The organism is Metabacillus sp. RB-C-LZQ-3-1 (assembly GCF_058315175.1).
Genome location: NZ_JBZFLI010000022.1, coordinates 1 through 57671 on the forward strand (window position 1 = coordinate 1; position 57671 = coordinate 57671).

51 protein-coding genes, 10 tRNA genes and 2 pseudogenes (1 of these 63 running past the window's edge) are annotated in these 57671 nt (G+C 36.6%); 56 read left to right on the forward strand and 7 right to left on the reverse strand.

The genetic code is table 11. From position 1 onward, the window contains the following. The first annotated feature begins 2 nt into the window (after positions 1 to 2). The 16 genes from AC4GZ8_RS22770 (at position 3) to glmS (ending at position 8448) form a co-directional block, all read left to right on the forward strand. Positions 3 to 77: transfer RNA gene (locus tag AC4GZ8_RS22770), tRNA-Asn, on the forward strand. 2 nt (positions 78 to 79) lie between these two features. Next, positions 80 to 152 (forward strand) — tRNA-Thr (locus AC4GZ8_RS22775). Between the two features lie 19 nt (positions 153 to 171). Further along, positions 172 to 246: transfer RNA gene (locus AC4GZ8_RS22780), tRNA-Glu, on the forward strand. A gap of 69 nt (positions 247 to 315) precedes the next feature. Continuing rightward, positions 316 to 391, forward strand: a tRNA-Val gene (locus tag AC4GZ8_RS22785). Between the two features lie 160 nt (positions 392 to 551). After that, a tRNA-Thr gene (locus tag AC4GZ8_RS22790) sits at positions 552 to 624 on the forward strand. A gap of 10 nt (positions 625 to 634) precedes the next feature. Further along, positions 635 to 718, forward strand: a tRNA-Tyr gene (locus AC4GZ8_RS22795). Between the two features lie 95 nt (positions 719 to 813). Beyond that, positions 814 to 888 (forward strand) — tRNA-Gln (locus AC4GZ8_RS22800). A gap of 3 nt (positions 889 to 891) precedes the next feature. After that, a tRNA-Lys gene (locus AC4GZ8_RS22805) sits at positions 892 to 964 on the forward strand. 4 nt (positions 965 to 968) lie between these two features. Then, a tRNA-Gly gene (locus tag AC4GZ8_RS22810) sits at positions 969 to 1043 on the forward strand. Positions 1044 to 1053: 10 nt separating this feature from the next. Next, positions 1054 to 1129, forward strand: a tRNA-Ala gene (locus tag AC4GZ8_RS22815). A 274-nt stretch (positions 1130 to 1403) separates the two neighbouring features. Continuing rightward, on the forward strand, positions 1404 to 1967 hold the full coding sequence (gene sigW, locus AC4GZ8_RS22820; protein ID WP_491084183.1) for an RNA polymerase sigma factor SigW: 564 nt from the start codon (positions 1404 to 1406) through the stop codon (positions 1965 to 1967). Between the two features lie 15 nt (positions 1968 to 1982). Further along, on the forward strand, positions 1983 to 2594 hold the full coding sequence (locus AC4GZ8_RS22825) for a zf-HC2 domain-containing protein (RefSeq protein ID WP_491084184.1): 612 nt from the start codon (positions 1983 to 1985) through the stop codon (positions 2592 to 2594). Positions 2595 to 2706: 112 nt separating this feature from the next. After that, positions 2707 to 3546, forward strand: coding sequence for a diadenylate cyclase CdaA (gene cdaA / locus AC4GZ8_RS22830; protein ID WP_491084185.1), 840 nt, complete (start codon positions 2707 to 2709; stop codon positions 3544 to 3546). Further along, a complete protein-coding gene (locus AC4GZ8_RS22835) occupies positions 3539 to 4780 on the forward strand; it encodes a CdaR family protein (RefSeq protein ID WP_491084186.1) in 1242 nt (413 codons plus the stop codon). Before cdaA ends, AC4GZ8_RS22835 begins: the two co-directional genes overlap by 8 nt. 27 nt (positions 4781 to 4807) lie before the next feature. Next, positions 4808 to 6154, forward strand: a complete 1347-nt coding sequence (glmM, locus tag AC4GZ8_RS22840; RefSeq protein ID WP_491084187.1) for a phosphoglucosamine mutase — start codon at positions 4808 to 4810, stop codon at positions 6152 to 6154. 488 nt (positions 6155 to 6642) lie between these two features. Beyond that, on the forward strand, positions 6643 to 8448 hold the full coding sequence (glmS, locus tag AC4GZ8_RS22845) for a glutamine--fructose-6-phosphate transaminase (isomerizing) (RefSeq protein WP_491084188.1): 1806 nt from the start codon (positions 6643 to 6645) through the stop codon (positions 8446 to 8448). Between the two features lie 386 nt (positions 8449 to 8834). Here the strand turns inward: glmS and AC4GZ8_RS22850 are convergent, their stop codons facing one another. After that, the gene (locus tag AC4GZ8_RS22850) at positions 8835 to 9779 is read right to left on the reverse strand and encodes a helix-turn-helix transcriptional regulator (protein WP_491084189.1); all 945 of its coding nucleotides are present in this window, start codon (positions 9777 to 9779) and stop codon (positions 8835 to 8837) included. Between the two features lie 164 nt (positions 9780 to 9943). Here AC4GZ8_RS22850 and AC4GZ8_RS22855 point away from each other — a divergent pair, with 164 nt between their 5' ends. Continuing rightward, a complete protein-coding gene (locus AC4GZ8_RS22855; protein WP_491084190.1) occupies positions 9944 to 10447 on the forward strand; it encodes a DinB family protein in 504 nt (167 codons plus the stop codon). 202 nt (positions 10448 to 10649) lie between these two features. Here the strand turns inward: AC4GZ8_RS22855 and AC4GZ8_RS22860 are convergent. Beyond that, positions 10650 to 12056 (reverse strand): annotated as a pseudogene (locus AC4GZ8_RS22860) (sugar porter family MFS transporter). Between the two features lie 762 nt (positions 12057 to 12818). Here AC4GZ8_RS22860 and iolB point away from each other — a divergent pair. From iolB to glpK, 12 genes and pseudogenes are all read left to right on the forward strand, one after another. After that, complete coding sequence (iolB, locus tag AC4GZ8_RS22865; RefSeq protein ID WP_491084191.1) at positions 12819 to 13634, forward strand: 5-deoxy-glucuronate isomerase; 816 nt, start codon at positions 12819 to 12821, stop codon at positions 13632 to 13634. A gap of 18 nt (positions 13635 to 13652) precedes the next feature. Then, on the forward strand, positions 13653 to 14654 hold the full coding sequence (gene iolC, locus AC4GZ8_RS22870; RefSeq protein ID WP_491084192.1) for a 5-dehydro-2-deoxygluconokinase: 1002 nt from the start codon (positions 13653 to 13655) through the stop codon (positions 14652 to 14654). Positions 14655 to 14661: 7 nt separating this feature from the next. Further along, positions 14662 to 16575 (forward strand): 3D-(3,5/4)-trihydroxycyclohexane-1,2-dione acylhydrolase (decyclizing), encoded by a 1914-nt coding sequence (gene iolD / locus AC4GZ8_RS22875; RefSeq protein ID WP_491084193.1) that lies wholly within the window; start codon positions 14662 to 14664, stop codon positions 16573 to 16575. Positions 16576 to 16590: 15 nt separating this feature from the next. Then, positions 16591 to 17502 carry a myo-inosose-2 dehydratase gene (gene iolE, locus AC4GZ8_RS22880; RefSeq protein WP_491084194.1) on the forward strand — a complete coding sequence of 304 codons (912 nt, stop codon included), beginning with the start codon at positions 16591 to 16593 and terminating at the stop codon, positions 17500 to 17502. Positions 17503 to 17609: 107 nt separating this feature from the next. Then, a complete protein-coding gene (gene iolG, locus AC4GZ8_RS22885) occupies positions 17610 to 18647 on the forward strand; it encodes a bifunctional inositol 2-dehydrogenase/D-chiro-inositol 1-dehydrogenase (protein ID WP_491084195.1) in 1038 nt (345 codons plus the stop codon). Positions 18648 to 18665: 18 nt separating this feature from the next. Further along, complete coding sequence (iolI, locus tag AC4GZ8_RS22890; RefSeq protein WP_491084196.1) at positions 18666 to 19517, forward strand: 2-keto-myo-inositol isomerase; 852 nt, start codon at positions 18666 to 18668, stop codon at positions 19515 to 19517. Between the two features lie 337 nt (positions 19518 to 19854). Next, a complete protein-coding gene (locus AC4GZ8_RS22895) occupies positions 19855 to 20847 on the forward strand; it encodes a LacI family DNA-binding transcriptional regulator (protein WP_491084234.1) in 993 nt (330 codons plus the stop codon). A 276-nt stretch (positions 20848 to 21123) separates the two neighbouring features. Further along, a pseudogene (locus AC4GZ8_RS22900) lies at positions 21124 to 22139 on the forward strand (LacI family DNA-binding transcriptional regulator). Positions 22140 to 22509: 370 nt separating this feature from the next. After that, entirely contained in the window at positions 22510 to 23970 is a 1461-nt protein-coding gene (locus tag AC4GZ8_RS22905) for a CoA-acylating methylmalonate-semialdehyde dehydrogenase (RefSeq protein ID WP_491084197.1), read from the forward strand. A gap of 108 nt (positions 23971 to 24078) precedes the next feature. Next, on the forward strand, positions 24079 to 25275 hold the full coding sequence (locus tag AC4GZ8_RS22910) for an MFS transporter (protein ID WP_491084198.1): 1197 nt from the start codon (positions 24079 to 24081) through the stop codon (positions 25273 to 25275). Between the two features lie 66 nt (positions 25276 to 25341). Then, positions 25342 to 26223 carry a sugar phosphate isomerase/epimerase family protein gene (locus AC4GZ8_RS22915; protein WP_491084199.1) on the forward strand — a complete coding sequence of 294 codons (882 nt, stop codon included), beginning with the start codon at positions 25342 to 25344 and terminating at the stop codon, positions 26221 to 26223. A gap of 169 nt (positions 26224 to 26392) precedes the next feature. Further along, positions 26393 to 27901: a glycerol kinase GlpK gene (glpK, locus tag AC4GZ8_RS22920; RefSeq protein ID WP_491084200.1), complete on the forward strand. Its 1509-nt coding sequence runs from the start codon at positions 26393 to 26395 to the stop codon at positions 27899 to 27901. A gap of 221 nt (positions 27902 to 28122) precedes the next feature. On the opposite strand, the gene AC4GZ8_RS22925 is transcribed toward glpK, so the two are convergent. Further along, positions 28123 to 28443: a thioredoxin family protein gene (locus AC4GZ8_RS22925; RefSeq protein WP_491084201.1), complete on the reverse strand. Its 321-nt coding sequence runs from the start codon at positions 28441 to 28443 to the stop codon at positions 28123 to 28125. A 188-nt stretch (positions 28444 to 28631) separates the two neighbouring features. Between AC4GZ8_RS22925 and AC4GZ8_RS22930 the strand changes: the two genes are divergently transcribed. From AC4GZ8_RS22930 to AC4GZ8_RS22945, 4 genes are all read left to right on the forward strand, one after another. Then, on the forward strand, positions 28632 to 29381 hold the full coding sequence (locus tag AC4GZ8_RS22930) for a GTP cyclohydrolase II (RefSeq protein ID WP_491084202.1): 750 nt from the start codon (positions 28632 to 28634) through the stop codon (positions 29379 to 29381). Then, entirely contained in the window at positions 29374 to 30480 is a 1107-nt protein-coding gene (gene ribD / locus AC4GZ8_RS22935; protein WP_491084203.1) for a bifunctional diaminohydroxyphosphoribosylaminopyrimidine deaminase/5-amino-6-(5-phosphoribosylamino)uracil reductase RibD, read from the forward strand. Before AC4GZ8_RS22930 ends, ribD begins: the two co-directional genes overlap by 8 nt. Positions 30481 to 31265: 785 nt before the next feature. Beyond that, positions 31266 to 32048, forward strand: coding sequence for an alpha/beta hydrolase (locus AC4GZ8_RS22940; RefSeq protein WP_491084204.1), 783 nt, complete (start codon positions 31266 to 31268; stop codon positions 32046 to 32048). Between the two features lie 210 nt (positions 32049 to 32258). Next, the gene (locus tag AC4GZ8_RS22945; RefSeq protein ID WP_491084205.1) at positions 32259 to 32744 is read left to right on the forward strand and encodes a GNAT family N-acetyltransferase; all 486 of its coding nucleotides are present in this window, start codon (positions 32259 to 32261) and stop codon (positions 32742 to 32744) included. Between the two features lie 107 nt (positions 32745 to 32851). On the opposite strand, the gene AC4GZ8_RS22950 is transcribed toward AC4GZ8_RS22945, so the two are convergent. Further along, on the reverse strand, positions 32852 to 33835 hold the full coding sequence (locus AC4GZ8_RS22950; protein ID WP_491084206.1) for a DMT family transporter: 984 nt from the start codon (positions 33833 to 33835) through the stop codon (positions 32852 to 32854). A gap of 163 nt (positions 33836 to 33998) precedes the next feature. On the opposite strand from AC4GZ8_RS22950, the gene AC4GZ8_RS22955 reads away from it, so the two are divergent. Next, positions 33999 to 34517, forward strand: coding sequence for a YfiT family bacillithiol transferase (locus AC4GZ8_RS22955; RefSeq protein ID WP_491084207.1), 519 nt, complete (start codon positions 33999 to 34001; stop codon positions 34515 to 34517). A gap of 187 nt (positions 34518 to 34704) precedes the next feature. Continuing rightward, positions 34705 to 35331: a LysE family transporter gene (locus AC4GZ8_RS22960; RefSeq protein WP_491084208.1), complete on the forward strand. Its 627-nt coding sequence runs from the start codon at positions 34705 to 34707 to the stop codon at positions 35329 to 35331. 80 nt (positions 35332 to 35411) lie between these two features. On the opposite strand, the gene AC4GZ8_RS22965 is transcribed toward AC4GZ8_RS22960, so the two are convergent. Further along, positions 35412 to 35885, reverse strand: a complete 474-nt coding sequence (locus AC4GZ8_RS22965) for a divergent PAP2 family protein (protein ID WP_491084209.1) — start codon at positions 35883 to 35885, stop codon at positions 35412 to 35414. A 145-nt stretch (positions 35886 to 36030) separates the two neighbouring features. Further along, on the reverse strand, positions 36031 to 36612 hold the full coding sequence (locus AC4GZ8_RS22970) for an LOG family protein (RefSeq protein WP_491084210.1): 582 nt from the start codon (positions 36610 to 36612) through the stop codon (positions 36031 to 36033). Positions 36613 to 36980: 368 nt separating this feature from the next. Here AC4GZ8_RS22970 and AC4GZ8_RS22975 point away from each other — a divergent pair, with 368 nt between their 5' ends. From AC4GZ8_RS22975 to AC4GZ8_RS23010, 8 genes are all read left to right on the forward strand, one after another. Continuing rightward, a complete protein-coding gene (locus AC4GZ8_RS22975; protein WP_491084211.1) occupies positions 36981 to 37730 on the forward strand; it encodes a hypothetical protein in 750 nt (249 codons plus the stop codon). Positions 37731 to 38071: 341 nt separating this feature from the next. Next, positions 38072 to 39154, forward strand: coding sequence for a D-alanine--D-alanine ligase (locus AC4GZ8_RS22980; protein ID WP_491084212.1), 1083 nt, complete (start codon positions 38072 to 38074; stop codon positions 39152 to 39154). A gap of 250 nt (positions 39155 to 39404) precedes the next feature. Continuing rightward, positions 39405 to 40766 (forward strand): UDP-N-acetylmuramoyl-tripeptide--D-alanyl-D-alanine ligase, encoded by a 1362-nt coding sequence (locus tag AC4GZ8_RS22985; RefSeq protein WP_491084213.1) that lies wholly within the window; start codon positions 39405 to 39407, stop codon positions 40764 to 40766. A gap of 244 nt (positions 40767 to 41010) precedes the next feature. Next, positions 41011 to 41715: an alpha/beta hydrolase gene (locus tag AC4GZ8_RS22990; protein ID WP_491084214.1), complete on the forward strand. Its 705-nt coding sequence runs from the start codon at positions 41011 to 41013 to the stop codon at positions 41713 to 41715. A 420-nt stretch (positions 41716 to 42135) separates the two neighbouring features. Next, complete coding sequence (cshA, locus tag AC4GZ8_RS22995) at positions 42136 to 43614, forward strand: degradosome RNA helicase CshA (RefSeq protein ID WP_491084215.1); 1479 nt, start codon at positions 42136 to 42138, stop codon at positions 43612 to 43614. Between the two features lie 155 nt (positions 43615 to 43769). After that, positions 43770 to 44735, forward strand: a complete 966-nt coding sequence (gene uvsE / locus AC4GZ8_RS23000; protein ID WP_491084216.1) for a UV DNA damage repair endonuclease UvsE — start codon at positions 43770 to 43772, stop codon at positions 44733 to 44735. A 283-nt stretch (positions 44736 to 45018) separates the two neighbouring features. Then, a complete protein-coding gene (locus AC4GZ8_RS23005; RefSeq protein WP_491084217.1) occupies positions 45019 to 45498 on the forward strand; it encodes a PH domain-containing protein in 480 nt (159 codons plus the stop codon). Continuing rightward, entirely contained in the window at positions 45488 to 46936 is a 1449-nt protein-coding gene (locus AC4GZ8_RS23010) for a PH domain-containing protein (RefSeq protein WP_491084218.1), read from the forward strand. The genes AC4GZ8_RS23005 and AC4GZ8_RS23010 overlap by 11 nt, the downstream gene beginning before the upstream one ends. Positions 46937 to 46952: 16 nt before the next feature. Here the strand turns inward: AC4GZ8_RS23010 and AC4GZ8_RS23015 are convergent, their stop codons facing one another. Beyond that, a complete protein-coding gene (locus tag AC4GZ8_RS23015) occupies positions 46953 to 47675 on the reverse strand; it encodes a rhomboid family intramembrane serine protease (RefSeq protein ID WP_491084219.1) in 723 nt (240 codons plus the stop codon). 409 nt (positions 47676 to 48084) lie between these two features. Between AC4GZ8_RS23015 and acpS the strand changes: the two genes are divergently transcribed. The 13 genes from acpS to AC4GZ8_RS23080 all read left to right on the forward strand — a co-directional run. Next, positions 48085 to 48450, forward strand: a complete 366-nt coding sequence (acpS, locus tag AC4GZ8_RS23020) for a holo-ACP synthase (protein WP_491084220.1) — start codon at positions 48085 to 48087, stop codon at positions 48448 to 48450. A gap of 289 nt (positions 48451 to 48739) precedes the next feature. Next, positions 48740 to 49759 (forward strand): LolA family protein, encoded by a 1020-nt coding sequence (locus AC4GZ8_RS23025; RefSeq protein WP_491084221.1) that lies wholly within the window; start codon positions 48740 to 48742, stop codon positions 49757 to 49759. Between the two features lie 322 nt (positions 49760 to 50081). Beyond that, the gene (gene alr, locus AC4GZ8_RS23030) at positions 50082 to 51281 is read left to right on the forward strand and encodes an alanine racemase (protein WP_491084222.1); all 1200 of its coding nucleotides are present in this window, start codon (positions 50082 to 50084) and stop codon (positions 51279 to 51281) included. 656 nt (positions 51282 to 51937) lie between these two features. Continuing rightward, on the forward strand, positions 51938 to 52219 hold the full coding sequence (locus AC4GZ8_RS23035; protein ID WP_026562079.1) for a CopG family ribbon-helix-helix protein: 282 nt from the start codon (positions 51938 to 51940) through the stop codon (positions 52217 to 52219). 4 nt (positions 52220 to 52223) lie between these two features. Next, positions 52224 to 52574, forward strand: a complete 351-nt coding sequence (gene ndoA / locus AC4GZ8_RS23040; RefSeq protein ID WP_026562078.1) for a type II toxin-antitoxin system endoribonuclease NdoA — start codon at positions 52224 to 52226, stop codon at positions 52572 to 52574. 409 nt (positions 52575 to 52983) lie between these two features. Continuing rightward, positions 52984 to 53817: an STAS domain-containing protein gene (locus AC4GZ8_RS23045; protein ID WP_491084223.1), complete on the forward strand. Its 834-nt coding sequence runs from the start codon at positions 52984 to 52986 to the stop codon at positions 53815 to 53817. A gap of 4 nt (positions 53818 to 53821) precedes the next feature. Beyond that, positions 53822 to 54184 (forward strand): STAS domain-containing protein, encoded by a 363-nt coding sequence (locus tag AC4GZ8_RS23050; protein ID WP_491084224.1) that lies wholly within the window; start codon positions 53822 to 53824, stop codon positions 54182 to 54184. Positions 54185 to 54187: 3 nt separating this feature from the next. Beyond that, positions 54188 to 54589 carry an anti-sigma regulatory factor gene (locus AC4GZ8_RS23055; protein WP_491084225.1) on the forward strand — a complete coding sequence of 134 codons (402 nt, stop codon included), beginning with the start codon at positions 54188 to 54190 and terminating at the stop codon, positions 54587 to 54589. 10 nt (positions 54590 to 54599) lie between these two features. After that, positions 54600 to 55607: a PP2C family protein-serine/threonine phosphatase gene (locus AC4GZ8_RS23060; RefSeq protein WP_491084226.1), complete on the forward strand. Its 1008-nt coding sequence runs from the start codon at positions 54600 to 54602 to the stop codon at positions 55605 to 55607. Positions 55608 to 55663: 56 nt separating this feature from the next. After that, entirely contained in the window at positions 55664 to 55996 is a 333-nt protein-coding gene (locus AC4GZ8_RS23065) for an anti-sigma factor antagonist (RefSeq protein ID WP_491084227.1), read from the forward strand. Then, complete coding sequence (gene rsbW, locus AC4GZ8_RS23070; protein ID WP_491084228.1) at positions 55993 to 56475, forward strand: anti-sigma B factor RsbW; 483 nt, start codon at positions 55993 to 55995, stop codon at positions 56473 to 56475. The genes AC4GZ8_RS23065 and rsbW overlap by 4 nt, the downstream gene beginning before the upstream one ends. Then, the gene (gene sigB, locus AC4GZ8_RS23075) at positions 56441 to 57232 is read left to right on the forward strand and encodes an RNA polymerase sigma factor SigB (protein ID WP_491084229.1); all 792 of its coding nucleotides are present in this window, start codon (positions 56441 to 56443) and stop codon (positions 57230 to 57232) included. The genes rsbW and sigB overlap by 35 nt, the downstream gene beginning before the upstream one ends. After that, positions 57229 to 57671, forward strand: the 5' portion of a protein-coding gene (locus tag AC4GZ8_RS23080) for a PP2C family serine/threonine-protein phosphatase (protein WP_491084230.1). 157 nt of this gene lie beyond the right edge of the window; only the first 443 of its 600 coding nucleotides appear in the window; the start codon lies at positions 57229 to 57231; its stop codon lies off the right edge, out of view. The genes sigB and AC4GZ8_RS23080 overlap by 4 nt, the downstream gene beginning before the upstream one ends.

Consider the following 57671-nt stretch of genomic DNA (forward strand, 5'->3'; position numbering starts at 1 on the left):
GTTCCGCAGTAGCTCAGTGGTAGAGCTATCGGCTGTTAACCGATCGGTCGCAGGTTCGAATCCTGCCTGCGGAGCCATTGCTTCCATAGCTCAGTTGGTAGAGCACTTCCATGGTAAGGAAGAGGTCACCGGTTCGAGCCCGGTTGGAAGCTTAAAGAGGACATTGTATATGGCCCATTGGTCAAGCGGTTAAGACACCGCCCTTTCACGGCGGTAACACGGGTTCGAATCCCGTATGGGTCACCATTTTTCTGGAAGGCATGTTAAATGCGCGACTTCCTGTCGCAACACATGCACTTGCACATCCTGTGCTTCGGAGGATTAGCTCAGCTGGGAGAGCACCTGCCTTACAAGCAGGGGGTCGGCGGTTCGATCCCGTCATCCTCCACCATATATTCAATATACCGGTGTAGCTCAATTGGTAGAGCACAACCGAATATGCTTTGAAGGTTAGCTTCAGCACACAAATCGAGCTGCTACTTGAATAATCTCTCTGAGATTTGGGTGACTGGTAAGTACGATAAATTTAATATTTACTTTATATTTTTTACGCCGGTGTAGCTCAATTGGTAGAGCAACTGACTTGTAATCAGTAGGTTGGGGGTTCAAGTCCTCTCGCCGGCACTCTCTTACTGGAGGGGTAGCGAAGTGGCTAAACGCGGCGGACTGTAAATCCGCTCCTTAGGGTTCGGCAGTTCGAATCTGCCCCCCTCCACCATTTTAAAAATAGATTTAAATTCTTCTAATAAATTGTGAATAGTCTCAATATTTCAAGGTGATACTATTAACACATTTCTTCATATGAATAATCAATGGGCTATAGCCAAGCGGTAAGGCAACGGACTTTGACTCCGTCATGCGTTGGTTCGAATCCAGCTAGCCCAGCCATTAGAGCCATTAGCTCAGTTGGTAGAGCATCTGACTTTTAATCAGAGGGTCGAAGGTTCGAGTCCTTCATGGCTCATTTTGCGGAAGTAGTTCAGTGGTAGAACACCACCTTGCCAAGGTGGGGGTCGCGGGTTCGAATCCCGTCTTCCGCTCCAACGGCACCCTGGGGCCTTAGCTCAGCTGGGAGAGCGCCTGCTTTGCACGCAGGAGGTCAGCGGTTCGATCCCGCTAGGCTCCACCAAAATTTAATATAATGTATATTACATATAAGCGATAAACAATGTTTATCGCTTTTTTAATGCAATAATAATTTCTATAAACCTAACAGCTCTAAATTGATAAGAAGTTAAAAAAATGATGATTCTTCACAAACAGTTGAAGCACTTCTAAATAAATAAAAGTTTTCTCCATACATCCACCAAAATTTGTTAAAATAATTTATGTGAAAAAAATGAAACTTAGCAGCATTCTAATACGTATAAAAGATAGCCGCAGAGTGCGGGGGTATGATAAATATGGAGACACTGATAAAAAAAAGAATTAAACAGGTTAAAAAGGGCGATCAAAATGCATTTGCTGAAATAGTTGATATTTATAAAGATAAAATTTATCAACTATGTTATCGGATGCTAGGTAATGCACATGAAGCAGAGGATATAGCTCAAGAAGCTTTCATTAGAGCATATGTTAATATTCATACGTATGATATGAATAAAAAGTTCTCAACTTGGCTATACCGTATCGCAACGAATCTTTCGATTGATAGAATTAGGAAAAAGAAACCGGATTTCTATTTAGATGCAGAGGTTTCTGGTACGGATGGTTTAAATATGTATTCTCAAGTAGCAGCAGATGTATCGTTACCTGAGGATGAGCTTGAGACTTTAGAATTACAGCAAACCATTCAAAATGAAATATTAAAATTACCTGATAAATATCGATCTGTCATTGTTTTGAAGTATATTGATGAGTTGTCACTAAATGAAATTAGTGAAATTTTAACGATACCTGTAGGTACTGTTAAAACTCGTATACATCGGGGTAGAGAAGCATTAAGAAAGCAATTAAGGCATTTATAAAAGAGGTGAAAAACAATGAGCTGTTCTTCAGAATATGTACAACTTTTGCATAAGTATTTAGATCAGGAACTAACTTCTGCTGAAGAAAAAGTTGTAAAAGAACATCTTCATAGTTGTGAAGCTTGTTATCAGCATTTTCATGAACTTGAGAAAGCAGTCGCATTTGTTCAGAGTACATCACATATAGAAGCTCCACATAATTTTACTGAAGGAGTTATGAACAGCCTTCCGAAAGAAAAAAGAACTGTTTCATGGAATAGATGGTTAAAAGGACACCCGCTTTTAACAGCTGCATCCCTTTTTCTTCTTTTAATGGCGGGAAGCTTATTTTCTGCATGGAATGAGGACCAGCACTTCAGCGTATCAAAACAAGAAAATCTTGTTGTTGAAAATAATAAAGTCATTGTTCCTAAAGATGAAGTAGTAAAGGGCGATGTTGTTGTCAAAAACGGAACTCTGGAAATAGAAGGTACAATTGATGGCGATGTAACAGTTATTAATGGAGAACGATATATGGCATCTGCAGGGCATGTAACAGGTAAAATAGAAGAGGTAGATGAAATGTTTGAATGGCTATGGTATCACATTAAAACGATATCTGAGGACGTAGTAGATGTAGTTAAGTAAGGAAAAGGGTCATCAATATGGTGACCTTTTTACATAGGTCTATATAAAATGATATAATAGGATAGTTATCAAAGAAAAATGAAAATAGAGTTTACTCATGGAGGACAAGTGAATGGGGTATGAGGTTACATCAATATTGAATGACATACCAATATTGCATTACCTCGGTATAGCTATTGATATTCTCCTTGTATGGTACGTTATATATAAATTAATTATGGTTGTAAGGGGAACAAAAGCTGTTCAGTTGTTAAAAGGGATAACGGTTATTATTGTTGTCCGTATGTTAAGTCAATATCTTGGTTTAAGTACATTGCAATGGTTAATGGATCAAGCCTTAACATGGGGATTCTTAGCAATTATTATCATATTCCAACCAGAGCTTCGCAGGGCTTTGGAGCAGCTGGGAAGAGGTCGGCTGTTTTCTAGAAGTGGTTTGCCAGGAGAAGAAGATCCTGAAATCACTGTAGAAGCGATTGTAAAAGCTACAGATTACATGGCCAAACGCCGTATTGGTGCACTTATGTCAATTGAAAAAGAAACAGGTATGAGCGATTATATTGAAACAGGCATTTCATTAAATTCAAGAATTTCTTCTGAACTTTTGATTAACTTGTTTATTCCTAATACACCACTACACGATGGTGCAGTTATCATACAGAAAAATCAGGTAGCAGCAGCTGCTTGTTATCTTCCTTTATCAGAGAGCCCTTTTATTTCTAAGGAACTAGGGACGAGACACAGAGCAGCATTAGGTATTAGTGAAGTAACAGATAGTTTAACAATTATTGTGTCTGAAGAAACAGGTAATGTTTCTGTTGCAAGAAATAGTGAACTACATAGAGATTTAACTCAAGATGAACTGAGAGAAATTCTCCAAAGTGAACTAAATACCCAACCAAAAGCTGTTTCCTCAAACCGCTGGCACTGGAGGGGGAAAAAAGATGGATAAGTTGATGAATAATCACTGGGTAATGAGAGTCATTGCTCTGTTTTTAGCTTTAATGCTTTACGCATCTGTAAATATTGAAACAGGTACTCAGGCAAATAAACCATCAACACCATTAAGCTCTTCTTCATTAGATACAGCGGTTGTTACAGATATACCAGTTGTGACGTATTTTGATGAAGAAGATTTGGTGGTAACAGGGGTTCCGGAAACGGTGAATGTAACCTTAGAGGGCCCTACAGGCTCGTTAATAAAGGCTAGACAGCAAAAGGATTTTGAAGTCTATGCAGAGTTAACTAGTCTATCAATCGGATCACATCGCGTGAATCTAAAAATCAAAAATTTATCAAGTGATTTAAAAGCAAGCATAAGTCCGTCTGTCATTACCGTTTCAATTGAAGAAAAGATATCAAAGGATTTTCCGGTTGAAGTGGAATATATCAATGAAGATAAGTTAGAAAAAGGCTATACACCTGATCAACCAATTGTAAGTCCAAATAGCGTTCGTGTTACTGCATCAAAAGAAATTATTGATCGCATTTCAAAGGTACAAGCAACCATTAACTTGGAAGCGGCAAAGGAAACCATAAATAAAGAGTCTAGAATTACAATTTATGATAGTGATGGAAATATATTGCCGGTTGAGGTGGAGCCATCTGTAGTGGATGTCACGGTTCCTATTAAAAGTCCAAGTAAAACCCTGCCTTTTAAAGTGGTACGGGAAGGAGAGCTTAAAAAAGGACTCAGCATTTTAAGTATGGAAACTGAACCTAAGGAAATTACGGTTTATGGACCATTGGATGTGCTAGATAGTTATGAATTTATAGATGGAGTAACGGTGGATTTATCTGAAATTGAAAAAGACACTGTACTAGAAGTAGATGTTCCTATACCTGAAGGAATTGAAAAGGTAAGTCCGGAAACGATAAAAATTGACGTAGATGTTGACGAGCAAGAGGAAAAATCATTTTCTAATAAGAAAATTGAAGAAGTTGGTATGGCAGAAGGAAAGGTATTTGATTTTCTAGATCCTGATATCGGAGAAATAGATGTGAAAATCTATGGTGCCCCAAGTGTAATAAATGAGATTACTTCTGATGATATTGAGCTTTATATAAACCTTTCAAACTTAAGTGATGGTGAACATGAGGTACAAGTTCAAGTTAATAGTCCACAAAATATTACTTGGTCACTAGAACAAGAAAAAATAAAAGTGAGAATTTCTTCTGCCTCTTAAGGCGGATTAAATAAAGGAGCGAAACCTATGGGAAAGTATTTTGGTACAGATGGAGTACGAGGAGTTGCGAATAGCGAATTAACACCTGAGTTGGCTTTTAAAATTGGCCGATTTGGAGGATATGTATTAACGAAAGATAAGGAAAGGCCAAAAGTCCTTATTGGTCGTGACACTCGTATTTCTGGTCATATGCTTGAAGGAGCTTTAGTTGCAGGCTTATTGTCAATTGGAGCTGAGGTAATGCGACTAGGTGTGATTTCAACACCAGGTGTTGCTTTCCTAACGAAAGCACTTGGAGCAGAGGCTGGGGTAATGATCTCAGCATCTCATAATCCAGTTGAAGACAATGGTATTAAATACTTCGGTCCAGATGGATTCAAATTATCAGATGAGCAAGAGCTTGAGATCGAGAGATTAATGGATGAAGAAGAGGATACATTACCAAGGCCAGTAGGGAAAAATTTAGGACAAGTAAATGACTACTTTGAAGGTGGTCAAAAGTACCTGCAATTTTTAAAACAAACAGTGGATGAAGACTTTACTGGTATACATGTGGCATTAGACTGTGCCCATGGTGCAACATCATCCCTTGCTACACATCTTTTTGCTGATCTAGATGCAGATGTTTCAACAATGGGAACTTCTCCAAATGGTTTAAACATTAATGATGGAGTAGGATCTACACACCCCGAAGCATTAGCTGCCTTCTTAAAGGAGAAAAATGCTGATATCGGTTTAGCATTTGATGGAGATGGTGACCGTTTGATAGCAGTAGACGAAAACGGGGAAATTGTTGATGGCGACCAAATTATGTACATATGTGCAAAACATTTAGAGGGTGAAGGACGATTAAAGAAAAACACAGTTGTCTCAACCGTAATGAGTAATTTAGGCTTCTATAAAGCTCTTGAAGAGCACAACATTAAAAGTATCCCAACTGCTGTCGGTGACCGCTATGTTGTAGAAGAGATGAAGAGAAATGACTATAATCTAGGTGGAGAGCAATCAGGTCATATCATCTTTTTAGATTATAATACGACTGGTGATGGCTTATTAACTGGCTTGCAGCTGGTAAATATTATGAAACTCACAGGCAAAAAATTGTCTGAGCTTGCAAACGAAATGAAAAAGTACCCACAACTGCTTATTAATGTAAAGGTAACAGATAAACACAAAGTAACAGAAAATGAAAAAGTAAGTGAAGTAATCGCAGCGGTTGAACAAGAGATGGGTGGAAACGGACGTATTTTAGTTCGTCCTTCAGGAACAGAGCCACTTGTCCGTGTAATGGCAGAAGCACCAACGGAAGAGCAATGCCGTGAATATGTAGAACGAATTGTTGCAGTTGTTAAGGAAGAAATGGGTATGGAATAAGAGGCGGGATAACTCCCGTCTTTTTTACTATTAAGATACTCTAAATAGGGTAACTGTTGTTAACATGTAGAGCTTAAGCTTCATATACATAACGTATACCATTCATTTTGAAAGGTAGGATGGTAAAAAAATTGATTGACGATTTATTTTCATCTGTTGTATCATTAATTTTGTTGTTTTACCTATACTAAAAGGAAGGAGTAATAGGAGATTATTTTTTTGTATTCACCTAAAGCGCCTGAACTAAGCTTGGACGTCTAACAGCTTAGTTGACGAGGATGGAGGTTATCGAAATTTCGGCGGATGCCTCCCGGCTGGTATGGTTACAGCCGTAAGCTTTTCCTTAAACCAAAGAGGTAACTTTTTGAACAAAGGGAAAAGTATAGCCTTCCAAAAAAATAAAAACATGTGTGAGGGGACAGTGATGTCTCCATAAAGTATTATTATTGGCTCCTGTCCCTAGTTTCACACTATGGGAGGAAAAAAGTATGTGCGGAATTGTAGGTTATATTGGTCAACAGGACTCGAAGGAAATTTTATTAAAGGGTCTTGAAAAATTAGAGTATCGTGGATATGACTCTGCAGGAATTGCTGCAATGAATCAAGATGGGGTTCATATTTTTAAAGAAAAAGGACGTATTGCAAAATTACGTGAAATCGTAGATGAAAAAGTTGAAGCTTCAACAGGGATTGGGCATACAAGATGGGCAACACACGGTGTTCCAAGCCAAGTGAATGCACACCCGCATCAAAGTACATCATCAAGATTTACACTTGTTCACAATGGTGTAATTGAAAACTACTCCATTTTAAAACGTGAGCATTTGCAAGGTGTTAACTTAAAGAGTGATACAGATACTGAAGTCATCGTTCAAGTAATAGAGAAATTTGTAAGAGAAGGATTAGAGGTTGAGGAAGCGTTCCGTCAAACGTTATCAATCTTAAAAGGCTCTTATGCGATTGCATTATTAGATGAGCAAAATCCTGATATGATTTATGTTGCGAAAAATAAAAGTCCACTACTAGTTGGTTTAGGTGATGGAAGCTTCAATGTTATTGCATCAGATGCGATGGCAATGCTTCAAGTAACAGACCAATACGTGGAAATTATGGATAAAGAAATGGTTTTCGTTGAACGCGAAACTGTGACAATTAAAGATTTAGAAGGAAATGTAATTGAACGTGCTCCTTACAAAGCAGAGCTTGATGCAAGTGATATTGAAAAGGGCACATATCCTCACTACATGTTAAAAGAAATCGATGAACAACCATTAGTTACTAGAAAAATTATTGCAAAATACCGCAATGAGGATGGAGGCATTACAGTTGATACTGATATCGTCGAGGCAGTAAATAGTGCTGACCGTATTTATATCATTGCAGCGGGTACTAGCTACCATGCAGGATTAATTGGAAAACAGTTCATTGAAAACTGGGCGAAGATTCCTGTAGAAGTCCATATTGCAAGTGAGTTCTCATATAATATGCCATTGCTATCGCCAAATCCACTCTTTATTTTCATCTCGCAAAGTGGAGAAACAGCGGATAGCCGTTCAGTATTAGTTCAAATTAAAGAACTAGGTCATAAAGCATTAACGATTACAAATGTACCAGGGTCAACGCTATCTCGTGAAGCAGACTACACACTTCTTTTACATGCAGGTCCTGAAATTGCTGTAGCTTCTACTAAAGCTTATACTGCACAGTTAGCTGTACTATCTATCCTTGCAGCTGTTGCAGCAGAAGCAAAAGGCCGTTCTTTAGAATTTGATTTAACAAAAGAACTAGGTATTGTAGCTAATGCAATGGAAGTTCTTTGTGATCAAAAAGAGGAAATGGAAGCAATCGCAAAAGAATTTTTTGCAACAACACGTAATGCATTCTTTATCGGCCGCTCTGTAGACTACTATGTAGGCTTAGAAGGTGCATTAAAGCTTAAAGAAATCTCTTACATCCAAGCGGAAGGATTTGCAGGTGGAGAGTTAAAGCACGGTACAATCGCTCTTATCGAGAACGGTACACCAATCATCGCTTTAGCAACACAAGAACATGTAAACCTAAGCATTCGCGGTAATGTAAAAGAGGTTGTTGCTCGTGGAGCTAACCCATGTATCATCTCAATGAAAGGTCTTGAAGAAGAAGACGATCGTTTTGTTCTTCCAAGCATTCATGAAGAGCTAGCACCATTAGTTGCGGTAGTGCCATTACAGTTGATCTCTTACTATGCAGCATTACATCGTGGTTGTGATGTTGATAAGCCACGTAACCTGGCAAAGAGTGTGACAGTTGAATAATTAGGAACATATTTTGGGAAAATTGTGAACCAGTATTAACAACCCCTTGTTAATACTGGTTTTTTTATACTATCAGCATAAAATAAGTGATGCTGAATTAAATTAGAAGGAAGGTATTGTCTCCAAAAAAGGATCCCGGTCTTAGATAAAATTAAGGGTTCTTAAACAAAAATTACGTTCCAAATCCGAAGGTTTTCCCGGTTCTATTCCTTTTTTATGGAAAAAAGGAGTAGGGTATTGATAAAATGAAGAAATGAAAATAGTAGAGACTTGTTCTGTCTGATAAAGTGGATTCTGATTACAAATTTTTGTGAATAGAGGAATAGGAAAAATCCTGATTTGATTTGGAAGATATATGTGTTTTATAGTAGGAGTAATTTAAGAATTTAGTTATATTGATTTAAGACTTTGTATAATATTTCTTTTGTACTATTAATTAATTCAAAAGGCTCCTTAATAATTGCATTTTCTCCATATCCGATAAAGAAATTCGATAAAAAATTAATATCATGTCTTGCAATGACCCCTTTTATAAAACCTGATCCATCTTCCCTTTTTCCCAAATAAATATTTGGCCAATTAACAGATTGAAACTTTTCTACTCCTGTTTTAGTTAACTCTACATATATTTCCATGGTATCCTTATTCTGATTAAGAATTGAAAAACGATTCTTTAAATTAATATTCGATAAATCAATAGGGTCATTTCTTTCATCACGTTTTACAGATTTTATACGATCACATCTGAAAACTCGATAATCTTTTCTAAAAAAACAGTAAGATGGACAATACCACTTTCCTTCATTTGCATAAATACCAATCGGTTGAATACTTCTAGTGGTGGTTTTGCCGTTTGTTTCATAATCTATTAGGATAACATCCTGTTCGATTGATGTCTCTAATAATTGTTTTAAAAAAGGGATTTCTTCCTGTTGGTAAACTGAGACAAAATCAACCCGATCCTTCATTTTGTCTATCGCATCTCTTATATCTCCAGAAAGATTAAAATAAAATTTCCTTTTTATAGATTCATACTCTGTATCAAAAGGAAGTGAAATATAATGTCTTAATGTATGAATGGCAAAAAAAATAGAAATAGCTTCATCTTCGCTAAAAGCAATTGGAGGGAGAACTCTTTCATTTATGACTTGATAACCACAATGAGGACCTGCCTCAGAATATAATGGTACACCCATCTCGCTTAATTCTTGCAAATCTCTCAAAATGGTTCTTTTTGAGACTCCGAATTCTTGTGCCAATTCCCTAACAGTGAATCTTTTTTTTCGATTAACCATCATAATCATTTCATTTAATCTTTTTGCTTTAGACATGTAAACCTCCAATAAATAACAGTGACATAAATTGTCACCATTATAATATATAATCACAATTAGATAAAGAGTAAGGGGGGAGTCCTAAAAGGGTAAAATGTTAATAATGTATAATTATAATTTGAAAAAATTAACAATTAAATTACTTTTTGGAGGAATTAAATATGTATACAACAGTTTTAGACTTTATTAAAGAATGGAACAAGGAAGCCACATTAACTCAAAAAGTATTAGAGGGTTTGACTGATGAATCATTAAAACAACAAGTTTATCCAGAAGGCCGTACTTTGGGTAGGATTGCGTGGCATTTAACGACTACTATTCCAGAGTATTTAGCAGATTTTGGGTTGGAAATAGATGGAGTAGAAAATGCAGAAAATGTTCCAACCTCAGCTAAAGAAATAGCTGAGACTTTTAAAATGATAAGTTCCCTCGCAACCGAAGTTATTGAGGGGCAATGGACAGACGAATCTTTGAAACAAATACAAGTTGCGTTTGGAAGAAAAGAATCAAATGCTTCAATCTTAATGGGATTAATCAAGCACATTGTTCATCATCGTGGACAAATTACTGTTCTTTTGCGTCAAGCAGGTATAAAACCTTTCGGAGTTTACGGACCACCGAAAGAAGATTGGATTCATTTTGGCGTGGAAAATCCACCGCTTTAATAGATATTTTTCTAAATAAGTCTTATTTGCCTTAGGCTTTTCAAGGCGCTTGCGCTTTTGTTCTGATTCGGAGTGAAAGGGTGAATAGGACGTGAGCCCTTGTGGGATAAGGGATTGTGTGGGATGGGCAGTGGAACGCTAATTTTGTATATTGGAGCTGCAATAAAAAAGCGCTTTATTTAAAGCGCTTAAAATTCCAGATCTATTTAGCTATTTTAGTTAATGGTTCACTTTCATCTTTCTTGTCATGATTACGGAAATATTGTTCTATTTGCTCAAGAGACAGCCCTTTTGTTTCAGGTAGGAATTTTTGAACAAATGCTATAGCGAAGATTCCAAGAACAACGAAAACAAAGAATGTCGTAGATAGACCGATTGATGCTAGTAATACTGGAAACGTTAGTCCAACTAAGAAGTTTACCAACCATAAGCATAAAACTGTAACACCCATTCCAAGACCTCTTAGGCGAGTAGGGAATATTTCAGATAGCATTAACCATGTTACAGGTGAGATAGCACCTTGTTGGAAAGCAAGAAATGTAACAGTAAGTGATAGGACTACATAAGGTAAAGCAGCGGAGCCTTCAAGTGTTAATGAAAAAATACCGATAAGAAGAAGTGCCGTTGTCGTACCTAATAACCCTGTTAAGAGCATTGGACGACGTCCAACTTTACCAAGCAGCCATATACCAACGAAAGTCGCCAGAACGGATATAACACCATTTGCAATATTACCAATAAGAGCTGCACCAGTTTCAAAACCGGCATTTTTAAGAATTTCAGTACCGTAGTACATAATAGAGTTTACACCTGTAATTTGCTGTACAACTGCAATTCCAATTCCTATAAATACAATACGTCGTACCCAAGGAACTGTCATATCCTTTAAGGTTGCTTTGTTACTATTATTCTCTCTTTCATGTAGTGACTTGATTTCATTTAGCTCATTTTTCGCTTGTTTTTCTTCTCTAATCTTATTTAATACTAAAAGTGCCTCATTATTCTTTTGTTTTGATACAAGCCAACGAGGACTTTCAGGTAACTTAAGCATTCCAAAGAATAAGAAGATGGCAGGGAGTGCGGCAATAATTAACATATAACGCCATACGTGATCATGATGACCCATTGTATTCCCGAGAATTGCATTGATTACAAATGCCAACAATTGTCCAGATACGATCATAAGTTCATTTTGTGTTACCATTCGGCCTCTGCTATTAGCCGGAGACATTTCTGCCAGGTAACTAGGTACTGTAACTGAAGCTCCTCCAACAGCTAATCCGAGTAGAAAGCGGAAAATAACCATTGCAGTTACATTTGGAGCTAGTGTACATCCAAGAGTGGCAAAGAAAAAGATTACTGCAAGTAATAGAATATTGTTGCGACGTCCATTGTAATCTGACAATCTACCACCAAATAGAGCACCAATAGCAGCTCCCAAAAGTAGTGAACTTGTTACAAGACCCTCAGTAAATGAGGTAAGGCCAAGTGCCTATGACATAAATGGTAAAGCGCCGTTGATCACACCAGTATCGTAACCAAACAATAGCCCGCCAAATGTTGAGACAAAGATGATTTTAAAAAGAAATGATTTTTGGGATTGATCCATCTGATTATCTCCTTTACAACATATTTGATTATATTATGAGTATTTCTTAGTTAAGTTCTTGTAATGATCATAATATTAAAAGCGCTTTCAGTCAATGCGTTTTTAAAAACTTTTTCCTATACTGCTAGGTCGATTTTATAAATATCCTTATAATTTAAGGGATTATAATGAGTAAATAAAATTAAAATTATATAGTGGTATTTCTGTATTTAACAGGTTAATATAAAATTCAACTACATATAATGATCAACTTTTGGTTAACTTTTATGTCATCCATTACAAAACCATTAGGTTCTTAAATTAGGATAGCGCCAGGGATCAACCTGAAATTTAAAATTAAAGATCTTGCATGATGCAAAATTGATTGGAACCAAATAAAAAAGATTTTCGCACTATGATTTAAGGGGGAATTATAGAAAAAATAAAACTTAACTTGAAAGCGTTTTATAATAATGCTAATATAAAAATATCAATTTAACATTTTCTATTTGAAGTGTTATGAAGTAAGATATTATGCATATAAATGAAATCGATTGCAGTGCAAAGTATAACTGTTTCTAAATTATAAGCTGCCACTCAAACAAAAAAGTAAAAAGTATTGACTGAAAACGCTTATAATATTATTCTTTAGGAAGAATCAGTAAAAAAAGTGAATGTTGTAAAAGATTTATCTTTCATAATTTAACGAGAAATGAAATCGATTTCAATAAAAATGAAAGATAATGAAAAATACTAATACATCTGTAAATAAGGAGGATAAGTATGAGTAACTTACTACGTAAACCAAATCAGAATGAATTGGAAAAGGGTGTTACGCTTGTACATAATGTTACATCCGATAACTCAGCATTAGAATATGTTGGTTTTAAGATGATTGATTTAGTTCCAGGTGCAAGATATACAGAAACATTAGGGAAACAAGAATGCTGTATCGTAGCTGTTACGGGACAAATTAACGTTTCTGATCAAGATGAGACATTTGAGGAAATTGGTACACGCGAGTCTGTATTCGAAAAGAAGCCAACGGATAGCGTATATATCTCAAATGACAAATCCTTCGAAATTGAAGCTGTAAGTAATGCCCGAGTTGCTTTATGTTATTCACCTTCAAATAAACAATTACCAACTAGGCTTATATGTGCTACCGAAAATGGTGTGGAGCATAGGGGAAAAGGTAACAATAAACGAATGGTGCATAATATTCTTCCTGATTCTGATCCGTCAGCTAATAGTTTACTAGTTGTGGAGGTTTTCACAGAAAGCGGAAACTGGTCAAGTTATCCTCCACATAAGCATGATCAGGACAATTTGCCGGAGGAATCTTTTTTAGAAGAAACGTATTATCATGAAATGAATCCTCCTCAAGGCTTTGTGTTCCAACGTGTTTATACAGATGATCGCTCGTTAGATGAAACAATGACTGTTGAAAACGGAGACATGGTGATAGTACCAGTTGGCTATCATCCAGTTGGAGTACCTGAAGGCTATACTTCTTACTATTTAAACGTTATGGCAGGACCAACTCGAATATGGAAATTTCATAACGATCCTGACCATGAATGGATTATTAATCGATAAAAAGGAGATGGGATGAACATGAAATTAAATTTCAATACTGATAGAAAGTTTGATATTATCGCGATTGGCCGAGCGTGTATCGATTTAAATGCGGTGGAATATAATCGCCCAATGGAAGAGACGATGACATTTTCAAAATATGTAGGAGGATCTCCAGCAAACATTGCAATTGGAAGTTCTAAACTAGGCCTGAAAGCAGGTTTCATTGGAAAGCTTGCCGATGACCAGCATGGGCGTTTTATCGAAAAATATATGAGAGAAGTTGGAATTGATACGTCTAACTTTGTTGTAGATCAAGAAGGTCACAAAACAGGGTTAGCCTTTACAGAGATTAAAAGTCCTGAGGAATGCAGTATTCTCATGTATCGTCAAGATGTGGCAGATCTTTATTTAGCTCCATCTGAAGTAAATGAAGACTATATTAAGAGATCAAAGATTCTGCTTGTATCGGGAACAGCACTTTCGAAGAGCCCATCACGTGAAGCAATTCTAAAAGCAGTCAGTCTAGCTAAAAAGTATGATGTCAAAGTAGTTTTTGAGTTAGACTATCGTCCATACTCATGGGAAAACTTAGAGGAGACAGCTGTTTACTATTCATTAGTTGCAGAGCAATCAGATGTTGTGATTGGAACTCGTGACGAATATGATGCTCTTGAAAACAGGACATCGGAAGGTAAAAATGAAGATACTGTTAACTATTTATTTAAGCACTCTCCTGAATTAATTGTCATCAAGCATGGTGTAGAAGGGTCTTATGCTTATGCAAAAACAGGTGATATATATAGAGGAAAAGCATACAAAACAAAAGTTCTGAAAACATTTGGTGCAGGGGATTCTTATGCTTCAGCTTTCTTATACGCATTAATTACAGGGAAGGATATTGAAACAGCATTAAAATATGGAAGCGCATCTGCTTCGATTGTCGTAAGTAAGCATAGCTCATCAGAAGCAATGCCTACAGTAGAAGAAATTGAAGCTTTGATTGAAAAAAATGAAACAATTTCAGTAGGGCAGGGGTGAAATAAAGGTGGAAACAATTCGCTTAACAACAGCACAGGCGTTAATTAAATTTATACAACAACAATATGTTTCAATTGATGGTGAGGAACATCCTTTTGTGGAAGGAATTTTTAATATCTTTGGTCATGGAAACGTTTTAGGATTTGGTGAAGCACTTGAACAGAATCCGGGAAATTTAAACATTATCCAAGGTAAAAATGAGCAAGGTATGGCTCATGCAGCTATTGCTTATAGTAAACAAATGTTACGAAAGAAGATTTACGCAGTTACCACTTCAAGTGGTCCTGGTTCAGCAAACTTAGTTACTGCTGCAGGTACGGCGCTTGCTAATAATATACCAATCTTATTGCTTCCGGCAGACACATATGCAACACGCCAGCCGGATCCGGTTTTACAACAAGTAGAGCAAGAACACAGCATCGCCATCACAACTAATGATGCCCTTCAACCTTTATCCAGGTATTGGGACCGTATCACCCGTCCAGAACAGTTAATGTCCAGTTTAATTCGTGCTTTTGAAGTATTGACAGATCCAGCAAAGGCTGGCCCAGCTACAATCTGTATTTCGCAGGACATTGAAGGGGAAGCATTTGATTATGATGTGAAGTTCTTTGAAAAGAGAGTTCATTATATTGACCGTCGACTTCCTAATCAACGTGAATTAGATGGTGCTGTAAAGCTAATAAAGGAAAGTAAAAAACCAGTCATTGTTGTTGGCGGTGGAGCGAAGTATTCAGAAGCAAGAGAAGCACTAATTGAAATTTCTGAAAGATATGATATTCCATTAGTAGAAACTCAAGCTGGTAAATCAACTGTTGAATCATCATTTAAAAACAACCTAGGCGGACTGGGGATTACTGGAACCTTAGCAGCAAATAAAGCAGCACAACAAGCGGATCTAATTATTGGTGTAGGGACAAGATTTACAGATTTTGCTACATCTTCTAAAACAATCTTTAATTTTGAAACAACGAAATTTTTAAATATAAATGTTAGTAGAATGCAAGCGTATAAGTTAGATGCCTTCCCGGTTGTAGCAGATGCTAAATCAACGATCGAAGCACTAATCCCGATGTTAGAAGGATATAAGAGTGATTTTGGCAATAGTATTGCAGAGTTACAAGAAGAGTGGATGGCTGAGCGTGATCGATTAAGTAAAGTAACATTTAATCGAGAGAATTTTGATCCGGAAATAAAAAATCACTTCTCTCAAGAAGTATTAAATGAATATGCGGATGCGTTAAATACAGAATTACCACAAACAACTGCATTACTGACTATTAATGAAACAATTAACCCAGACAGCATTATCATATGTGCCGCTGGTTCACTGCCGGGAGACCTTCAACGTCTATGGCACTCAGAAGTACCGAACACCTATCATTTAGAGTATGGTTATTCTTGCATGGGGTATGAAGTGTCAGGAACACTAGGGTTAAAACTAGCTGAACCAAACAAGGAAGTATATACAATTGTCGGTGACGGAAGCTTCCTTATGTTACACTCAGAGTTTATTACAGCCATTCAATACAATAAAAAGATTAATGTTCTTCTATTTGATAATTCAGGTTATGGTTGTATTAACAACCTGCAAATGGATTTTGGTAACGGCAGTTATTTCTGTGAATTCAGAACAGAGGACAATCGAATTTTAAACATAGATTATGCTAAAGTAGCTGAAGGTTATGGAGCAAAAGCATATCGTGCCAATACAGTTGAAGAATTAAAAGCAGCTCTTGAGGATGCTAAGAAACAAGACCGGTCAACTTTAATTGAAATGAAGGTCTTACCAAAAACAATGACAGATGGCTATGATGGCAGCTGGTGGAATTTGGGTGTACCAGAGATATCAAATCAAGAGGGTGTCCAAAATTCCTATGAGTTTAAACAACAAAAACTTCAAAATGCGAAGCAATATTAATAGAGGGTGAAAAAGATGAGTGATCAGCATATTCTGTGGGGAATTGCTCCTATCGGATGGCGTAATGATGATATACCAGAGATCGGGAAGGACAATACATTATCACATCTTTTAAGTGATATTGTTGTTGCTGGATTTCAAGGAACGGAAGTAGGGGGCTTTTTCCCGGAGCCGAAGATATTAAATAAAGAACTGAAACTACGAAACTTAAAAATTGCTGGGAAGTGGTTTAGTAGCTTTATTATCCGAGATGGTCTAGAAGCTGCCTCCAAGGAATTTCATCAGCATTGTGCTTACCTTCAAGAGGTAAATGCAAGTGTGGCTGTTGTTTCTGAGCAAACATACAGCATTCAAGGAACAGGAAAAAATGTTTTTGCAGAAAAACCATATTTCACTGATCAAGAATGGAATCTTTTATGCGAGGGACTAAATGAGCTTGGAAAGATTGCAGAACAATATCATTTAAAATTAGTCTTCCATCATCATATGGGGACAGGGGTTCAAACATTAGAAGAAATTGATCGACTTATGGATAATACAAACCCTAACCATGTTCATTTACTTTATGATACTGGTCATATCTTTGTATCAGATGGAGATTATATGGGGCTTCTAAAAAAGCACATTGGTCGTATAAAACATGTACACTTTAAAGATTCACGCCCAGATGTATTGAACCAATGCAGAGACAAAGGAGAATCATTTTTACAATCATTCTTAAATGGGATGTTTACAGTTCCGGGTGACGGTTGTATTGATTTCACAGAGGTTTATCAATTTCTGCTTGACCACAATTATAAAGGGTGGATTGTTATTGAAGCAGAACAAGACCCCGCAATTGCCCATCCGTTAGAATATGCTTTGCTTACTAGAAAATATATTGATGAAAAGCTTCTAAAAATAAAGACAGAAACAAAAGTATTTTAACTCAGGCATAGAGGTTTAGGCCTCTATTGCCTTGTGATGTAAAGGTGAATGAAAGCGTTGACTTAATAGCATGATGTACAAAATGAAAACCAATGGAGGGAAAAGTCATGACAATTAGATTCGGAGTTATAGGAACGGGTGCAATAGGCAGAGAGCATATTAAACGTATTAGCAATAAGCTAGCAGGTGGAGAAATCGTTGCAGTAACAGATGTTAATCAAGCATCTGCAGAGGATGCTGTAATAAGTTTTGGACTTAACGCAATTGTATATCAAGATGATAAAGCACTTCTTGCTGCTGATAATGTTGATGCTGTTCTTGTAACAAGCTGGGGACCAGCCCACGAAGCTAGTGTACTGGCAGCTATCGAAGCGGAGAAATATGTATTTGTTGAAAAGCCTCTAGCAACTACTGCGGAAGGTTGTATGAGAATTGTTGAAGCGGAAATGAAACATGGAAAGCGCCTTGTACAGGTAGGATTTATGCGTCGTTATGACAGTGGATATGTGCAATTAAAAGAGGCAATTGAGAACAATTTTATTGGAGAACCTTTAATGATTCGTGCAGCACATAGAAATCCAGAAGTTGGAGAGAACTACACAACAGATATGGCTATTCATGATACATTAATTCACGAAATCGATGTATTACATTGGTTAGTTAATGATGATTATAAATCAGTTCAGGTTACTTACCCTAAGAAATCTGTCCATGCACATGAAAATCTTAAAGATCCGCAAATTGTTACGCTCGAAACAAAGGGTGGAATTGTTATTACTGCAGAAATTAATGTTAACTGTAAATACGGATATGATATCCAATGTGAAGTCATAGGAGAAGAAGGAATTGTCAGTTTACCTGAATTCCAAAGTATCTCATTCCGTAAGAATGCCACTTTTGGCACGAATATCCTAATGGATTGGAAGGATCGTTTTATTGATGCTTACGATAAAGAGCTTCAAGATTTCATGGATTCAATCAAGAAAACTGGGGAGCCAAATGGTCCAACTTCTTGGGATGGGTATATTGCAGCTGTAACTGCGGATGCTGCCATTAAAGCGCAAAATTCAGGTGAAAAAGAGGACGTTGTTTTAAAAGAAAAACCTGCTTTTTATAGTAAACAATCAGAAGCAATTAATGCTTAATTAAGGGAGAGATAAACTATGAAACTGTGTTTCAATCAAGCTACAACATTAGAAAATTCGAATCTTGTAAAGGATTTAGAGTATTGTGAAAAGCATGGTTATGATTTTATCGAGATCCGCACGATGGATAAGTTGCCAGAATACCTGCAAAATCACTCTATTGAAGATTTAGCTAACTTTTTTAAATCAAATCATATTAAGCCTCTGGCGTTAAATGCACTTGTTTTCTTTAATAACCGCGATGAAGCTGGATATAACGAAATCATTACTGAATTTAAAAATATGCTTGAGGTAGCAGGAAAAATTGGTGCTCAATACGTCGTAGCCGTTCCTCTTGTAACGGAAAAGAAAATCTTAAAAACAGAAATTAAAGATAGCTGTATAGAAGTATTGAAAGAACTTTCCGATCTTGCAGAACCTTATGGAGTGAAGATCGCCTTAGAATTTGTTGGTCACCCTCAATGTACGGTTAATACATTTGATCAAGCTTATGATATTGTTGAAGCGGTTGATCGTGAAAATGTGGGGTTAGTATTAGATGCTTTCCATTTCCATGCTATGGGGTCTGATTTAGAGGACCTTAAAAAGGCTGATGGCTCTAAGATTTTTATCTTCCATATTGATGATACAGAGGATTTTCCAATAGGGTTCTTAACTGATGAAGATCGTGTATGGCCAGGTTTAGGTGCAATTGATTTGGAGAGTATTCTCACAATTTTAAATGAAAAAGGATATTCAGGTCCAGCATCAGTAGAGATTTTCAGACCTGAGTATTATCAATTAGATCCGGAAGAAGCGATAAAAATAGCAAAAGAAACAACGCTAGAGGTTTTTTCAAGATATCTTAATTTAGAACTTTCTTCAAAATAAAAAGGTTTTGGAACGTTCTCTGATCTTTCCAAAAATCAACAGTTTTTAATAGACAAGCTGATTCTTAGATGAGTCAGCTTCTTTTTTATACTGTGAGAATCATTCATTTGTAGCTTAATTGTAAGAGCTGATCAAGGCGCTTGCGCTTTTGTTACAAACTCAATGATAAAAAGTGCTCTTGAAATTATTTACATGGTAAAATAGTAGATGGTGGGCAAAATTTGCAATTGGATTTTGTAAGTGAGTAGTATAATAAATGAAGGAAGTATAAGGGATATTTATTCCCGACAGTTTGTTTGTGCTACATTGTGTAGAGTGAAGGTGAGTGAGTAATTTTATGAAAATGAGTGATGTTGCAAAACTAGCGAACGTTTCACCTGCAACAGTATCAAGAGTATTAAGTAATCCAGACTTAGTTAGTAAAGAAACTAGGGAAAAAGTGCTGGATGTTATTAATAAAGTCAATTATAAGCCCCATATTGTTGCAAGACAATTCAGAACAAAGGAAACGAAAATTATTCTTGTCGTCGTGCCTGACATTACAAGCGCTTTCTTTTCCAGGGTTTTGCGCGGGATTGAGCATGTAGCTGTTCAACATGGCTATCAAGTAATATTAGGTGATACTGAAAATGAGATTAAGCGGGAGCAAGAATATATAAATTTATTACTTCAAAAGCAAGCTGATGGTATGGTGCTATTAACGGCAAGACAAGATAAGTCAAAATTGGAGGAAATATCAGAGCATTTTCCAATGGTTTTGGCATGTGAGTATGTAGACGGGTTAAATGTCCCTACAGTCTCAATCGATAATATTAGTAGTGCTAGAAAGGCGACTGAACATTTAATTAAGCTGGGCCATACAAAAATTGCACATATCACAGGGTCCATGAATGTCATATTAAGTCGAGACAGGTTAAGAGGGTTTCAACAAGCTATGATGAGTTATGATTTAGAAATAGATTCTTCCTTTATCCAGGAGAGCGATGCTAGCTATGAGTCAGGATATGATCAAATGATGAAGCTATTGGCACTGGAAACTCCTCCTACAGCTGTCTTTGCCTTTAATGATGAAGTAGCGATAGGGGCTATGAAAGCAGCAAAAGATAGCCAACTTTCAATTCCTGATGATATAGCTATAGTTGGATTTGATAATATTAATATGGCTTCTATTATTGAACCGAACTTAACGACAATTAATCAACCTAAATATGAAATAGGGAAGAAGGCAATGGAGCTTTTATTGAAAATAATTAATGGGGAACCTCTTCAGAAGAAAAAGTTTGTCATGAGGGATGAATTAATTATTAGGGAATCTTCTAAGAGAAGGTAAAGAGCGAAATAACCTTGGTTGGAAGACATGGATTGTTTTCCGACCAGGGCAATCTTAACAAATAAGAAAATGAAGTTTACAAAAAATAGATCTTCATTTACTATAGAATATAATAGAATGTAATCGATTTCTAAAATAGATCATTTTCTGAAATGGGGGATATTTACGTGCGCACCAAAATGAAATCGTTTTCAGCATCATCTTTGTTTTTCATTTTGGTATTAAGAACATTATACTTTTAAAATTGAATTTATAAGTTGAAGGTGAGAGATCAAGATGAAAATGAGTGATGTTGCAAAGTTAGCAAATGTATCCCCTGCAACTGTATCTAGAGTTCTTAGTCATCCAGAATTGGTTAGTGTTAAGACGAGAAAAAAAGTAATGGAGGTAATTAAACAAGTTAATTATAAGCCTCACCTTGTGGCTAGGCAGTTTAGAACTCAGGAAACAAAGATCATTCTAGTCGTTGTCCCTGATATAACAAGTGCATTTTTTTCGAAAGTATTAAGGGGAATCGAGCATGTAGCTATAGAGCATGGTTACCAGGTGATATTAGGTGATACTGAGGATACTGTGGAACGTGAGAAGGAGTATGTAAACTTACTGCTTCAAAAACAAGCAGATGGTATGGTGCTTTTAACAGCTAGATTAAATAAGAAAAGTCTAGAAGAAATCTCTAAGAATTATCCGATCGTTTTAGCGTGTGAATATATTGATGGATTGAATATACCGACTGTTTCAATTGACAATATTAGCAGCGCGATAAAAGCAACCGAACACTTAATTAACTTAGGGCACACTAAAATCGCCCATATAACAGGCAGTATAAATGTTGTTTTAAGTCGGGACCGTTTACGAGGCTTTCAACAGGCTATGTTAAGCCATAATTTAGAGGTAGAATCTGTTTATATACAAGAGGGTGATTCTAGCTTCGAATCCGGTTATCAACAAATGCTGAAGTTGTTAGCACTAGAAGAGCCGCCAACAGCTGTTTTTGCTTTTAATGATGATATGGCAATGGGAGCAATAAAAGCTGCAAAGGAAAGAGGACTGATGATTTAGCAATTGTTGGATTTGATAACATTAAAATGTCCTCGATCATTGAGCCGAATTTGACAACAGTAGATCAACCTAAGTATGAAATTGGAAAAAAAGCGATGGAATTATTAATAAGGTTAATTAATGGTGAATTGCCTAAGAAACAAATTGTTTTGAAAGATAAGTTAATGATTAGGGAATCGACTTGTTCAGAGTGGAAGTCTCAGGTGGAAGCAGAAGCAGAGTTGGTTTGATCTATATATTTATAAAACCCTGCTGAAATCGATTTCTAACACCGATCTCTGTTAAAACCATATTCCTAAAAAGAAAATCAATAATGAAAAGATAGGTGTTATTTTATATGATATATGAAAAATCATTGAATTTATTGAGTTTGTAGATGGAATATTAATTTATAAAAATGAGGGAAAAGCGTTTACAAATCAACTTTCATCATTTAAAATGGGTCTTGTAGGGAATGATTTTTATAAAGATAATTGAAATCGATTTCAGTATTGTTATCTTTACTAGTGAATAAGCTTTTTGGCCTTTAAGAGAGTAATAGGTAATAAGAAAGGTTAAATTGCATAATAATAGGATGTATTTAAGGGAGGAGAATGGATTATGTCAAACACAGTAACAGTGGAAAATTTGAAAAACTACATCGGTGGTAAATGGGTTGAATCTAGTTCTGGTAAGACAGAGGTTGTTCCAAATCCGGCAACTGGTGAAACACTTGCTCATGTACCTATTTCTAGCCGTGAAGATGTTGACCATGCAGTAGAGGTAGCAGCAGAAGCTTTCAAAACATGGAGCACGACAGCTGTTCCGCGTAGAGCAAGAATTCTATTTAAGTATCAACAGTTGCTTGTAGAGAATTGGGATGAACTAGCTCGCCTAGTAACGTTGGAAAACGGTAAAAGCTACAACGAAGCATACGGTGAAGTCCAACGTGGTATTGAATGTGTTGAGTTTGCGGCAGGTGCTCCTACTTTAATGATGGGTAAACAGCTTCCAGATATCGCGACAAATGTTGAATCAGGTATGTATCGATACCCAATTGGTGTAGTTGGCGGAATTACACCATTTAACTTCCCGATGATGGTGCCTTGCTGGATGTTCCCATTAGCAATCGCTTGTGGTAACACATTCGTATTAAAGCCATCTGAGCGTACTCCATTGCTTGCGAATCGCCTTGCAGAGTTATTTACAGAAGCTGGTTTACCAGAAGGTGTTTTAAACATTGTTCATGGTGCACATGACGTTGTAAATGGTTTACTTGAGCATCCTCAGGTAAAAGGAATTTCATTTGTAGGATCTCAACCAGTTGCCGAATATGTTTATAAAACAGCTTCAAATCACGGGAAACGTGTTCAGGCACTTGCTGGTGCAAAAAACCACTCAATTGTAATGCCTGATGCCGACCTGGACCTTGCTGTTAACCAAATTATGAATGCAGCTTACGGTTCAGCTGGTGAAAGATGTATGGCAGCTGCAGTTGTTGTTGCTGTTGGAGAGGTTGCAGAGCCATTTATGGAAAAACTAGTGGGTGCTGTCAACAATATCACAATTGGAAATGGCCTAGATGAAGGGGTATTCCTAGGACCTGTTATTCGTGACACACATAAAGAAAGAACAGAAAAATACATTGAACTTGGAGAAAAAGAAGGAGCTACATTAGTACGCGATGGTCGTAAAGATGCTGAGGCATCAGGCAATGGCTATTTTGTAGGACCTACAATTTTTGATCATGTAAATACAGAAATGACAATCTGGAAAGAAGAGATCTTTGCTCCAGTGTTATCGGTTGTTCGTGTGAACACATTAGAAGAAGCTATTGCTCTAACTAATGAATCAGATTTTGCAAACGGAGCGTGTATTTATACAACAAATGGAAGCAATGTACGTCAATTCCGTGAAACAATTGATGCGGGTATGTTAGGGGTTAACTTAGGTGTCCCTGCACCGATGGCGTTCTTCCCATTCTCTGGCTGGAAGAAATCATTTTATGGTGACCTTCATGCAAATGGAACAGATGGTGTTGAATTCTATACACGTAAAAAGATGGTAACCGCACGCTGGTAATAGAGTAAACGGTTGTAAGGAGCAGTGGCTAAAATGAAGTAATTGATTTCATATAATAAGAGGGCTGCTCCTTTTAAAAACCCTTCTATTAAAAGACGGAGTGAACCTTTGAATAATTTAAATTCCGTTCATCATAACTGTATCTTTCTATTTGCTTCGTTTACCCTTTGGTTTCCGCATTTTATCTACCTTCCTGTTTTAACTCCCTATATGGAGTTAATGGGGAGTGAATATATTTTCATAGGAGTTGTTCTTGGAAGCTATGGATTTATGCAATTTGTATGCAGGTTGCCAATAGGTATCTATTCAGATCTTATTAAGCTTAGAAAACCTTTTATAGTCTTTGGTTTAGTAATAGGAGCAGTAAGTTGCTTTGTTTTTGCAGTAACAGACAGTTTGGGATGGGTTCTTTTAAGCCGTTCTCTTGCCGGGATTGCAGCAGCAACCTGGGTTGTGTTTACAGTGTTATACTCAAGCTACTTTACTGATAGAGAAGTTCATCGAGCAATGAGTAGTATATCCTTTGTTGTCGTATTAGCACAGCTTTTAGGAATGACTGTAAGCGGTTTTATTGTGGGTGAATGGGGATGGAAAGCACCCTTCTGGATCGGTGCGGGTATAAGCTTTCTAGGAGCAATTCTTTCACTTTTTATTCCTGAATCAAAAGAAGTTGCTAAAACAGAACCTATTCGCTTCAGAGATCTAATCGCGGTTATGAATGAGCCTATGATTTTAAAAGTCTCTTTCCTATCGATTCTAGCTCATAGCATTATCTTTACAACCATGTTTGGATTTATCCCGGCATATGTAGTGGATATTGGCTATGTTACAGGTGATATAAGCTATATTGTCTTTTCTTTTATGATTCCTCATGCTATTGCTACATTATTTATGGGAAAATTGATCATACCTTTTCTAGGAAAATGGAATTCCTTAAAGATTGCGTTTTTAGGAACAGCCTTTTTTACATTTCTAACACCATTTATAGAATCAAAGGTGTTGTTGATGGTGATCCAAAGTTTTAACGGGTTTGCACTTGGTTTAATCTTTCCTTTGTTATTAAGTATGGCAATTGAAACAATCGATCCTAATAAACGAGCCACAGCAATGGGAGTCTACCAGGCTTTATATGCGATTGGTATGTTTGCCGGTCCGCTTCTGGCAGGAGTTCTTAATTCGGAGTTTGGGATTTCAGCAGGTTTCTATTTTACAGGTATTTTAGGCTTTGCAGCTAGTTTCTTCACTTTATTATGGACTGAAAAAAGGGATGTTGGGCCAAATAAGGGGCTTAAAATTAGTAGTTAGATTGTGCAAATTAAGATGATATCCAAAACAGTTTAATTTAAATAGCCGAAAAAGGAGATGTTTACATTGCGTTTAGCATATGATCCGTCACATTATCGTGATAATACAAATTTAAAAGATACGATCGATGCAGTTGCTAGATTAGGGTATGAATATGTAGAGCTATCACCGCGTAAAGACTTTATTTGGTTTTATGAATACCCAAAGGTTGATAAGCAGCTTATTAGAGATTTAAAAAGATATTGTTTAGATGCAGGCGTGAAAATCTCTTCAGTCCTTCCTGTTCAACAATGGTCTTCACCTATTGAAGAAGAACGTCAGGCAGCAGTGAGAAACTGGAAGCGCTGTATTGAAATCACTTCTGAATTAGGTGTTGATTTAATGAACAGTGAATTTGCCGGTGATAAAAGCCGTCCGGTCGAAAGTGAAGCAGCTTTTGTTAAATCAATGGAAGAGTTAATGCCGCTATTTGAAAAAGAGGGTATTAATCTTAATTTACAATCTCATCCTAACGATTTTATTGAGTTGAATACAGAAGCTATTCGGATGATTCGTGCACTAGATAAAGATTGGATTAAGCTAGTTTATTCTGTTGCACATGCTTTCTTTTATGATGATGGTATTGGCGATGTTGAAAAGCATTTAGAAGAAGCAGGAGATTTACTCGCACATGTTCTAATTGCAGATACTCTGAACCATAAAGCTGCATTTGGCTTACGATATATTGTAAATCCTCCTAATGCAAACGTAACGATTCATCAGCATTTGAACCCTGGTGAAGGGGAAGTAAACTTTAAAGCACTCTATCGGAAATTAAGAGAAATGAAATTTGATGGAATTGTAACAAATTCAGTTTTCGCTTATCCTGATAAACCAGAATGGTCAAATGAAGTAACGCTAAAATCCATAAAAGAGGGATTAAATATTACTACAGGATTAAACGTTTAATATATGTACAGAGTGTAAATGAAAAATTGATAAGTTTTTAAGAGACAGCTTATGTTTCATAGGTATAAACCTACCGACATAAGAACTGTCTCTTTTTTAATTAAAGGATTTGATAAAAAAATCAAGAAGTAATGTAAGGGATAAATCATAGGGATGAGGAGGATTAAGTATGGAAAAGAAATATATTCTATCTTTAGATCAGGGGACAACAAGCTCAAGGGCTATATTATTTAATAAAAATGGAGATATCGTCGAAGTCGCTCAAAGAGAATTTCCGCAATATTTCCCTCAGCCAGGTTGGGTAGAGCATAATGCCTTAGAAATATGGAGTTCAGTATTAGCGGTGATTGCTGAAGTATTAGCAAAAATAAATATATCTCCTAAGGAAATAGCAGGCATTGGAATTACAAACCAACGTGAGACAACGGTTGTTTGGGATAGAGAAACAGGAATGCCTGTTTACAATGCCATTGTGTGGCAATCAAGGCAAACATCTGATATTTGTGAAAAATTAAAAGAAAGCGGGTATAATGATGTATTTAGGAAAAAAACGGGCTTATTAATTGACCCTTATTTTTCAGGAACAAAAGTAAAATGGATTCTAGATCATGTTGAAGGAGCAAGACAAAAAGCAAATGAAGGCCGATTGCTTTTTGGCACAATTGATTCGTGGTTAATCTGGAAGCTTTCCGGTGGTGCAAGGCATGTGACCGATTATACAAATGCATCGAGAACACTGATGTATAATATTTATGATTTACAATGGGATGATGAGTTATTGGAAATATTAGATGTACCTAAATCAATGTTACCTGAAGTTTGTTCTTCTTCAGAAGTGTATACGGAAACAGTTGATTATCATTTCTTTGGAGAAAGAGTCCAAATTGCAGGAGTTGCAGGGGATCAGCATGCGGCATTGTTTGGGCAGGCTTGCTATGAGAAGGGAATGGCAAAAAATACTTACGGTACAGGCTGCTTTATGCTAATGAATACAGGAGAAAAGGCAGTACCATCGGAAAATGGATTATTAACAACAATTGCTTGGGGAATTGATGGGAAAGTAGAATATGCACTAGAGGGTAGTATTTTTGTAGCAGGCTCAGCTATCCAATGGCTGCGTGATGGCTTGAGAATGATTGACAATGCATCTGCTTCTGAAAAGTATGCAGAAAAAGTTGATTCAACCGATGGGGTATATGTTGTACCTGCATTTGTAGGATTAGGTACCCCATATTGGGATAGTGAGGCAAGAGGAGCCATTTTGGGTTTGACACGTGGAACGACAAAAGAGCATTTTATCCGTGCGACACTTGAATCTCTTGCTTATCAAACGAAAGATGTTCTAAAGGCGATGGAAGCAGACTCTGGCATTCAGCTTAAGAAACTTCGTGTAGATGGTGGGGCTGTAAAAAATAATATGCTCATGCATTTTCAAAGTGATATCTTAAACGTCCCCGTTGAGCGTCCTGTTATCAATGAAACGACTGCATTAGGTGCCGCTTATCTAGCAGGACTAGCCGTTGGTTTTTGGCAGAACCGTGAGGAAATTGCGATGCAGTGGAAGGTAGATCAATCGTATAAGCCTGTTATGAAAGATGATCAAAGAAATGAGCTTTATAAAGGCTGGCGGGAAGCAGTTAAAGCAACAATGGGGTATAAACCAAATAAAAAACAATAGAAATGAATAACTCCCTTTTAAAGTGCAAAAAATCAAAAGCAGAGTAGCGGAAAAATGAAGTTAAACCTTTAAGTATATGTATGTTTTTAATTGATAAAGAGAAGTTAAAATGGTTGGATGAAGAACGGAACAAAATGATTAAATCGTGTTATGGTATAAATAAGGGTAGGCTCTTTGCACTTAATCATTGTGTTTAGGAGTCTACCCTTATTAGTCAGTCCTTATTTTAGAGATTCTGATAAAAACTCAATTACTTGATCCGGAGTTTTCGCGTTAGCACTATGAAGGTGTGCAAGCTTTTCGCCTTTTTTAAAGACTAATAAACTAGGAATCCCCATCACATCATATTTTTCAGCAATTTCCGGAAGTTCGTCTTTGTTAATCTCATACATAGATACATCTCCAACCTCTTCGAAAACAGTTGGTAAAAACATATCCATACGTTTGCAATCAGGACACCAGTCTGTGAAAAATTTTAGGACAACAGGTTTATCACTATTGATAAGTTCCTGAAATTGGTTGTCTGTTTTTATATGTTCCATCATGATCACCTCTAATACCTATTTTACCCATATCTTTATGAAAAAACAGTATTTTGCCTATATTAAGTGGAAAGTATGGAGTCAGCTGAAATGGACGATCATGGCTAATCAGAATAGTTGACGGGGTTTATCTCCAAAAGTATACTAACTTACAATAAGTAAGTTGTTTAAAAAAGGGGAGATAAATGATGATAGAAGCCATAAAGGAGATTCCTCTAGAAAGCTTAAAAGATAAAACAAAAATAGTACCTTATGAAAAGGGAATGACATATATCGTAGGACCGATTAACTTGCCTGTGCAGTTAGATGATGAAACTGTATTTTTTAAATGGTACTGCTGGCTGAATATAGTGGGGGAACAAAATTCTTCTTTTGAAACATTAGTAAAGCGATTACCAACTCTCCAATTAGCAAAACAGCAGCAATCTAGTGTATTGGTGTATGGTGATTTTGAAATGGAAGATTCAGCACTTATTCGGATGCACAGCATTTGTCATACAGGTGATATTTTTGGAAGTAAAAGATGTGATTGCGGCTATCAATTAAAACAATCGTTAAGAATGATAAAAGAGCACGGTACTGGAGCGCTTTTCTATTTAGCCAATCATGAGGGAAGAGGAATAGGATTGTTTAGTAAAGCACTTGCTTACCTTCTTCAAGAGGAAGGGTTAGATACAGTTGAGGCAAATAAAGGATTAGGGTTTGCAGATGACTCAAGAAGCTATGAAGAGGCGATAAGAGTACTAAAATCTCTTAGACAACGACCAGTCACATTAATAACAAATAATCCACTTAAACTTGAGGCACTTCAGAAATCAGGTGCAAATGTAGCAGGCAGAATAGCATTATGGGGAGATGTATCACACTATAATCAGAAGTACTTAGAAACGAAAATGGAGAAAGCTGGCCATTTTAGAGGAGGCTATACGATTGAGTGAACATGAGGTTTATATGAAATTAGCAATAAACAATGCTATTGCAATGAAAGGACAAACCGAACCAAATCCGTTAGTAGGAGCAGTAATTGTTAATAATAATCGAATCGTTGGTGTAGGTGCACATTTAAAGGCCGGTGGTCCCCATGCTGAAATTCATGCTTTAAACATGGCGGGTGAACATGCTAAGGGAGGTACAATGTATGTAACTCTTGAGCCTTGTTCACATCATGGTCGAACAGGCCCGTGTGCAGTTGCAATTGTTGAAGCGGGGATTAAAAAAGTAGTAGTGGCTACTCTTGATCCAAATCCACTCGTTGCAGGGAATGGAATAAAGATTTTAAAAGATGCAAACATAGATGTGACGGTTGGAGTTTGTGAAAAAGAATCCATCATGATGAATGAGGTCTTTAATAAATTTATTACGACCAAAACTCCGTTTATTACATTGAAATCCGCAACAACTATAGATGGCAAAATATCCTCATATACCTCGGATAGTAAATGGATTACATCTGAAGAAGCAAGAAAAGATGTTCATCAATTAAGACACGAACACGCAGGGATTTTAGTAGGTGTACAGACAGTGATAAAGGATAATCCTGAATTAACAACTCGTATTGTACATGGACGGAATCCTATTCGCATCATTCTTGATAGCCGCTTAAGGACTCCGCTTCATTCTAAAGTAGTGACAGACAAACAAGCTGAAACATGGATTTTTACATCAAAAAGCTATTCGAAAAAGGCTAAGGATCACTTAGAAGCATTAGGAGTAAATATATTTATTACCTCAGGGGTTGAACAAGTAGATTTAAAGGATACGCTTCAAATCCTGGGTGAAAAGGGTGTTTCTTCCGTATTAATTGAAGGCGGTGGAGAAGTGAATGCATCTTTTCTAACTGAACAATTAGTTGATAAACTGGTTTTATATATGGCTCCTAAGATAATAGGAGGAAAGGAAGCACCTGGCTTTATCGGAGGACTAGGAATTGAGAAGATGGCGGATGCCATTAATATAGATCATTTAGATATAGTTAAAATAGGAAACGATTTTAAATTTACTGGTTATCCAATTTATCCGACTCTTAATGGGCAGTAAGACCCTGCTTAAAGCTTCTGAGTTTACAAGAAGGCAGGTGGGGTTAATGACCCGTAATGGTCGGGTTAGTTCACCTAACCATCAGTGGGGGATGAAGAAACCCCCGCACTTATGGAAGTTTTACTTAAAAAATAATGTAAAAGCTCGAGGGTCAAGCAATTCAAATGGTTCTGTTTTCGGGTGCACTCTTTATAAATGACGTGTAAATTGGTACACGTCATTTTCTTTATTTATCAAGGGTAATGAACATTTTTGATCGTTCTGACATGATAATTGACATCATTTTTTTATGATGAACAATAATCAATGTACAAATAAGAAAAACTGCCAATTAACTGTCGATGTGACTGCCGATTAGGCTATGTTTTTTAATTTCCTAGGTGGTTTAGGTTGATGGAACTAATGACATTTTCGATAAAACTATTTTCTTCTATTTTTGCAAAGAGATTTGGTCTTCATCGTTTTGATGAAGACTATTTTTTCTGATTTTCTGAAGGGATTAGGTCTTCATATACCAATTGCTCTGTCTAAACTTTTGTCATTACGGCTTTAAATTTCAGAGAAGCTCTCACAACGAAGCCCTTTACAAGCAATTGGCATCGTGTTTTTCTTGTATTGTGTAAAAGTCAATTTTAAGGTAAAATAAAACCAAGTAAACTTATATGAATTATTTAAATTAAAATAGAGTTGTTGCAGCAGCTAATGCTGATTTATGGCTTTGCGAATTGAGGAAACATAAAAAAGCAGTTTAAATAAAGCGGGGCATCAAAAGGGGGCAATCTATAATGAAAAACGAAGTATATCCAGTCATTTTAGGAGCGGAAAGTTTGTTTTTTACAGGGAATGATACAGGAATTGTTTTATGTCATGGTTTTAATGGCACACCGCAAAGCATGGAATATATAGGGAAACATCTAGCAGATTACGGCTATACTGTCTCCATCCCTAGATTAAAAGGACATGGCACGAATGTGGAAGATATGGAAGAAAGTAAGTATGAAGAATGGATCGTAAATCTTCAAAGCGCATATGAAAAACTAAAGCAAACATGTGAAAAAGTATATATTGTTGGGCAATCAATGGGAGGTGCCTTAACACTTCAGGTAGCTGCCCAAAATAAGGTAGATGGGATTTTTCTCATTAATGCAGCAGTTACAGATGTTGCATACAAAGAATATCGAAATGAACATGTACCGAGAATGATTGAAGAGGGTGCACCTGATATAAAAAAACCTTCTGTTCATGAAATTACGTATGAACAAGTACCGTTAAAGGCGATCCATCAATTACTAGATTTAATGGATAATACGAAAGACAAAGTGAAATTCATATCAAACCCAACAATTATTTTTAAGTCTAAAATTGATCATGTTGTTTCACCTGCAAATTCAGATTATATTTTTAATAATATCTCTAGCTCTGAAAAACTGCTTATTGAATTGGAAAATTCTTATCATGTTGCTTCAATGGATTATGATGCACTGTATATTGTGGATAACATTCATGCGATAGTAAAAAAGCTTAATAAAAATCAATCAATAAAAGAGATGGAGAATTGCGTCATTTAACATAGTATGTGGATAACATATAGGATTATTAACAAGTTATCCACATATCAACGAAGTTATTAACATTTTTGTAAACACTTAATTTGGATAAACTGATTTGATCTCTAGTTTCTGATAAGTTTGATTTTATTATTGAAATCGTTTTCCTCTTTGTTCGTTTTAAATGTTATAATTTGTAATTATTAACTAGACATTTTAATGGGGGGCTTTATGACGATGATCATTCGGAGAATGAATAAAAAAGATATAGAGCAAATCCAGCTTGTCGCAAAATCTAGTTGGCATAGTACATATAAGGGAATTATACCAACCGATATACAGGAAAGTTTTGTGAAAACTGCTTATTCACATGACATGTTAATAAAAAGATTAACGGAAACTCTTTTCCTTGTGGCGGAACAAGACGATAAGATCATTGGATTTGCTAACTTTACACCGCTTAAGGATGAGAAGAAGGTTGAACTCGGGGCCATTTATTTATACGAGGAGTTCCAGGGGAAGGGAATTGGGACAGACTTATTGAAGGCGGGATTAGAGGAGTTAGGTCAGATTAAGAAAGTGTATGTAAATGTTGAAAAAGAAAATCAACGCGCGGTAAATTTTTATAAATCAAAAGGATTTAAAATAGAGACAGAATATGATGATGTGTTTGACGGTCATACATTAAAAACCGCCAGAATGATGCTGGAAGTTTAATTTACATATTGGGATACTGAAATCATTGGAGCGGAAAACCCAGACGAAAATGTTAGGATAAGCAAAACATTAGGATGCTTATCCTAAAGGGCAATAAAACGAATATGTTATGAAAATTGTTTGGAAGCATCAGTTTTTACTGGTTGTTTCACTTTATCACTTCTTGAAATATAACTATGTAATACCATACCAATCATGACCAATGCCATTCCAAAAAGCGAAAGTATGGTTGGTAAAGATGCTCCTAAGAAGAGGATTTCCCCTATTAGAACGAATAGTACTTGAATCGACTGCGTGGCTTCTACTGCCGCAAGCTGTGTCATATTATGCTGTACTATATTCGTAGCTTGAAAGAATAGTAAGGTTGCAATTAAGCCTGAACAAATGGCTACCCAAAAGGATTGAATAGTTTGAGTTTTTGTTGGAAGGCCAGTGGTTGATAGAGCCATTATTGCAAAAATAATCCAAAGAGGCAAGCTGCCTAATGTCATACCTAAAACACGCTGAAACACATCTAATCTTCCTTCACAAAGTGCCATCATTTTGCGATTTCCAAGTGGATAGGCAAAAGAGGCGATTAGGACCGGGATAATGGTTAATAAAACAGGTTTTAGTGATAGATGGCTTGCGTGTTCATATTGCATAATGGCAACACCTAAAAGAATAATCATAGACATACTTAGACCTTTAAGAGGAATTTGCCCTCGTACTTTTAGGGGGCCATTAGCTGTATGGATTTCTTGATAAAAAAGTGGAGCCAGAAGTGAGCCTGATAGGATTGTCATTTGCCAAGTAGCTGCGATTAACCAACCAGGACCAAATGCACCTGCAAAACAAATAGGAGCATAAAATAAACCAAACCCCACTGTTCCCCATAACAGCCACTGTGCCGGATTTTTTTTTATTTCCTTCATTAGTGGTGACCATTTTTTTGTCCCAATAACAAAAAGAATGAGAAAGGGAAGCATGAAAAAATACCGTAAGGATGAACTCCATAACCAACTTCCTCCAGATAGCTCCATAGAACGATTTAGTACAAAAGTAAACGCAAAAAAGAAGGAAGAACAAACCCCTAGAAGGATAGCTCGCAAAGTAAACACCCCCAATAATATATTTTAGCCATTTAATGGAAAGAGATTGACCATACTATACCATATTTCAAAATTAAAGTGCGACTTTTCTGTATTGTTCAAAAGTTCCCGAAGAAATATAATGGAATTAACGACTTGTTATAAGGGAGAGTGAGTTGAGCAGATGAAGAAAAGCCTGCAATATCCCATTGGAGAATTTGTAGCTCCAGAGAATATCACAAGAAACGATTTGGATGAGTGGATTGAAACAATAGAAGAAGCTCCTATACAGCTTAGAAAAGTGCTCGAATCTTTGCCTGAATCATTATTGGATACATCCTATCGGCCGGGAGGTTGGACAGTAAAACAAATTGTTCATCACCTTGCTGACAGCCATATGAATAGCTACATTCGATTTAAATTAGCTCTTACAGAAAATTTTCCAACTATAAAAGCATATGACGAGAATGCTTGGGCTAATTTACCTGATTATCAGATGCCGGTTGAATCATCTCTTCAGCTGCTGGAATCCCTGCATACACGTTGGGGTCAATTATTAAGGTCTATGTCTTTATCAGACTTCAGCAAAACATTTTATCACCCTGAAACAAAACAGGATGTTATGTTATCAACAAATGTTGCACTATATGCTTGGCATAGTAAACACCATCTTGAACATATAAAGTTAGTTTCAGTACATTAATGCTTGCCGCATTCTCTATTAAATAGAGGATGCCTTTTTAATACATAATAGATTCTAAAAAACATTAAAATGAAACCTCCCAATGATGGAAGAACTGACCAAAACTTAACCTACATAATCTGGAATCCACCTGAATATGATGTACAAGCATACATAATAAAAGGGTTCTCAGATACTGGAGGGTAAGATGTTGAATAGTCTGTTTAGCTATGTTTTTTTAGGCGTTTCACTAGCAGCACCGATTGGTCCTGTCAATGCAGGTCAAATTGATAGGGGAATTAAGGGAGGATTTTTTCATGCCTGGCTGTTTGGTCTTGGGGCTACAACAGCTGACGTTTTGTATATGTGTTTAGTGTACCTTGGTTTTGTTAATATTCTTCAGATCTCGGTAGTACAAACATTTCTATGGTTATTTGGTTTTTTCGTCTTGGTATATACGGGTATTGAGAGTCTGCTATCTGCCAAAAAACATACGATGGTCAATGGAAGAGGAAGTATTAGATTTTCGAAATCGTATTTTTCTGGTTTTTTTATGTCCTTACTTAATCCCTTAAGCATCCTATTTTGGATCGGAATATATGGATCGATCTTAGCGAACACAGTGTTAACAAATAGTGATAAGTATTTGGTTATTTACTCAGCTGCTATTCTCATTGGTGTTTTACTATGGGATTTTATGATGGCGATTCTTTCAAGTGTTTTAAGAAAGTATTTAACACCCTCTTTGCTTACAACAATTTCACTCATTTCAGGAATATCTTTAATAGTGTTTGGGTTGTATTTTGGTTATCAAGGAATAAAATCTTTTTTTTAATTTGTTCCAAATTTCAATTTACCAAACAGGACAAAATAAAAAGTCATGATGCGGGCTAAAAGCTCACATCATGACTTTTATTAGTTAGTATGACTACCGGTTATTTCAAAAAGTGAACTAATCAAGCCGATTAAGATTCCTAAACAAGCGCCGCCTGCAACTTCTGCTGGTTGGTGGCCAAGGAGCTCGTTTAACTCTTTTTCTTGTTTCACATGAAATAGACCTGGCATTTGGCCAGATAATAGTTCTATGTCTGCGTCAAGATCGTTTACAATTTTTGCGATTTCACCTGTGTGTCTTCTTATACCTTGTGCATCATACATAACAATAATCCCAAAAATGACTGCTAGAGCTGTTTCAACTGAATGTATTCCTTTTTTAGATGCTACATATGTTGCAAGAGCTGAAACTCCTGCTGAATGTGAACTTGGCATTCCGCCTGTTTGGAAGATAGGGCGCCAATCCCAAACATCATGTTCTTTTTTATGTGTAAATATTTTAAGACCTTGGGCAATTCCAATTGCTGAAAGAGCCGTCCAGATTCCTCGATTCATTATCCCTCACCTCTATGTGGATAGTGTTTATCAAAATGTAAACTATATGCAATGTGTTGAATGAAAACTATTTAAAATTCTTTTGATGACCTTATAGAGAAAAAGAGGGCAATGAGAATAAAGAGATATAGGGATTTTTAAATCCCTATGTTTGTTCGGATGTGATCCATTTGGTTAGTAAAGGCGGCTTATAAGTACGGAATTTATTGATCAGTTCTTTTGGATTTTGTTCAACAATTATCATGGAATGATATTCTGGTTTTAGAAACTTTTCTTGAATCATGTGACCAAAGAATTCCAGCAGCTTATCATAGTATTGGTTGGTATTGATCATCCCAATTGGCTTTTGGTGTTCACCAAGCTGTGCCCATGTATATACCTCGAAAAATTCCTCCATTGTACCTGGTCCACCTGGTAGAACAATGAATCCATCAGAGAGCTGTTCCATTTTTGCTTTGCGTTCATGCATCGTGTTAACGACAATTAGTTTTGTTAGGTTTGTGTGAGCTAACTCTCTTTCCATTAACATTTTAGGAATAACCCCAATAACCTCTCCACCTGCTTGAAGCGCAGCATTTGCTACCGCGCCCATAACACCAAGTTTAGATCCGCCATAGACAAGAGTGATTCCTTCTTTGGCCAATTGGCTTCCAAGCATTTCAGCTGTTTCTAAATATGAAGGAGAAGCACCTGGGCTTGATCCGCAAAATACACTAATTCGTTTCATTTTGTTCACTCCATTTCTTAATGGCTATGATCAGTCATAAGATAAATACACTTCGTATGATAGCTTCTTAATTTCTAGTTTAGATTGTTTTTTGCATAATGAACATAAGATTTACAACTTCTTTACAATAAATATGACCAACCTTCTATTCATATTTCATTTTTGTGGAGTGAGAAATAATCAGGTTATAAGAACTGCTGATCAGGTTTCTACACTTTTTTTAAAGGTAATAAAGTGAAAAATTGTTCTTAGTTTAGTGTCTAGCTCCGGCGCAATAAGGCATCTACACTTTTCTTAATTCCTTACATAATTTTCAAGTATAAGTGGGAAGTTAGAAGCGTATTTATGTAATTTAGGAGAGATGAAGGATGACGTTAGGCTTTAAATGGTTTGTTATGGATACATTTCAGTCATATATTCAGGAATATGAACTTGTACATGCTATGGATTTTTATTATGAAAAATTAAAAGATACAAAAGGGAAAATACTTGAGTTAGGTCAGAATCAATTACATTTACTTCCTATGTTATTGGATCGAGGTCTAAAGATGGAGGGTGTGATTGAATCTAATAATGGAAAAAAGGCTTGTCATGAAAAGTGCACAGATATTAATCAGTCTGCAAAATTGCTTCAGGCTATGTTACCAAATTTTAAAACTGCCTCATTGTATGAAGCGATCTTGATTCCTTTAGGAGTGGTCTCCACGAAGTCTAAAAGGGTTGATGCAATAAGAGTATTAAAAAATAGCCATGATCATCTGAAGGATAAAGGAACACTTATTGTTGATCTTTTTTTACAAAATGAATTTACGATTTTACAAAAAGAAGACATAGTGCTCGAAAGAAACGACCTTCTATTTGTTGGTGAATCGAAACTCGTAAAAATTGATTTGATCGAACAAACAGCAACATATACTTTATCAGTTGAGCATTGGAAGGAAGGTCAAGCTCTCTCGAAGGAAAGTAAAGTTCAATCCTATTCATGGTTTGGAATCAAGGAATTTAAATTAATTCTTGAAAGAATCGGCTATTCTTCTGTAACGGTTTATGAAGATTATTCACATCCACAACATGATTTACGAGAAGGAAAGGTCTTTACTTTTATAGCGCAAAAATAAAGTGAAACTTCCATCAGTGCGAGTTTTCCTCATCCCCTGCTGATGGTTAGTTGAACCAATCGGACCTCTGCGGGCAAGTTATCACCTACCTTCTTTGTAAAATCAGAAGCTTGAGGTGGGAGCCTTATTGCCCGTTAAGAGGTGGGATAAAATAAGAACTCCTCAAATTATCTTATTCTGAAGTGTGCACCCTTTAAAAAACATGGTCAAGGACGGATCATATAAAGAAGTGTTCGTGGCAATTTATAAAAAACTTATTACATAAATAAGGAATCGTTAATAACAATTTTGCCTTAAAGTGATAAAATAAGAATGATGAGAGAACTGAGGAGGATATCTACATGAAAATAAAGTTAGGTCTTATTTATGGCGGGAAGTCTGCAGAGCATAATGTTTCTTTGCAAACGGCCTTAGCTGTTATAAATGCGTTAGATATGAGTAAATTTGATATACATCCAATATATATAAAAGAAGATGGAGAATGGGTAAGAGGTAAAGCTTTAAATGCACCCGTAAAAGAAGTAAGTTCGTTGAAGCTGCAAGGAAATGGGGACTTCATTTCACCTGTATCACTTAACTCAGATTTATTCCCTGCTAAAGTAGAAGAGCAAGAGAAAATTGACGTCATTTTCCCACTTCTGCATGGTCCAAACGGAGAGGATGGAACGGTTCAAGGACTTCTTGAGTTATTAAACATTCCATACGTTGGAAATGGTGTTTTAGCATCTGCTGCAGGTATGGATAAGGTTGTCATGAAGAATCTTTTTGCACAAGCTGGTTTAGCGCAAGCAAACTATGTTTCCTTTATTAAAAGTGACTACGAGCACTCACCAGAATCTGCTTGTGATGAAATCGAAAATGAATTAGGATACCCATGCTTCGTAAAGCCTGCTAATCTAGGTTCAAGTGTTGGAATTAATAAATGTAAGGATCGAGCATCATTAAAAGCGGCAATTAAAGAAGCGTTCGAATATGATCGCAAGGTGATTATCGAAGAAGCGATTGTAGGCAGAGAAATTGAAATTGCTGTAATCGGAAATGATCATCCGACATGTTCTGTTGTGGGTGAAATTGCTCCGAAAAAAGAGTTCTATGATTACAAAGCAAAGTATGAAGATGGAGATACAGATTTAATCATTCCGGGAAATGTTACAGATGAAGAATATGAAATGATTAAAGAAATGGCGATTAGATCTTTTAAAGCAATTGATGGTTCGGGTCTAGTTCGAGCAGACTTTTTCTTAACTGAAGATGGCAGAGCATTAATAAATGAAGTAAACACAATGCCAGGATTTACTCCATATAGTATGTTCCCGCTTATGTGGAAGCACACAGGATTAGAATATCCACAGCTTATTGAAAAGCTTGTTGACCTTGCATTAGAGCGCTTTGAGCAAAAGCAGCAAATTAAGCATTCTTTCTAAATTTCCAAATAGCGTTTATATCATATAGGATGAGGGACTGAATAAAGCACCAATCAGTTCCTTTTTCCATTAGAACAAAAGCGCAAGCGCCTTGGTCAGCATTGCAAGTCAAAAAACGCGTGCCAATCTCCAAGACTGCACTTGCACATCCTGTGCTTCGGAGCTGGCTGTCGAAGTAATGAATCACAGTTCAAGTATTTTACAATTTCCTGGAAAAAAAGTAAAAAATCCTTTATTAGGAGTTGGGGATATGATTAGAAGAACGTTACAAGATATCGAGACAATGGTAGATGGTTTCGGATTAGAAGAAACATATAAAAGCTTACACATAACAGGAGTAACAACAGATTCCCGTCAGGTTGGGAAGGATAGTTTATTTATACCACTTGTTGGAGATGTTTATAATGGCCATGAGTTTGGAGAAAAAGCGGTAAAAGATGGAGCAGCAGCTGTTATTTGGCAAAAATCAGAAAAAAACCCTCCAAAAGGAGTGCCTGTTATTTTTGTTGAAGATACACTAAAAGCATTACAAGCACTCGCTAAATCATACATACATCAGTTGCAAGTCAAAGTCGTTGGAATCACAGGTAGTAATGGAAAAACAACGACAAAGGATATGGTTGCATCATTATTAGAAACAACGTATAAAGTACATAAAACAAAAGGGAATTTCAATAATCATATCGGATTGCCGTTAACAGTATTAAGCATGAGTGAGGATACAGAAGTTGCTGTGTTGGAAATGGGGATGAGTGGAAAGGGAGAAATTGAACTACTATCCCATATTGCAAACCCGGATGTAGCGGTTATTACGAATATTGGTGAATCACACTTACTTGATTTGGGGTCTCGGGAAGGAATTGCTGAGGCTAAGCTGGAAATTACAAAAGGATTAAAAAAAGATGGCTTGTTCATTTATCATGGTGATGAGCCTTTATTACAGGAAAGAGTTCCTGCATTATCATTAAACACTGCTACATTTGGTGAAAAATCAACCAACGATTATTTCCCAACAAAAATTAATCAAGAGCTAACAGGTACTTCTTTTAAAGTGGAAAATGAGGAATACTTTATTCCGGTTCTAGGAAAACATAACGTATGGAATGCCTTAGCTGCATATGCTGTTGCTACTCATCTTGGAGTGAAAAAGGAAGCGATTAAGGAAGGCTTCTCATCTATAAAGTTAACCGGCATGCGATTAGAATTAATCGAGGCAAAAAATGGTGCTTCTATCATTAATGATGCCTATAACGCTAGTCCTACCTCTATGAAGGCAGCGATTAACTTAATTGAGAACTTAAAAGGATTTGAAAAAAGGTTTGTTGTTCTTGGTGATATGCTGGAATTAGGTGAGGAAGAAAAGGAATATCATCGCGAGGTAGGAAGAGCGATCAAGTCTCCTAACATCTCGCATATTTTTACCTATGGGCGTTTAGGAGCAGAAATTGCTTTAGGAGCAAGGGAAAACTATGCCCAAGACTTTGTTCATCACTTTGAGGACAAAAGTGAATTGATCGCGTCTCTAAAGTCACTGATTCAGAAGAATGACGTTGTACTTGTGAAAGCATCAAGAGGAATGAAGCTTGAAGAGGTAGTAAACGCATTTATTTAAACACAATTTTGCTTATAGAGACTAAGATGAATTTAGACCTTGCTTATTTGGTTCTTGTTTAGGAATTTATAAAATTCTTGTACTGTTAGATAAGCGCTCGGCATCCAGCTTTAGCGCCTAGCCCCTTGAGATCATAAGCCACAAATGAATTGAAGACAAAGAACGTCTTCTATTCATTTGCGTCTTATTGCCCGAGTCTGACCAAGGCGCTTGCGCTTTTGTTTAAAGGAGGTTTTTTCATTCAATGAAAGGCTGTCTCTTTATTCATGGATTCACTGGTGCTCCTTATGAAGTTGAGCCGTTGGCAAGCTACATTCGCCAAAAAACAGGCTGGGTTGTCAAAGTACCAACTCTGCCTGGGCATGGGGTAACACTTTCATTAAAGGGGCATACCTATATGGAATGGATCAAATTTGCTGAACAAGAGCTTCTATCCTTGATGGAAGAGGTGGATGAGGTGTTTGTGATCGGATTTTCGATGGGGGGTATTATCGCCTCATATTTAGCTGCTAATTATAATATTCAGAAGTTAGTTTTGCTCAGCGCAGCAGCCTATTACGTGAATCCGAAACAATTAATGATTGATGCAAAAGAAATGATAAAAGATTTAATGAATGGGAATATTAAAGATAATGAGCTATTTAACCGGTATAAAAAGAAGTTTATTCAAACACCAATAAGCTCGACATTTGAATTTCAAAAACTTGTGAAAAAGGTGAAGCCTTATCTTCAACGTTTAAACATACCAGTTTTGATCATTCAAGGTGAGTGTGATGGAATTGTACCGGTAAAGAGTGCTTATTACCTATATAATACTATTCCTTCAAAACAAAAAAAGCTTCATTTATTACCGTGCTCAAAGCACCATGTTTGCCACGGGGATGATTATGAAGACTTGAAAAACTATGTTGAAGAATTTTTGTATGCAGAGGAAAAGGTACTTATGTAATTGCTATTTAGGTCTTTTTATCCGTTTTTCTCAAATGGTTTTGTTTACTGCTTTTGACATTAAGTTGAAATACAGTACTGGTAGTGGTATGATTACATTTAAAGTGTTTGCGGGCTTTAAATAAGGTAAACTGCTGCCCTTGTATGATAAAGGGCATTTTTTGTTGGCAAATAATCAGAACGGTTTATTCGTACAACCTTATTTAGTGTGTGGTTGTATAAGGAAAACATCATGTTTTCTAAACATCTGACTGTTTTTCATGATGACACAACAGTTGATAATCTATTTTTAGGTTTCTGGGAAATGACTAGAGATTATTAGGATTGAATATAAACATCGTTTCATTATGAATACGATTTTGGATTACCTATAAGGTCTGTAAATATTTACAGCAAACGATATAGAAGGAGTATGAATACATTGACATTAACGTTTCAAGATTTAGGTTTAAGTTCGTCATTGATTGAATCTATTAGCAGAATGGGTTTCGAAGAGCCTTCACCAATTCAAGCCCAAACGATTCCACTAGCCTTGCAGAAAAAGGATGTTATTGGGCAAGCGCAAACTGGTACTGGAAAAACAGCCGCATTTGGTATCCCTCTTATTGAGAAAATTGATGTGAAAAATAACAATATACAAGCTGTTGTTGTTGCTCCTACACGTGAATTAGCAATTCAAGTTTCAGAAGAGCTTTATAAAATTGGTTATCATAAACGCTCTAGAGTTCTGTCTATTTATGGTGGTCAGGATATAAATAGACAAATTCGCTCACTTAAGAAAAACCCACATATTATTGTTGGTACACCAGGTCGCTTACTTGATCATATTAATCGTAAAACGGTGCGATTAAACAACGTTCATACGTTGGTATTAGATGAAGCGGATGAAATGCTAAACATGGGATTCATTGAGGATATTGAAGCAATCCTTTCAAATGTACCAAAAGAACGTCAAACATTACTTTTCTCAGCAACGATGCCTGATCCAATTCGCCGTATTGCAGAAAAGTTTATGACAGAGCCTGAGCTTGTAAAAGTAAAAGCGAAGGAAATGACGGTTCCGAATATTACACAATATTATTTAGAAGCACAAGAAAGAAAGAAATTTGATATCTTAACAAGATTACTTGATATTCAGTCTCCTGAGCTTGCGATTGTTTTTGGTCGTACGAAGCGTCGCGTTGATGAATTATCTGAAGCATTAACACTAAGAGGTTATACAGCAGAAGGAATTCACGGTGATTTAACTCAAGCTAAACGTATGTCTACATTACGTAAATTTAAAGAAGGTGCAATTGAAGTATTGGTTGCAACAGATGTTGCTGCACGTGGACTTGATATTTCAGGTGTAACACATGTTTATAACTTTGATGTACCACAAGATCCAGAAAGTTACGTTCACCGCATTGGCCGTACGGGTCGTGCCGGTAAAACAGGTATGGCTATGACGTTTGTAACACCAAGAGAGTTAGACATTGTGAAAAACATCGAACGTACGACAAAACGTAAAATGGAGCGTATGAAGCCGCCAACTCTTGATGAAGCGATTGAAAGTCAACAACAGATGTCAGTTGAAAAGATCCGCTCAATTATTGAAAGTGAAAACCTATCCTTCTACAAACGTACAGCAGAAGAGCTTTTAGAAGAATTTGATGCACAAGTAGTTGTGGCTGCTGCCATCAAATATATGACAAAAGAGCCTAACTCTGTAGAAGTAAAATTAACAGAAGAAGCGCCGCTGTATTCAAAATCTAAAAACAAAGGCCGTTCTTCTAACAACAGAAGAAAAGGTGATTTCAATCGTAGAGACGGACAAAAAAGTCGTTCATCCTATGGAAATCGTGACCGAGGTAAAAGTGGTCAAGGAAATAACAAACGTCGTTACTCTAACACTAAATAATATGTCAAAGATCGAATCTTAAAAAAGGTTCGGTCTTTTTTTAGGTGAAAATCTCATGCATGCTTTACCCCATTGAAATAACGAAACCCCCATATTGATATGAAATAAGGTTGTTGGGAAAACTGTTGATAGAAATATTAAGGGGTGAAAGCCAAATGACCATCATCCGATTAGGATATGTAGCAATGAGCATGAATCTACAAAACTGTTCTCCCTCTCAAACGATGACATATGCTCAATTTCAAAAAATCAAAGATCGAGGAGCAGCCATTGCTAAGCTTGAAAAAATCGCAAAATCTAATATTTTTAATTGCTTGCGATTATTAAAACATAATCTTGCACATGACATTCATTTTTTTCGATTGAGTTCAAAACTCATACCTCTAGCAAATCATGAAGAGCTTCGTGATTGGAGATATATGCAGAGTCTTATTGAACCTTTAAAAGAGTTAGGGGAATTTATCATTCGTCATCCTATGCGTATTGGGTTTCATCCAGATCATTTTGTTGTTTTGAATTCAACTCAGCCAGACATTATGAAGATGTCAGTCAAAACATTACATATGCATGAATTGCTCCTGAAAGGCATGGGAGTGACCCCTGAACATAGATGTGTCATTCATATCGGCGGTGGTTACGATGATAAGTTAAAGGCCTTAGAACAGTTTATTCATAATTGGGGACTTATTCCTGTTTCAATCCAAAAGATGCTCCTTTTTGAAAATGATGACACTACATTTCATTTACAAGATGCTCTTTATTTGTCTGAAAAGCTTGGAGTGCCTCAAGTGTTCGACTATCATCATCATTTGGCTTTTCACAATGATCCCAATTGGGAGCAGCAATGGGAAAGAGCCATTGGTTCTTGGGAGGCTTCGCCATTACCGGTTAAAATGCATATTTCAAGTCCGAAGAGTGAAAAAGATTTTCGAGCACATGCTGACTTTATTGACCCAAACATGTTCTTAGAATTTTTACATACTGTAAAGGGAAGTGTTCCTCAAATTGATTGTATGATTGAAGCCAAGCAAAAAGATAATGCTTTATTTCAGTTAGTAAAGGACTTACAGTTGGAAAAGAGCATTGAATGGATTGATCAGGCTTCTTTCAAAATACATTGAAATCTCTTCTCAAGCTTACAAGTCCATTGTGCTATAATAAAATGGGATTATTTTCTTATTTTAATAGGTGAGAAGGCATGAAATTTGTACATAGTTTTTGTGTCGAGCTACAGCGCCTAGCACCGATGCGACAGGACGTCGTGTATTTAACTGCCCCTAGGTTCTAGCCACAAATGAATGGAAGACAAACTTCTATTCACTTGTGTCTTATTTGCCTGAGGGATCAAGGAGCTTGCGCTTTTCTAATGGATCGTAAATGAACATTGTTGAAGGGGAGAGTAGGTTGAGAAAGCAACCGCAAAATCAGATTAGTTTAAAAGCACTTACTGTCTGGAGGATTAGTGCTTTAATTGGTACGGGGGTAGGGTTATTAATTGTAATTGGTTTAGGGATTGGTGCCTATTTCCTTGAGCTTTCCTATTGGTATATCGTTGGAGCTGCAGGAATTTGGGTTATCTACTCAATCATCAGTGTATTTTTGGTGCCTAAAATTAGGCATCGAGTTTGGAGATATGAAGTCCATGAGCATGAAATTGAATTGCAATTTGGCCTTTTTGTTATTAAAAGAGTATTAATACCAATGGTAAGGGTCCAGCATGTTGATACTCATCAAGGACCGCTTCTTAGAAAGTATAAATTAGCTTCCATTGAAATCTCAACAGCCGCAACTAAGCATGAAATACCGGCATTAGATCTTGAAGAGGCAGATCAGCTAAGAGATCATATCTCAAGGTTGGCAAGGGTGACGGATGATGATGTTTGAACCGAAACGAATTCATCCTGTGGGGATGATATTAAACTTTGTTAGAATGATAAAATCGTATATTGTACCTGCGATCATTTTCTTTTTTGTCAGTAGTAATGAGTCCTTTAACTTATATTTAATTGTTGGAGGAAGCCTTCTTATCCTGTTAGTGATGGTCATTAGCATATTAGAATGGTGGAAATTCACCTATATTATTGTGGACGGTGAATTGAGAATTGAACATGGTGTTTTCGTCAAGAAAAAAAGATATATTCCGATAGAGCGTATTCAAACAATAAATATAACCGCAGGCATCATCCAGCAAATTTTTGGCCTTGTAAAGGTCCAAATTGAAACGGCAGGCAGCGGGATAGAGGCTGAGGGAAGTTTAACGGCCATTAAGAAACAAGAAGCAGATCGAATTCAAGAAGAAATTTCTAAATACAAGCAGCTATCAAAGTCCTCTATTGCAGGGAGTGAACAAGAGGAAGTCATTCTTGATCTGCCTAATTATAAAATGACAATAAAGGATCTGTTAGTAGCAGCTAGCACTTCAAGTGGAATCGGAGTTATTATATCTGCAGTAGCGGCCTTTGTTTCTCAATTCGATGAATTTATTCCATATGAAAAAATCATTGACCGCTTTGAATTTCTTACAAACGCAAGCATTACTTTATATGCAATCTTAATTTTTATTGCCTTCTTTATTGCATGGATACTTAGTATCATTGGTGTGTTATTAAAATATGCATACTTTACTGTAGTAAAAGGTGAGGATGAAATCCAAATTTCCAGAGGGATTTTTGAGAAACGACAAATCACGATTCCAGCAAAGCGGATCCAAGCAATACAAATTGTTCAAAATCCTCTAAGGCAGCTCCTGGGGTACACAACGATCTATATTGAAAGTGCAGGAGGAAATTCTGGGGATGAGGGTCTTTCTACAATTTTATTTCCAGTTGTACCAAAGAAAAATGTAGATCAGCTTTTATCAGAGTTTCTACCAGATTTTAAACAAAATAATGACTTATATCGATTACCTAAAAGATCCATGCTCCGCTACGTGATTCGAAAGGTTATTCCTGCTCTTATTGTTATTATACCAGCAGCCTATTTTCTTCAACCTTGGGGGTATTTATCGGTCATTCTATTACCTATTGCTGCTTGGTGGGGCTATGCTACATATAAGGATGCTGGATGGAAATATGATGGGAGTCAATTAAATGTAGCGTTTCGTGTTATCTCCAAAACGCATGTCCTCGTAAATCGAAACCGACTGCAATCCATTAAAAGCAAAACGACGTATTTTCAAAAAAGAGTCTCGTTGCAAACCTTTGAGTGTACAATAAAATCAGGACTGCTAGGACGAAATTTTACTGTGAAGGATCTTGAACAACAGGATGTTGAGAGGATTATAAACTGGTATTCATATGAAAAAAACAACAGACACAGCTGATGGCTGTGTCTGTTTTCTAGGAAAGCCTAAAAATAAGACCTAATAAAATGAGGATAATAAAAATAATCCAGATGATATTTTGGAGACGAAGCCTAAAGGTGAATTTGGAACGGTTGTAGCTAGGTGTGTAAAAGGTTTGATGTGAGAATTGTGCTCTTTTTTTGATGAAAAGTGGAGCAAGTAAAAACCCTCCAATCATTCCAAATAGATGTGCAACAACATTTATATTTGAATTAAAAAAGGTCATGATAAGACCAATGACTAGGATACTAATGATAATTTGTGTATTTGCTTGATCAATGAGTCCTTTTCTGAACAAAACTATGAATAGGTATATTCCAAATAAGCCGAAAATGGCACCTGAAGCACCTATATGAGAGTATTGAAGCGGTTCGATAATATATGTTGCAATATTGGCTATCATCCCGGATCCAAAATAAGCCAAAATAAATTTCATTTTTCCTAACATTCTCTCTAATGCTGGAGCAAATAAAATGAGGGAGATCGAATTGAAAAAAAGGTGACCAAAGCCAATATGAAGGAAGATTGGCGTAATAAGCCTCCAATACTCTCCGTTTGCAAGCCCGGCGTTATAACCATCTAATAATCCTAATAGGATTTTAAGTTGGGGGATAGGTATTTGAAATAGCAACCAAAATAAGACGTGAATACCAACAAGAATCGATACAACAGGATATAATTGAAGAAATGTACGGAAATTTTCTGTTCTAGTAAACATCGTGTCCTCCTTACAGCATTTTATTTTTTTGTTATGCTTTGGTAAAGATTAACTGTTGATAAGATGGACATCAACAGGCAAAAAAACAGCGCCTTTCGTGTAAAGGCAAAATATTAAATAACTGTTAGTTTTGTCCCATTCTTAACGGGCAGTAAGATTCCTACTTCAAGATTCGAGAGAAACAAAGAAGATAAGTGAGATAACTGCCCGTAAAGATCCGACGAAGGACAGGATGTCCTAGTTAGGCTAAGCCAAAGGACGTGGCGTTTTTAGCGTGATAAGTTTCGTTAACCATCAGTGGAGGATGAAGAACCCCCCGATGATGGAAGTCTCACTTTATACTAACACGAATATGTACGAGTTATGGTAAATAGTACTATTAAAAGGCTTGGAAGGTGTTGTATTACATATGATAAAAGGAATTGGCTTGGATATTATTGAGCTTGATCGCATAAGGAGAATTGTTGAACGTCAACCAGGATTTATCAAACGGATATTAACGATAAATGAGATTGAGAAATTTGCCAATCTTTCAAAAGAAAGAAAGGTTGAGTTTTTAGCAGGACGTTTTGCTGTCAAGGAGGCCTATTCGAAAGCATTAGGAACAGGGATAGGAGAGGAAATTGGATTTCAGGATATTGAGGTTAACAATGATGAAAAAGGAAAACCCTATATCAAAATTCTAAAAGAAACACCCAGCAGCACGAGCATTTTTGTCTCGATTACACATACACGCCAATATGCAGCAGCCCAGGTTATTTTACAGGAAAGGTAAGGGAGAAATACCTTTATCCTCTTTTTTGTAGATTTTGACGACCAGTGCCTCTATAAATATCGAAACTTATTCCGTTCAAATGGTTTTCTTCTTTTTCATGGCTAGTCTGCATATTCGGAAAGTTTGTCTCATATATTGGGTAATGCGATAGGGAAGACAAGTTGTTTTTTTAGAAATCATCTAGTGTTGCAATTGGAAATGACAGAAATAAGCCTGATTTTCCATGAGATGAGGTCTAGTGAAACATTCTTCCTGTTTAACGTTATATGAGGCAAAGGGGTTGAAAAAGTTGAAAAAAAGCTTGATGTTATTTTTAGTAGGGCTTTTAACAGTACTAGTTCTAGCGGGATGTGGGGAGAAGTCACAGGCTGATGTCGTCCAAGCGTTAGAAAAAAAGATTGAGGAAATGTCAGGATACAAAGCAAAGGGGAAGATGACGCTTCAAACAGGAAGTGAGCCTCAGGAGTATGAAATTGAAATTTGGCACAAAGGTCCAACATACTATCGTGTAAACCTTAAAAATTCACAAAAAGACCAGAGTCAAATGATTTTACGAAATGATGAAGGGGTATTTGTTTTAACTCCGGCACTAAATAAGAGCTTCCGTTTCCAAAGTGATTGGCCTCAAAACAGCAGTCAAGCGTATCTTTTTGAATCATTAGTTAATGATATCGTAAAAGATACAGAAGCAAAATTTAGTACAGCTGAAGACAAATATGTGTTTGAAACAAAAACAAATTATCAAAATAATAAAATGCTGCCTGCACAAGAAATTACATTCAATAAAAAAGATTTAGCTCCAAAAATGGTGAAAGTCATGGATACAGAAAGAAACCCGCTAGTTGTTGTTGAATTTACTAACTTTGAATTTAATGCATCGTTTGATGATAATTCATTTGATGTCGAGAAAAATATGTCTAGTGCTCAGATTGAAGTTCCTACGATGGCAACAGGAGACCGCGAACCATTTGCTGTGAAATATCCTTTAGAGCAACCAAATGGTGTTAAGCTTCTGGAGGAAACTGAAGTCAAAACAGAGAATGGAAAACGTGTGATCCTAAGCTTTGGTGGAGAAAAATCATTCACATTAATACAGGAAACAGCAGCTGTTGCCACACCTGCATCTGCTTCAGCATCAACCTTCGTTGATGGGTACCCTGCAGATTTAGGATTTACTATTGGCGCCATGACAGACACAACATTAACATGGTCTCACGATGGAGTAGATTATATGCTAGCTTCAGAAGATTTAACAGAAGAAGAAATGTTAATGGTTGCTCAGTCAGTTCAAGGTCAAACAGCAAAATAAAGTGATACTTCCATCAGTGGGGGCTTCATCCCACCTGATGATTAGTTGAACCGATCGGACCTTAACGGGCAGTTATCCCCCACACCTCCCCTCTTGGTTAACTCAAAAACTTGGGTGGGGGATCTTACCGCCCGTTAAGAAATGGGTAAAATGATTCGGGTGGATTATCCACCCGATTTTTTCATTTGAATGTACACTATCGAATCTTAACTACGGACATTAATTTGCCCAATTTCCTCAAATTTTTTCTCATCTGGATTTGACATTTCTGTCTTATAATCGGGATAATCAATCATAGAAGATTAGATGAGGAAGTGGATTTATGCAAGTTGGTTTTTATCGTGATACTTGGGTTGAAGTAAATTTAGATGCTATAGAGCATAATGTAGAAAATATGAAAAAGCATATAGGTGATCAAGTGAGTTTAATAGCCGTTGTCAAGGCAAATGGCTATGGGCATGGCGCAAAACAGGTAGCAGAAACAGCGCTTCATGCTGGTGCATCTATGCTTGCGGTTGCTTTTATTGATGAAGCGATATCCTTAAGACAACAGGGGATTAAAGCCCCGATATTAGTATTGGGTGCTATACGTGCAACTGATATTGAACTTGCAGATAAGTATAATCTTATCATTACCTGTTTTTCGGTTGACTGGCTTAAAGAAGCAAGTAAAGCTTGTGTATCTCATGGTATTCAACTCCATATTAAGGTTGATACAGGAATGGGACGTTTAGGTGTAAGAGAAGAGAATGAGTTAAAAGAAATATTTTCAATTGTTGATTCCTCACCATGCTTTCAAATTACAGGGATTTACACCCATTTTGCAACAGCGGATGAAGATGAACCATCATATTTTTTAACTCAATATGAAAGATTTCAGGAACTGCTATCATTTATTCCTCATCACGATTTGCTCGTTCATTGTGCAAATAGTGCAACAGGGTTGAAATTTCCTTCCAAAATATATAATGCAGTAAGACTCGGGATTTCGATGTATGGATTGTCACCTTCAATAGAAATGAAAAATAGTCTTCCGTTTGAGTTAGAAGAAGCTTTTTCTTTACAAACAAAATTAGTTCATGTTAAGAAGGTACCTAAAGGAACGAAGATTAGCTATGGTGCAACTTATGAAGCGAAACAAGATGAATGGATTGGAACTTTGCCAATTGGTTATGCTGATGGATGGATAAGAAAATTAAAAGACTCAGACGTATTAATTGATGGTAAACGATTGCCGTTAGTAGGAAGAATTTGTATGGACCAGTGTATGGTAAGATTACCTTACGAACTGCCAGTAGGGACGAATGTCACATTAATTGGTGAACAAGCAGGCCAAAAAATTTCAATAGATGAAGTGGCAAATCGTCTTGAGACGATTAACTATGAGATCACTTGTATGATCTCAACTAGAGTCCCCCGTATATATATTAGAAACAAACGGAATTGGGAACTGAGCAACCCGCTTTTAACTAATATGACCAAGGAACCCTTACTTTTGAAATATCACCAAGAAAATGAATAAATTAAAAATACATGACGATAATAGAGAAGGGTAAACGTTTAAAGGTAGTCATGTCTAAGTTTTTAAATAAATCCAAGGGTATAGACCAAAACACTTCCACAGAAAAAAGCTGGAGAATGAGCTTTAAAGGAATGGATGTTTGCGTCACGATTAGAGGATCAAATGTAATTATGTTACAATAATGATTTAGTTCAATAACTTTTGTAAAGCATCTAATAGCCCTATATGGTGCCTTTTTGTCTGGGAAAGTGACCAAGGGACTTGTTCTTTTTATTACATTTAATCAATAATAATCAGTTTTGGTGTCTAGATGCGAAGCACAGGACGTGCAAGTGCAGTGGTGGAGATTGACGTTGCATATTTAGACTGCCAGCGCCCAGTGAATTTCATCCTTCCTTGCGGATAAGTCAACATAGACGCTTGCGCTCTTTGTGTTTCCTTTTCACGACCTTAAGAGGCAATAAGTTGACTACACGTTACACGTAGGAAGCCGGATAAGTCTCACTTTATCTTATACGGAGGGCTCCAGTTCATATGTTGCTGAACTGAAGCTTCCGCTTTCTTTATGAAAATGCTTTGCATCTTCTGAAGTAAATGTTATTATTAAATTTGGAATGAATATAATAGGATGGTAAGTTTGGTGGAGGTGTATGTTTGTGTCTGAATCCAGCGCAACAACAGAAATTTTAATTCAGTTACCTCAAGCATTAGTATCAGAATTAGATGGACTGGTGAAACAAGAGAACGGAAACAGAAACGAGCTTATTTATCAAGCGACAAAAATGTATATTAGAGAGCGTAAAAAGCGTCAGATTCGTGAATCTATGAGACGTGGATACATGGAAATGGCAAAGATTAATTTAAATATTGCATCTGAAGCATTTTTGGCAGAATCTGAGGCTGACCATACCGTAGAACGCTTAGTAAGCGGGGGTTAATCATTTGATTGTTAAACGTGGCGACGTTTATTTTGCCGATCTTTCCCCTGTTGTAGGCTCTGAACAAGGTGGCGTGCGTCCTGTATTGATTATTCAAAATGATATTGGGAACCGCTTTAGTCCTACAGTCATTATAGCGGCAATTACGGCCCAAATTCAAAAAGCAAAATTGCCAACTCATGTTGAGATTGATGCGAAGCGTTACGGGTTTGAAAGGGATTCGGTTATCCTTCTTGAACAGATTCGAACGATTGATAAACAAAGACTGACTGACAAAATTACCCATCTCGATGATGAAATGATGGATAAAGTTGATGAGGCTTTACAAATAAGCTTAGGACTTATCGATTTTTAATGTGTTATAAATAGAAGATAGAGCCTTAAAAGGATGCTGGTTTAAGCATCCTTTTTTGTTATCGTCCAGAAAATGATAAAATTCTCGTACAGTGTCAAGCGCGCGACATCCAGCTTCAGCGCCTAGCCCCGAAGTACAGGATGTGCAAGTAGGGTGATTTAAAACGATTTTGATTTTAGACTGTCAAGCTCAGCAATTAGTAAATGTGCGATAAGTTACCGCAAACGCTTGCATCTATCTGAATTTTGTTCTAACAACGAAATAGGACAATATGTATGGAATAGTGGATGAACATAAAGATATATGCGGTTTGTTAATAAAGTGTATTCTGCGTATTTCTTTTTTTTGACCACTAATGACTGTATAATTAACAAAGATGGTTTTATATCTAAGGGGGAATATCAGAAACATGAGTCAAACTTCTAATCCATTCTTGACGTTTATTCAAGAAAATAGAGAAGAACTTATAGAAAAATGGGAACAAAAAATGAAAGATAATGATGATCAAAAACTATCATCTGTCATTTCAGATCACACATATACAACTATATGTAATGAATATATTAATATACTATCACACTCTTTTATAAATCCAGATGATGAAGGTATTATTGAAAAGATTGGGGATTTTTCACAAAAGATTGTTCAGTTAGGATGGTCACTACGTTTCATTTCAACTAGCTTATCTGATATGAATAAGATCTTGTTTGTGATGATGACAACAGAAAATACGGAAGAAGAAAAGATGAACTTGGTTTGGGCATTTGATAAATGGATCACTCCAATTAGTAGTGAAGTTCTGCACCAATATGCATCATCATGGGAGCGTACTGTTTCTCTTCAAAAGATTGCCCTACAAGAATTATCTGCACCTTTGATTCCGGTGTTTGATAATATTACAGTGATGCCTCTAGTAGGTACTATTGATACGGAGAGAGCAAAGCGAATTATGGAAAACCTGCTTCAGGGTGTGGTCAAGCATAGAGCTGAGGTTGTATTAATAGATATTACAGGTGTTCCTGTCGTTGACACAATGGTTGCCCACCATATTATCCAAGCTTCTGAAGCCGTAAGACTCGTTGGGGCAAAGTGCTTATTAGTTGGTATTAGGCCTGAAATAGCTCAAACAATCGTGAATTTAGGAATTGACCTGAGTCAAGTAATCACAAAGAATAGTTTGCAAAAAGGGATAGAATCTGCCCTGGAAATGACAAATCGTCAAATTGTATCCTTGGGGGAATAGCCAAATGAATCCTAGAATACCGATTTTAAAATTGTATAATTGTTTGCTTATTTCGATCCAATGGGAGTTAGATGATCAAACCGCACTTCAATTCCAAGAAGATTTACTTCATAAAATCCATGAAACAGGTGCTAATGGAGTAGTCATTGACCTTACTTCTGTAGATGTCATTGATTCCTTTATTGCGAAAGTTTTAGGCGATGTGATAAGTATGTCGAAATTAATGGGTGCAAAGGTTGTTTTAACTGGGATACAGCCAGCTGTAGCCATTACGTTAATCGAGCTAGGCATCCAGCTTGAGGATGTGCAAACAGCTTTAGACTTAGAAAAAGGTCTTGAAACATTACAGCAGGAGTTGGGGGAGTAAAGCATGGAAAACCAATCCTGTGTCAAAATTGTCACCGAATGGGACATTGTAGCGGCCCGCCAACTCGGTCGGAATGTTGCAAAAGAGCTCGGATTCGGTACAGTTGATCAAGCGCGAATTACAACTGCTATTTCCGAATTAGCTCGAAATATATATCTATATGCAGGACAAGGAGAAATGCGAATTGAACGCATTCAAGATCTTAGTAAAAAAGGTTTGAAAATAATAGCCATTGATAATGGACCGGGAATTCCTGATATTCGTAAAGTAATGGAAGATGGCTTCTCAACCTCAGGCGGGTTAGGAGCTGGTTTACCGGGAGTAAAGCGTTTAATGGACGAATTTGATATTTCTTCCTCGGTAGGTAAAGGAACTAATATTCAGGCGGTGAAATGGCTTCGGTAGGAGGGTGTAAATGGATTATCGCGATGTGCTAGAACCAAAATATCGGGAACTACTTAGAAATTACTTAAATGAACAAACAGAAACTGCACTTTACCAAGGGCAGAAATTCAGTAGGAAAACGATAGAACATCAAATACCTCCTGAAGAGATTATTAGTACTCATCGTAAAGTATTACAAGAACTTTACCCAGATATACCAAAGAATGTTTTATCATCATTTGACTTCTTACTTGAGGTTATGATGGGCTATGGCCTTGCTTATCAGGAGCATCAAAGTTTACGAGATCAACAACTTGAAATTCGGTCTGAAATACAAATTGCTGCAAATGTTCAGCAAACACTATTAGAGACATCCATTCCTTGTGTTGATTCGTTAGACATTGGGGCCATCAGTGTTCCAGCTAAGCAAATGAATGGTGATTATCATCATTTTGTTCACGATGATCAGGGAATAAGCATTGCGGTTGCAGATGTAATAGGGAAAGGTATTCCTGCGGCATTGTGTATGTCGATGATTAAATATGCAATGGATAGCTTCCCGGAATCACGTAAAAACCCAAATCAAATCTTGGAAAACCTAAATAGAGTCGTTGAACGTAATGTAGATCCAAGTATGTTTATTACGATGTTTTATGGAATGTATAATATTAAAGATCATATTTTTACATATGCTTCAGCCGGACACGAGCCGGGATTTTATTTTAAAGCCTCTTCACAAACGTTTGAAGATTTAGATACCAAAGGACTTGTATTAGGCATTGATCAGAATTATAAATATCAACAATACCGGAAAAATGTAGAGCCGGGTGATATGATTGTCTTATTATCAGATGGTGTAACAGAATCACGAACAGATGAAGGCTTTGTTGAAAGGACTGCCATTACAAATTTAATTAGCCGATATAAAAATTTATCTTGTCAGGAAATAGTGGATAAAATTTATAGGCATTTTGAAAAAATGCAGGACTTTCAGTTAAGAGATGATTTCACTTTAATAATAATGAAAAGAATGGTTTAATGAAACTTTTTATAGGGTAAGTAAAAATATAAAAGTTCTTTTCGAGGTGATAACGGATGAATATAAATGTTGATATAAATAATATAGGTGATCAGACGATCGTTTCCGTGGCCGGAGAAATTGATGCTTATACAGCACCTAAGTTGCGAGAAGCAATTTCACCGCTAGCGGAAGACTCAAAACCAAACATAACGATTAATTTAAAAGACGTATCCTATATGGATAGTACGGGACTCGGTGTATTTGTAGGATTGTTAAAAAGTGTGAGGAAAAATAATGGACAGCTGAATTTAGTTGAATTGTCGGATCGTTTGGAGCGCTTATTTACTATAACAGGACTAAGTGACATCATTGATATATCTTCAAAATCAGAGGGTGGGGTACAATGAAGCAATTAGTAGATTATATCGAGATGAAGGTTCCGGCTAAACCAGAGTACGTAGGAATTATCCGTTTAACACTCTCTGGTATTGCTAGTAGAATGGGATATTCATATGATGATATAGAAGATTTAAAGATTGCAACAAGTGAAGCGTGTACGAATGCTGTACAACATGCTTATAAAAAAAATGAAGAAGGCGAAGTTGTTGTCGGCTTTGGGCTTTATGACGATCGCCTTGAAGTGATGATTGCCGATAATGGAAAAAGCTTTGACTTTGAAAAAACGAAAAACGAATTAGGTCCTTATTCCGCTGCAAGCCCTGTTGATCAGCTTCCAGAAGGAGGTTTAGGTCTCTATTTGATGGAAACGCTCATGGATGAAGTCCGTGTACTTGTTAACTCTGGAGTAACGGTCTTTATGATCAAGTATTTAAGCGGGGAGCGAATTGATCATGGCACAACCATCTCAAAGTATGAAACTAACTAATGAAGAGGTAATCGAGTTTATTCTTGAGTTCCAGCGAAATGAATGTGAAAGGGCTCAATTAGCACTCGTTGAACACTATACAGGCTTAGTTGAGACTTTAGCGAAAAAATATTCAAAAGGGAAAAGTTTCCATGATGATCTAAGGCAGGTCGGAATGATAGGTCTATTAGGCGCCATTAGAAGGTATGATCCAACTGTTGGAAAGCCGTTTGAGGCGTTCGCAATCCCAACAATTATAGGTGAAATTAAGAGGTTTTTAAGGGATAAAACATGGAGTGTACATGTTCCAAGAAGAATTAAAGAATTGGGGCCAAAAATCAAAGCGGCAGTAGAAAAATTAACGAATGACAATCAACGTTCACCTAAAGTACAAGAAATTGCTGAATACTTAGACGTGACGGAAGAGGAAGTTCTGGAAACAATGGAAATGGGAAAAAGCTATCATGCCTTATCTGTTGATCATTCAATTGAAGCAGATTCTGATGGAAGTACGGTCACAATACTTGATATTGTTGGCTCTCAAGATCAGGGGTATGAGAAGGTAAATCAAAAGCTTATGTTACAAAGTGTATTGCATGTTTTATCCGAGAGAGAAAAAGAAATTATCGAATGTACATTTATTTTAAATAAAAGTCAAAAAGAAACTGGTGAGCAACTAGGAATCTCACAAATGCATGTGTCAAGGCTGCAAAGAAGAGCGATCCAAAAACTGAGAGAAGCATTGTCAAAAGACATGCCGCCGGAGCTAAATAGATGATTGTTAAAGAGTCTAATCAACATGTTCATACACTAGCTTTTCAACTACCTAAGGAAGGTAAATCATGTTGTGGTGATAGCTTTTATATAAAAACAACAGATAACTTTATGATTTGTGCTTTAGCTGATGGTCTCGGAAGTGGTGAACGAGCGAATGAATCATCTGCTGCAATCAGTTCATTAGTTGAAAAACAATATAATGAAGACGTCGAAGTTCTAATGCAATTGTGTAACAATGAACTTAAAGATAAGCGCGGAGCAACAGTTTCAATCTTAAAGGTGGATTTTCATACTAAGAGCTTTACTTATAGCTCGGTCGGAAATATTCGATTTATGCTTTATATACCTTCAGGGACATATATTTATCCCCTTCCAATACTAGGCTATTTATCAGGAAAACCACAAAAATATCGAACACAAACTTATTCCTATGAAACAGG

Bases quoted from the DNA above. Each gene is read 5' to 3' on its own strand.
- acpS (WP_491084220.1), top strand. From the start codon at position 48,085: ATGATAAAAGGAATTGGCTTGGATATTATTGAGCTTGATCGCATAAGG.
- rsbW (WP_491084228.1), top strand. From the start codon at position 55,993: ATGAAGCAATTAGTAGATTATATCGAGATGAAGGTTCCGGCTAAACCA.
- AC4GZ8_RS23060 (WP_491084226.1), top strand. From the start codon at position 54,600: ATGGATTATCGCGATGTGCTAGAACCAAAATATCGGGAACTACTTAGA.
- AC4GZ8_RS22895 (WP_491084234.1), top strand. From the start codon at position 19,855: ATGAAAATGAGTGATGTTGCAAAACTAGCGAACGTTTCACCTGCAACA.
- iolG (WP_491084195.1), top strand. From the start codon at position 17,610: ATGACAATTAGATTCGGAGTTATAGGAACGGGTGCAATAGGCAGAGAG.
- iolI (WP_491084196.1), top strand. From the start codon at position 18,666: ATGAAACTGTGTTTCAATCAAGCTACAACATTAGAAAATTCGAATCTT.
- glpK (WP_491084200.1), top strand. From the start codon at position 26,393: ATGGAAAAGAAATATATTCTATCTTTAGATCAGGGGACAACAAGCTCA.
- AC4GZ8_RS23010 (WP_491084218.1), top strand. From the start codon at position 45,488: ATGATGTTTGAACCGAAACGAATTCATCCTGTGGGGATGATATTAAAC.
- sigB (WP_491084229.1), top strand. From the start codon at position 56,441: ATGGCACAACCATCTCAAAGTATGAAACTAACTAATGAAGAGGTAATC.
- alr (WP_491084222.1), top strand. From the start codon at position 50,082: ATGCAAGTTGGTTTTTATCGTGATACTTGGGTTGAAGTAAATTTAGAT.
- AC4GZ8_RS23015 (WP_491084219.1), bottom strand. From the start codon at position 47,675: ATGTTTACTAGAACAGAAAATTTCCGTACATTTCTTCAATTATATCCT.
- sigW (WP_491084183.1), top strand. From the start codon at position 1,404: ATGGAGACACTGATAAAAAAAAGAATTAAACAGGTTAAAAAGGGCGAT.
- AC4GZ8_RS23045 (WP_491084223.1), top strand. From the start codon at position 52,984: ATGAGTCAAACTTCTAATCCATTCTTGACGTTTATTCAAGAAAATAGA.
- AC4GZ8_RS22985 (WP_491084213.1), top strand. From the start codon at position 39,405: ATGATTAGAAGAACGTTACAAGATATCGAGACAATGGTAGATGGTTTC.
- AC4GZ8_RS22990 (WP_491084214.1), top strand. From the start codon at position 41,011: ATGAAAGGCTGTCTCTTTATTCATGGATTCACTGGTGCTCCTTATGAA.
- cdaA (WP_491084185.1), top strand. From the start codon at position 2,707: ATGGGGTATGAGGTTACATCAATATTGAATGACATACCAATATTGCAT.
- iolE (WP_491084194.1), top strand. From the start codon at position 16,591: ATGAGTGATCAGCATATTCTGTGGGGAATTGCTCCTATCGGATGGCGT.
- AC4GZ8_RS22980 (WP_491084212.1), top strand. From the start codon at position 38,072: ATGAAAATAAAGTTAGGTCTTATTTATGGCGGGAAGTCTGCAGAGCAT.
- AC4GZ8_RS22945 (WP_491084205.1), top strand. From the start codon at position 32,259: ATGACGATGATCATTCGGAGAATGAATAAAAAAGATATAGAGCAAATC.
- AC4GZ8_RS22965 (WP_491084209.1), bottom strand. From the start codon at position 35,885: ATGAATCGAGGAATCTGGACGGCTCTTTCAGCAATTGGAATTGCCCAA.
- AC4GZ8_RS22940 (WP_491084204.1), top strand. From the start codon at position 31,266: ATGAAAAACGAAGTATATCCAGTCATTTTAGGAGCGGAAAGTTTGTTT.
- AC4GZ8_RS22975 (WP_491084211.1), top strand. From the start codon at position 36,981: ATGACGTTAGGCTTTAAATGGTTTGTTATGGATACATTTCAGTCATAT.
- AC4GZ8_RS22925 (WP_491084201.1), bottom strand. From the start codon at position 28,443: ATGGAACATATAAAAACAGACAACCAATTTCAGGAACTTATCAATAGT.
- AC4GZ8_RS22930 (WP_491084202.1), top strand. From the start codon at position 28,632: ATGATAGAAGCCATAAAGGAGATTCCTCTAGAAAGCTTAAAAGATAAA.
- AC4GZ8_RS22905 (WP_491084197.1), top strand. From the start codon at position 22,510: ATGTCAAACACAGTAACAGTGGAAAATTTGAAAAACTACATCGGTGGT.
- uvsE (WP_491084216.1), top strand. From the start codon at position 43,770: ATGACCATCATCCGATTAGGATATGTAGCAATGAGCATGAATCTACAA.
- AC4GZ8_RS23055 (WP_491084225.1), top strand. From the start codon at position 54,188: ATGGAAAACCAATCCTGTGTCAAAATTGTCACCGAATGGGACATTGTA.
- AC4GZ8_RS22850 (WP_491084189.1), bottom strand. From the start codon at position 9,779: ATGTCTAAAGCAAAAAGATTAAATGAAATGATTATGATGGTTAATCGA.
- glmM (WP_491084187.1), top strand. From the start codon at position 4,808: ATGGGAAAGTATTTTGGTACAGATGGAGTACGAGGAGTTGCGAATAGC.
- AC4GZ8_RS23065 (WP_491084227.1), top strand. From the start codon at position 55,664: ATGAATATAAATGTTGATATAAATAATATAGGTGATCAGACGATCGTT.
- glmS (WP_491084188.1), top strand. From the start codon at position 6,643: ATGTGCGGAATTGTAGGTTATATTGGTCAACAGGACTCGAAGGAAATT.
- AC4GZ8_RS22955 (WP_491084207.1), top strand. From the start codon at position 33,999: ATGAAGAAAAGCCTGCAATATCCCATTGGAGAATTTGTAGCTCCAGAG.
- AC4GZ8_RS22960 (WP_491084208.1), top strand. From the start codon at position 34,705: ATGTTGAATAGTCTGTTTAGCTATGTTTTTTTAGGCGTTTCACTAGCA.
- AC4GZ8_RS22835 (WP_491084186.1), top strand. From the start codon at position 3,539: ATGGATAAGTTGATGAATAATCACTGGGTAATGAGAGTCATTGCTCTG.
- AC4GZ8_RS22970 (WP_491084210.1), bottom strand. From the start codon at position 36,612: ATGAAACGAATTAGTGTATTTTGCGGATCAAGCCCAGGTGCTTCTCCT.
- iolB (WP_491084191.1), top strand. From the start codon at position 12,819: ATGAGTAACTTACTACGTAAACCAAATCAGAATGAATTGGAAAAGGGT.
- AC4GZ8_RS22855 (WP_491084190.1), top strand. From the start codon at position 9,944: ATGTATACAACAGTTTTAGACTTTATTAAAGAATGGAACAAGGAAGCC.
- AC4GZ8_RS22825 (WP_491084184.1), top strand. From the start codon at position 1,983: ATGAGCTGTTCTTCAGAATATGTACAACTTTTGCATAAGTATTTAGAT.
- iolC (WP_491084192.1), top strand. From the start codon at position 13,653: ATGAAATTAAATTTCAATACTGATAGAAAGTTTGATATTATCGCGATT.
- AC4GZ8_RS23050 (WP_491084224.1), top strand. From the start codon at position 53,822: ATGAATCCTAGAATACCGATTTTAAAATTGTATAATTGTTTGCTTATT.